Source organism: Streptomyces sp. IMTB 2501 (assembly GCF_001953885.1).
Taxonomy (GTDB): Bacteria; Actinomycetota; Actinomycetes; order Streptomycetales; family Streptomycetaceae; genus Streptomyces.
Genome location: NZ_MQUS01000039.1, coordinates 1 through 55599, shown reverse-complemented (window position 1 = coordinate 55599; position 55599 = coordinate 1). Strand labels below are relative to the sequence as shown.

Sequence of the window (55599 nt, the reverse complement as noted above, 5' to 3'; positions counted from 1 at the left end):
GCGGCACGCCTCGCCCCCCAACTCGCACCGAAGTCGAGACCGCGGTGGCGAGCCATCTCTGAGCGCGCACCTGGGCAGGAGCGAGCGCCGGGCCGGTCGCCACCGTCTCAGTTTCCGTCTCATTCACCGCCGTTCGCGGACGTTCAGGCGAGACCAGAGGCAGCCTCCCGCACTCCGGCCATCCGCCCATGAACCCAGGTGAACGCTCCCGCCCGCACCCCAACACCCCACCACCACAGTTGGAAAGCGTGTGGGACAACGGCAGACGGGATGACGTCAGGAAGATCCTTACGGGGTTGTAGAGCGCTCGGTCAGCGTCACCGGCAACTATTGAGGAGTGACATCTACTCCCCTCTGGGTGCCGCTCGTAGTGGCTGGCATAGGCGTGGCAGCCACGCTAGTCGCAGGGACCACAAGCGCCCTGATTACACAGCGCTGGGCGGATCGCCGTGAAACCGTCGCCTGGGCTCGTGAGCGACAACGCGAGCGCGAACGTTGGGCTCGTGAGGACGAGGCCCGGACCTTCGAGCACCGTCGGCGATCGTACGTAGAGTTTTACGAAGCGGTGAAAGCGCTAGCCAGGACCGCTTACGACCATTGTTATGGCTTCACGGACGCACCTGAGTTGCCAGAAGGTTGGCAGTCTCATGCCTTCGCCAAGCTCGCACAACTGGAGTTCTACGCCGATCGCGCCGTGGCGGCTGCAGCTTCCGCTGCCTACGGCGCAGCCTGGTCCTGGGGCCAATTCGGGGAGTATGACGCCCCCGACGACCGCAGCTTCCACGACCGGCAGCAGAAGTACGACGAGGCTGAGCTGAAGATGCTCCTGTTGATGCGCCAGAGCCTCTCGATTCCAGAAGCCGACCTCACACTTCCGCCTCCTGGTTACATCTACATGGAGGACCAGGACGGAGATGAAGGACAGGCCGAAGGGGGCTCGGAATCGTCAGCCGCCCCCTCGGGTCAGGCGTAGAAGGCCCCCACATGCAGCGGCTTCTTCTGCCGTTCCAAACGTGATTGGCCAATCGAGCCCCGTATCTGTGCACCACAACCGCACCAGATCGAGCGGGGAACAGCGGGGAACCACGGTGAATACAACGGGGCCCGACCAGGCTGCACTTCAGTCGATTGCCCAGGTCAGCGCCCGGACCAACGCCAAATGACCGCAGCTTCCCAAGCTGAGAGCTTTGCGAGGCGATCAACTGTGCGCCGTTCCCAAGGCCGGCCCGGCGCGGCTTACTCCCGTCGACGGCACTGCACCGTGGTTGAGGCCAGTGGGGGTGCGGCGAGAAACACGCGCGCCTAGTCTGTCGGCGCACTCTCCGACGTGGCTGGCTGTCGTCGGCTGAGGCCCAGGCGGCCCCGTGAAAATTGCGTCGTCTGTCGACCAAACGGGCCAATCCATAGGGATCAGCCCTGGACTGTCCCTGGGCCGTGCAAGGACACACGACTCCAACCAACAACGACAGAAGCCCGCGGCGTCTGAGCTGGTCAGAGTCGTGGGCTTCGTTAGACCCGCTGGTCAGCGGGACTTGTGGTCAGTAAATCGCTGCTGATCGCAGTCACCAGCGTTTGTCCCAGCCATCGAGAGTCCACCGCTGCGTGAGCGATGGGGACCAGCGTTCCAGCGAGCGCGCGGCCGTGCGGTTGCAAACCTCAAAGAAGTGAGATGTCCTGAGTTTGATCCCTAGTCTCAACTGCTCTGGAGGAGAGTCATGGCACTCCGCCTTTGGGGTTGCTACTCAGTGGCAGATCACCTTGAGAAGCGCGCGTTCGTCGCGGATTTGCTCCTGTACGACCGCCTTGTGGTTCCGGTTCCGTCCAACGACGACCTGGCCCGGTGGGAGGAATGCTGGAATCCCACCCGGCTGATGGAGCTGTTGCAGATCGCTGACCCCTTCGTCGAGCGAGTCGAATGGAACAGCTCCCGCAGAGAGCAGTTCGAGCGCGAGTTCAGCACGGACCCAGAGCAAGATGCACTCGGGGTGACGCGACGAGTGATATTGGATGATATCCGCGACGACATCTCGATCCAGCATCAGGACGTACGTGCCGTCGCGGTATACGCGCAACCAGATCGCTTCGACCGCGAATGGGAGATCGTGAGAACCTTTCCGTTCTTTCACAGGAACACAAAGGTCGAGCCTGGAAAACGACGCGAATTCGCTAGCGTTTCCTCAGCTGAACAGCAACGGCTGGCCAAGCTGGTCGTCACACGCCTTGTCGTACCGGATGACGGAAAAGACGACAAAGAAGTCCTGCAGAGAACAGTCGATATTGTCGCCCATCCGGAGGTTGCAGGTCGCCGAGCCCAGCTCCAGGAGATGATTGCAGGCCTGAGCACTAAAGGGCTCAGCGATGAAACAATTGTCGGAGAAATCGAGGATATCGTTATTGGTCTGAACGAGTCCATCAAGAGACAAACCAAGGCTCGGTTGGCCCGAGGGGCTGTACAGGTGATCACTGCAGCTGAAGGGGCAGTCTCTATCTGGCTTCCCCCGGTCCAACTCGCTACCGGGCCCACCGCAGTCGCTGGTGATGCGGTAATCCAGCGCCGCTGGGGCGGCACGCCATCGCCCGAGGCTTGCGCCGCGAAGCTATTGAACGACGCTCGGCGAGAGCTGGGAGGAAGGACGTGAGGGGCAGGATTGAGGAAGGCTCCGTCCGACGACGGGCGACAACAGCGGTATTCATACGCGCCATAGTGCATCCGACCGCCGTAGCAACGGCCGCAAGGGCGCAGCAGCGTGAGTGTCTAAGTGCGTGACAACGCCGACAGACAGCGGCGGACGAGCGCGGACGCCTACGGACCATTAGCACAGGTGAGGGGCACACCAGCCCAAGGCACGGCCCCCGCCCAAGTTGCTTCGGGACGAAGAGGTCGCCGTGCCACAGATCGACTCACCCCGGAACCTGACGCTACGCCTGGCCGGTCCGGCTGTCGCCGTCGCCACGGAATGAGGGGCAACGGCGGACGATCACCAATACGCGACTGATATCCGCGTTTGACATCGATCAACGGCGTCGGATGGTGCCGGCACGAGCGCCCGTGCTGGCGTGATGTCCGCCGACTCTTCCGAGGAACCGGTGCGCGGCGAGTACAACGGGCGCCACGCCGGCTCCTCCAGTCGTAGGCTTCGGCTCTGGGCCTCTGGAGGAGGTAGGGATGGGCTTTGCTCGACGCATGGTCCGTAAGTCGGTACGCAAGGCGACGCCTCGGTCCGTGCGCCGGGCCATGCATCCCGTGCGGACCGTGAAGAACGCAGTGACACCCCGGCCAACCAAGCAGGTGAGCCGCACCGCGTATGTCGTCACCCATCCAGTCGGGGCAGCCGAGAACAAGATCATCGATGTGGCCCTCGGCAGCGGTGGGCGGCGGCGCACGGCAGGGGTAGGTCGCCGGAGTTCTGCGAGCCAGGCTGCGGCCGGCGTTGGGGTCCGTGCGGCCGAGGCGGCTGCCGCGCTGGAGGAGCTGACTCGACTCATGGCCGTCGGGCACCAGCGATTCACCGAAGCCCAGCGACTGCTGGTCCCCGAGCCCGACCCGGTCGACGCGAAGCCATTCATGGAGAGGGAATGGGCACGCCGCAAGACCGAGGCACGCTGGTGGCAGCGCGGTCGGCAACGAGAGATCCGCAGGGAGGCCCGCGACTACGGGGAGAGGCGTGCAGTAGACACCTACGTCCGCGCACAGCGAGATCAACAGGAACGTCAAAGTCTCGCCGACGCCCAGTGGGACGACCTCTGTCGCGGCGAGCGCTCCGCCGTCACGACTGCCATCTTCGATGTCTTCCGGGACAGCCCATCACAGGTTGTGGCGGTAGATGCCTGCGGCTCCGAGGCAACAATTGGAGTCCTGTTGCCGGGACCGCAGGTGCTTCCCGAGAAGATGCCTCACACCACCCCCACGGGCAGGCTGTCGGCCAAGGCCTGGCCGAAGACCGAGTTCAACGAGGCGTATGCCGGACTGCTGGGGGCGCACCTGGTGGCGGCAAGCCGCAGGACCTGGGCAGCTGCGCCCTCGCTGATGCAATTGCGGATCATAGGTCTACGCGAGGCCGACGTCCGCCGGGAAGTCCTCTTCGATGTTGAGATATGCCGAGCCGACGGCGGATGGAACAGCGACGACTGGGGCGCTTCCGTCCTGGGGGAAGCACGGCGCGGGCTCAATCGGGTAGGCAAGAGCCGAGAGGTCCGGGCGTGGGCGGAGGGTGACTTGTCCCCCGACGTTCCCCTGCTGCTGAGGCGCTCGAAAAGAAGCTGACAGTGTGTTCTGGGAGGAACAGGGATCGGCATAACGCGACGGGAGAGAGAAGCCCGGGATCGCGTCCGGGTTCCTCTCCCTGTCGGGATGGGACGGAAGGTCACCGTCGGCAGTTGCTAAACGCAGTCGCTCACGTCAGGGGCGATGAGGGTCGCTCACTGCCAGGAGGTGGCCGCGACTTGTCGCAACGCGGAGCACGTCTCGCAATGCCCCGGTCAGTTCCTTGGCCAACCGTCGCAGGTCCTCCGGGCCCTGGTCCTGGTCGTCGAGGGTGTCCGAGGCATGTTCCAACAGTTCGGCTGCCGTTCCCAGCTGCACCGCTTCGATGTTGTCCGCCAGGCGGGACATGTAGCCGCCCGTGTCGTCGGTGTTTAGGTAGCAGGGCTTGCCTTCCGGCCCCGGCCAAGGGAGGAGTCGGAGTTCCTTCGGTGCCGTCATCCTTGCGTCTGCCTCTCATCGGTCATGTGGTGGGTGGTGAAGACGGCTTCGACGCGATCCCCCGGGAAGGCCAGAAGGGCGGCCTCTACGACTCGCCCGGTGGTGTCGGTCGCGACGCGTGTGATCGCGAGGACTGTCTTGGAGGAGCCGGTCCGGAGGGCCGATGCTTCGTCCGGTGTTGGTGGGCGGGCACATACCGTCTCCCGGACGGTTGCCGGCTGCGAGCCCAGAACGGCAAGTCGTAGGGCGGTCTCCTGCCAGGAGGGTTCGTCGTCCAGCACTCCGGCCGGGAGCAGGTCGTGCGGGATGTAGATGCGGGCCAGTCCGCGCGGTGACTCTTCCTCGTGGCTGACGCAGAAGAACTCAGTGAGTGGACTGCCCGTCGGCACCTTGAGCAACGTCGTCAGATGGCCGTCTGCCGGAACCGAGGTGGTGCGCACGGTGACACGCAGGGCCGCATCAGCAGCGGTCCACGGGTCTAGCGTCCCCCATCCGCCGACGTACACGATCTTGCGTGGTGGGCGACGAACGAAGTTCCCCTTGCCGTGGATCTTCTCGACGAGACCTTCGCCCTGGAGGACCGCGAGGGCGCTCCGCAGAGTCACCGTGCTGACCTTGTAGCGGTCGGCGAGGTCGGCCTCGGACGGGAGACGTTCGCCGGGCTTGATGCGACCGGTTGTGATCTGCTGCCGGAGATCGTCGGCGATGTCGTGATGGCGTGAAGGCACGGAGCGGGTCACCGCCTTCGCAGCATCCGCACGGCGGCGAGCCGGGTTCGCGTGTGTATGGTCAGCAATTCGCCCGACTCGAAGAGGAGTTGTTTGGCGCCGTTGGGCAGTTGGAAGAGGTTGTCCACGCGGCATGCCCGGCCGCCGACCTGGATGATGTCGCCGCGCCGAACCGTGGTCGCGGTGACCTCGACGTTGGATGCCAGTGCGCCGACGGGGGCAGGGACTCTCACCGCTTCACCTCCGACGGCGCGGACTGGGCAAGCGTGGAATGGCACGGGCAGTCGCACGCCTCGTAGACCACCGGCAGGTCGATCGGTGCCGAGACGGGGGAGGACTCCGCACAGGCAGAGTGCGTACCAATCCGGCATGCGGTCGACCGGTAGGCGGTGGTCGAAGTGTCCGCAATGCGGGGCTGTTGGCGGGAAGGCATCAGCTGACCCCCGCCAAGGCCGACCAGGCTTCCGCCGACAGATGGGAAGCGACGACCACCGCGCGCGGCCGTACTCGCTTCTCCCAGGCCAGCACGTACGGGCGGACGAGCGCGTTGTCCTCGCCCGAGAGCAAGTCCGCGCGGTACTCGGTGTCTGGGGCTTGCCCCAAGGCCGCTGCCAGTCCCTCACCAGGCGCAGAGAGCCCGGCAGTAGCCGTCGGCCAGGAGGAAGTTAAGAGACGACGGTGCCGGCCCTTGGGGGCATACCGCGCTCTGGTGAGCGAGACGGCACGGCGGATACGGTTGAGCACGCTACTCAGCTCCTATCGCTGATGGCTGGTCCCCCGACATCGCCCGTCGTGGGGACCGCTTTGCGTACGACCGCCCAGAGGGTGCGGCCGTTCAGGTTGGTGGCGACGAGACCGAACCGATCGGCTTCCGCCACCGCTTCCAGGACCTCCCGCCATAAATCGGCGGAGAGCGATTCCGGCACCTCCGCTTCGACTGACGTGTACTGGTCGTGCTCCTCCACTCGCGCGACGAGCCCGACGGCGGACAGCCGGGCAGCGATGGCCGCCGCGCTAACTCCCGAAGCGGGCACAGGGCAGCCTCCGTCGCCAGCGAATCACTTTCAGTGAAGCTAGTTAACTAGGTTAGAGCTAGTGGACTAGATTTTCCATATGCCTGAGCAGCCGCCCTATCTCCGTATCGCCGACGAACTCCGGCGGCGGATCGCGGAGCACGTATGGGAGCCGGGGGACCGCCTGCCCTCCCGTGCCCAGATCGGCCAGGAGTGCGGCGTGGGCGAGAACGTGGTCCGCCGGGCGCAGGAACTGCTGATCTCCCAAGGTGTGCTGGAGGGGCGGGCCGGATCGGGCACGTATGTCGCCGAGCCCCGGCAGCGGGTCCGGGTCGTCCGGTCATCGGCCCGGGAGCAGCCCAGCGGTTCGCCGTTTCGCGCAGACATGAAGGCCGTTGGCAAGCAAGGCGATTGGGAGAGCCGGACCGATGCCAAGGTCCCGGCGCCGGCGGCCATCGCGACGCGGCTCGGCATCACCGAGGGCGACCTGTGCGTACGGACGACGTACGAGTTCCTGGCCGACGGCAGGCCGGTGCAGCTGTCCACGAGCTGGGAGCCGTACGACCTCACCGCCGGCACTCTCGTCGTCCTCCCCGAGGGTGGGCCGTACGCCGGGGCGGGTGTCGTGAACCGCATGGCCGCGATCGGCGTCACCGTCAGCCACGCCGTGGAGCAGCCCGAGCCGCGGCAGGCGACCGCCGACGAAGCGTCGATACTCGGCATCCAGAAGGCCGCGCTCGTCACGCATATCCGGCGGACGTACTACAGCGACCAGGGGCGGCCCGTGGAGACAGCGGACATCGTGGTGCCCGCCGCTCATTGCGAGATCGTCTATGAGATCCCGATCAACCGTTAGCCGCTGCTCACAGGACGACTTCTGACATCCACGGCTGACATCAACGAGGCCGGACGGCGGCACACAGCGGCGCCCCTGGGCGACCGTCGGATCAGCCGACGGCGGCACCAGAGGCGGGCGTAGATCGAACTCCTAAAGCGGGTGTCGCAGGTTCGAATCCTGCCGGGGGCACAACGCATTACCGCTCTGACCTGGGGTTTCTTCCCCAGGGAGGGCTCTTACTCGGCCTCGGACTCCTCGTCCGGGGCCGTTTGCGTGAGCGGTGCGTGAGCGGACGGCGCGCCAGGCCCCGAGATTTCTCCGGACGGATCAGCACCGTCCGGCACGTTCGCCTCCGCCGCCTCGGCCTCGCCCTGAGCTTCCGGAGCGGCGTTCTTGGAGGCGGCGCGAGCGCGCGGTACGAGCCGGGCTGCGGCCTCGGCGATAGCCAGATCCGCCTCGGGCAGCAGGCTCGTGTACGTGTCGGCCGTGATGGTGATCGAGGAGTGGCCGAGCATCTCCTGGATGTCCTTCAGGTCGGCACCGGCCGCGTGGGCCAGCGTCGCTGCACCATGGCGGAGGTCGTGGAGCCGGACCGGCGGGAGACCGATCTCCTCGTACAGCTCGACGAACCGCCGTGTGACGTTGGCGGGGTGGAGCATCTCGCCGTTCTCCTTGGTGAAGACGCGGCCGGACTCCACCCAGGCGCTCTCCCACTCCTTGCGGTCCTTGTCCTGCTGGGCGCGGTGCCGCTTCAGCGCCTGGACCGTGTCCGAGTCCAACGCGATGGTGCGGGCGCCGGCGTCCGTCTTGGGGTCGTCTTCATACACCTCCCAGCCGTCCACGACGAGTTGCTTGGCGACGGTGATGAGACCGGCATCGAGGTTGGTGTCGGTCCACTTCTGCCCGCACGCCTCGCCTCGCCGCAGCCCGCGGAAAGCGATCAGGTGGAACAGCGCATACAGTCGGTCCTCCGCGACGTGGTCGAGGAAGACGCCGGTGTGCCCCGGCGTCCAGACCATCACCGGCGAGGGCTTCTCCCCAGTGCGCTTCCAGTGGAGGATGCGCTCGTCCGTCCACACCAGTGCCTTGGGCCGCTTGCCCGCCTCCAGCTCGACGTGGGCCGCTGGGTTGAAGGTGATGAGCTGCTGGGCGATCGCGGCGTTCAACGCGGCCCGCAGGGTGGAACGGACGCGCTGGCGGGTAGCTGGGCCCACGATGCGGCGGTAGGGCTCCATCTCCTCGATGGCCGCCTTCATCACCTTGCGGCGGGCGCGATGCTCCCGGCCCTTCCAGCGGATCTGGGCCAGATCCTCGAACGCCTTACGCCGTGCGGCGTTTCCTTCCGCGATCTCAACGTTGGCCTCGGCGATGGCCTCGAACATCTCCGTGAGGTGGGTGACCCGGAGACGGTCGAGCCGCAGGTGCCCGATCCGCGGTTTGAGGTGCACCCGGATGTTGCTCTCGTCGCGGCTGATGGCGCTCTGCCTCCCCTTCTTGCCCGCCAGCCACATGTCCAGCCATTCACCGACGGTGAGACGGCTGGTCAAGTCCAGGCCGTGACTGAGGCGCCTGCGGGTCGCCTCGATGTCCGGCAGTGGCGCCTTCTCCTCGGCCACCTTCTCCAGCAGCTCCGCGATCTGGGCCAGTCCCTCGGCGTCGTCGACGCCGACGAGGCCGAGCAGGGCGCGGACATGGTCGAGGTCGGCCTGGGCAGCCTTGAGGCTGTCGTAGCCGGCACGGCTGAAGGAGCGGCGGGTGCCGTCCTCGCGGGGCGGCAGCTCCTGGCGTATGGAGTACGAGCCGTGCTTGCGGCTCGTGAGCTTGGGGCACTTCTTGCCGAGCGGCTTGCCGGTGTGGGGGTCACGGCAGTAGCAGCGGCGGTGGGTGGAGCCCTTCAAAGAGTGTCCTCCTCGGTGGTGTTGCCGACGGGCGGGTCGACGTCGGCGAGTTCGGGTGGCAGGTAGGGGAGCAGGCCGCGGTCGCGGCGGATGAAGGAGCGGGCTACGCGGAGGCGTTGTTTGGCCTTGTCGATGCGCTCCAGGCAGGCGGCCTGGTCGCGCAGGGCCTCCGCCCGTTGTGTGGCACGGGTTGCGTGCTGGACGGCGTACTGCGCGTAGCTCTCGCTGGCCATCGCGGCGTTCGCCTCGCTTAGGGCCTCGATGTGCTCGCGCTGGTAGCGGAGCATGTCGCGGTCGGCCAGGGAGCCGCTGTCCTGAGCGATGAACCAGCACATGGCCTCCCACGGAGCAATTCGGTGCTCGTACGGGAGCCGCTGGACCTCGGCGATATAACCGATCGGGTAGATGAGGCAGATCGGATTCGTGCGCAACGCCTTGGCCAGGACCATGACGTCGACCAGGGGCAGGTTGGCGCGGCGGCCGGATTCCATATTGGCGATGACGCTGCGCGGGATCGGGTGGCCGATCTCCTCGCAGCGGTCGGCGAGGTCCTGGGCGCTCATGCGCAACTCCTTCCTTCGGCGTCGGACCTCAGCGGCCACGGTGGCCATGACGTGGTCAGCCCACTCGGGGACGTCGTCCTCGTCCTCGTTGTCGTATCCAGCATCGGATTCATGTTGTGTCATGAAGACACATTAGCTTCGCCATCCTGGTCTTAGTGGCCTGGAGCCGGGAATGATCGTCACGTTCGCCGAGGGCTCAGTCATGGATGGAGTGCGTATGCACGAGACCGAACCCGTCGAGCGGGCGAAGGGCATGAGCAGGGAGGAGCTGCTAGGACTGCCGGTGTCCGTTGACCTGGAGACTGGCAACCGCGCTCTGGGTCTTGGGCGGAGCAAGGGGTACGAGCTGGCCAAGCGTGGCCAGTACCCGTGCAAGGTGCTGCGACTCGGCAACGCATACCGGGTCGTGACCGCCGACCTGCTGAACCTGCTGGGGCTGGCTGCGTGAGAGGTCGGGCCCGTAGCAGACGGTTCTGCGCTGAGCTGACACAGAAACGCTGGACTGTGCCCGAGGGTGGACGTACTGTCCGTGTTCCCTCACGGAACGCACCGGGTGTTCAGCCACGGGATAAAGCGAGCCCCGGCGCTGCAACGCCGGAGGCTCAGCACACTCCTGCCGCCCGTATCCACTGAACGACCCGCGCGCGCTGGGCCGGCATGCCCGGCGCCGCAGTATGAGGAGCTGCCCTGTGCAACACCCCGGAGCCGAGTCCCATTCCGCCCCCGACAAGCCTTCCTGGCCGCCGGTCGCCATCCCCGGCCAGGTCGGCAACGACACCGGCGGAGCCCCTGCCCCCGACAACGACGGCACGCCAGAGGTCTCTTCGCTGGACCAGCCTGCCAAGGAGGAGGTGCCGAATCCCGAGCCGACCGTCGCCTCGGCGCTGCTGGATGATCTGCGGGCGCAGATAGCGAAGTTCGTGATCCTGCCCTCGCAGGAGGCCCTGGACGCGGTCACGCTGTGGGTGGCAGCGACGCATCTGCAGCCTGCCTGGCAGCACGCGCCGCGCCTCGCGGTGGTGGGGCCGGCGAAGCGGTGCGGCAAGTCGCGGCTGCTCGACGTGCTGACCGAGACGGTGCACAACCGCCTGATCACGGTCAACGCCAGCCCAGCGGCGATCTTCCGCTCGATCACCGACGAGGACCCGCCCACCCTTCTGGTGGACGAGGCCGACACCCTCTTCGGCACCGCCAAGGCAGCGGAGAAGAACGAGGACCTGCGCGGCCTGCTCAACGCCGGACATCAGCGCAACCGGCCCACGCTGCGGGTGTCCGGCCCCGAGCACAAGCCGCAGGCGTTCCCCACCTTCGCCATGGCCGCGCTTGCCGGGATCGGCGACCTGCCCGACACGATCATGGACCGGTCCGTGGTCATCCGGATGCGCCGCCGGGCACCGGGCGAGCGGGTGGCAGCCTTCCGTACCGGCCGGGACACCCCCGCCCTGCACGCCGTCCGGAACCGGCTCACCGCCTGGCTCGCGCCGCTGCATGCGCGGGCGATGGAGATGGAACCGGTCATGCCGGTCGAGGACCGTGCGGCGGACACGTGGGAGCCGCTGGTGATCGTGGCCGACCTCGCCGGAGGTGAATGGCCCGCCCTCGCCCGTGCCGCCTGCCGTGCGATGACCGACTACGAGGCGGGGCAGGACGAGGAGGGCGGTCTGCGCACCCGCATCCTCATCGACATCCGCCGGGCCTTCACCGCTGTCGGCGATCCGGCAGTGCTGCGGACGAGCAGCCTGCTGGAGTACCTCAACGGGGACAAGGAGGCGCCGTGGGCCGAGTACGGCGCCAATGGGCTGACCCCGCGCGGCCTGCAGGTGCTGCTGAAGGACTACGGCATCGGCTCGGCCAACCGCCGCTTCCCCGACGGCGTCCAGGCCAAGGGCTTCGCGCGCAACCAATTCCTCGACGCCTGGGCCCGCTACTGCCCCGGACCGAAGCCTCCGGCCGAGCCCGCCCAGCCGATGGCCGACCCCGGCACCGCAGCCTGACCCGACTCCACTCGTCACACTCGTCCCCGCGCAGGTCAGCGCGGGGACGAGTGAGCGGCCCGCAACGAGTCGTCTCGGCATCACCACTTCTCTCGTACCTGCCCTGACCAGGCACGCAACGAGTGGTACGAGTCACCGCACCTCACGGCGGCCACGCCCCCTGTCGCGTGGCCGCCGGCAAATCCCCCTGGAGTGCCTCCGCTTGACCTCCCCGACCGCCACCACCCCCACGCCGATACCGGGCACCGCCGCGATCCGATTCGGCATCGCCCTGCTCGCCGTGTTCGCCTTCGCCCTCTCGTACGACGCCCTGCGGCAGATGGCCGTCGCCATCCACATCCGCGGATTGCTCACCTACGCCTTCCCGCTCGTGATCGACGGGTTCATCGCCATCGGCGTCGGCGCCCTGCTCATGCTCCGCACCGCCCCTACGCGCTCCCGCGCCTACGTGTGGGCCCTCGTCGGCGCCGCCACCGTCACCAGCATCTGGGCCAACGCTCTGCACGCCGTCCGCCTCAACCAGCAGACCCGCCCAGGCAGCGGTCTCCGCCTCGACGACCGCACTGTCGGCGCCCTGTCCGCCATCGCCCCGCTCGCCCTGGCCGGCGCCGTCCACCTCTACATCGTCATCCGGCGCCATCCCGCCGCCCGCCGCCAAGAAGCGGCAGAGCTGACGGCTACCGACGTGGCCCACACCCCCGCCGACGTGGCGCGGGATTCTTCCGATGTGGCTTCGGGCGCCACCAACGTGGCGGAGGTCCCGGAGTCCTCCACCGCAGCGAAAGCCCATACGCCCGACGAGGTCTCCACCGAACGGCTCACTCTCGCCCGCACCGCGCCACTGGGACGCAACGGCCACGCCTCACGCCGCCACATCGAGAGCACCTTCCGCGCGCGGGGCCTGACCATCGGCCGGAAGGAGGCAGACCAACTGAAGGTCGTCATCCAGGCCGAACTCGACGAAGCCGCCTCCCAGTAACACGCAGAGACCAGCGCATCCAACGCCGACGCTGCCTGATCCACGCGGACCAGGCTGACACCCGCCCCAGCCCCAGCTCCGTGTCCCCGTGCTCACCGGCACGGGGACACGCAGGCCCGCACCCCGCCAATCCCTGCGCTCCACGGAGAACCAGCCCATGCACGACCCGCACCGCCCCGACCACACCCTGGACGAGCTGCTGCCTCAGGCGAAGTCCCCTACGCTGATGAACCGTCTGCGGCGCGCGTTCGGACGGGGTGCCCCTGGCGGAGCCAGTAGTACCCCGAGTCCGACTCAAGGCCGGTCTTCGGGGGTCTCCGCCCCGGGGGTGGCGGAGGAAGCCCGGCGCCAGGGGGCGCCGAACCGGGAGGTCGGGGCCGAGGGCGGCCTCGACCTGGACACACTCCATGCCGTCCAGAGCGAAGTCCTCCACCCCGCCCGCACCGCCGAGACCTCCGCCGGCGAGACCGTCGTGCAGAGCGTGCAGCCCGCCATCCGTCGCTTCACCGGCACCAAGCGCGTGGTCCGCGTTGGTCCCCTGCGCTTCACCGGCAACGAACACACCCAGCTTCAGCAGGCAGCCATCGAGCATGGCTATAAAGGTGACTCCGGCTTCGCCGCCGACATCGTCCTCGCCTTCGTCACCGGTCGGTTCACCGCCAACCTGCCCCTGTCCGAGGACCGCCGCCGTACGCACATCTTCCGCGCCCAGGTCCTGCGACAGATCAACCGGATCGGCGTCAACGTCAACCAGATCGCCCGAGCCCTCAACAGCGACCAGACCCCGCCCGACCTCCGCCAGCGCCTGACCGAACTCCACGACCTGCTGGAGCTGATCGCCGAGGCCCTGCGCCAGCCCATCGATCCGGAGACGGAGGCAGCCGCGTGATCGCCGCCATCAAACCAGCCGGGGCCAACACCCGCGGCCTGCTCGCCTACCTCTACGGTCCCGGCCGGCACGACGAGCACACCGACCCGCACATCGTGGCAGGCTTCGCGATGCTCGGCATGCCCGACCCCGGCCGTAACGAGGACGCCACCCTCACCGAACTCGCCCGCTACCTTGACGCGCCCGTTCAACTTCGGAACAGCGAGTTCGGCAAGAAGGTCACCGACCACGTCTGGCACTGCCCTGTTCGCGTCGCTCCCGAGGACCGCTACCTCTCCGACGCCGAGTGGGGCGAGATAGCCCGGCGCATCGTCGAGGCGGCCGGTATTGCCCCGGCCGGTGACGACCTGGCCTGCCGCTGGATTGCCGTACGCCACGCCGACGACCACATCCACATCCTTGCCACCACCGTCCGCGAGGACGGCCGCCGCCCCAAACTCCACGACAGCGGCCTGCGCGTCAGCGATGCCTGCCGCGACATCGAGAGGGACTACGGGCTGCGCAGGCTGAAGAAGGTCGACCGCACCGGCGCCCGCCGACCCACCCAAGCCGAGATGCACAAGGCCGAACGCCTCGGCTGGGAACAGACCAGCCCCGAATGGCTCCAGGACCGCATCCGCGCCGCCATCCCCCACGTGACCAACGCCGAAGAATTCATCGCCTACCTGGAAGCCGACGGTATCGAGGTCAAGGCCCGGCAAGGCCCGTCAGGCGACCTCCTCGGCTACGCCGTCGGCCGCCCCGGCGACCTCAACGACAACCAGGAGCAGATCTTCCACCCCGGAGGCAAGATCGCCCCCGACCTCTCCCTGCCCAAGATCAAGGCCCGCCTCGAATACAGCCAGCCCGAAGAGCACCCCACCGCCCGCCGCAACCGCCCCAGCACCCCCTGGCACCAGGCCACCGACGCGCTCGACACCCTCCACACCGACCTCGCCGACGACACACATGCCCAGGCCCACATCGCAGCCCTCGGCGAACTACTCGAAGCCACCGCCCAGAAGGCACCCGACAATCTGCGCACAGAACTCCAAGCCGCATCCAAGGCGTTCGCCCGAGCCCAGCGCTCCCAGATCCGCGCCGAAGACCGCGCCGCCCACACCGTGCGAAGCGCGGCACGCGACATCGTCCACACCGCCACCGGCCCCGACGGCAGCACGCTCGCCGCCCTGCTCGCAGCCCTCGTCTGGGCAACCATCGTCGCCCGGCGCTGGCACGAAGCGAAGGACCACACCCACCAGACCGACGCCGCCCGCCTAGCAGTCCAGCACCTCCAGACAGCCGCAGACCGCGCCGTCACCCAGACGCTCACCGAACTCGCAGCCCGACCGCCCAGGGACCAATCCCGCCGCGTTCTCGCGAACGACGTACGGGCGGCCGTCCCCGACCACGCCGAGCAGATCCTCGCCGACCCGGCCTGGCCCGCGCTTGCCACCGTCCTCGCCGACGCCGAAGCCCGCGGTCACCAACCCCACCAGCTCCTCAAGGAAGCCGCCGCACAACGCGAGCTGACCACCGCCCGACAACCCGCCCGCGTACTGATCACCCGCATCCAGCACACCAGCCGAAACCCGGCCCCCAACCGCCGCGCCGAAGCCGCCCGCCGACGCTCGACCATCGCAGGCTCGGTCCCCAACCAGCAGAACGGGAGCCCCCCGCTCTCGGCGGTGGCGGCGACCCCCACCAAACAGCAGCATCGAAAGCACCGGTAGGCGCCGTGTGGTTTCACCGTGCGCCCCGCGCTTCTGCGACTGAGAGTCGGTGGGTTCAAGCCAACGTCACACCAAACCTTCCCCGCGCCCTTGACGACCCTTGCCCCCTTCGAAAGCGTCGCACGCAAGAACGCGCAACCGACTTGATCTGGGAGGGCATCGTGGACCTACAGTTCATCGGGATCGACCCCAACACCGGGGGCGAGGGTTCGCCGACGGTGTGGGTGGAAGAGGAGACGGCTGACCTGGTCCTCCAGGGCATCAAGGCCGAGGAAGCGCTGGAGGCACTGGTCAGCGGTACGGAGTGGGTCGCCGGTCACGCGGTGGGAATCCCCGCCCACGAGACGGTGATCCGCATCCCGGCCCGCATGGTGCCGATTCTGAGGGAGGCGTGCGATGTCGCAGAGCGGCGTGCCGAGCTTCGCTGAGCTGCTGGCCGGTACGCGCCGTAGCGCGGTGCATCTGGAGATGCGTGACGCGTACGGCGTCGGTGACGAGGCGGAGGAGTTCGAGGAGTTCAAGCACACTGGCCACGTCGATCTCGATCCGACGGCGCGGTGGTGGCCTGGCTGGCTGGGCGTAGTGCGGGAGGCCGTTGGCCGTGGTGTGGTGATGCGTCGGGCCAGGATCGTTTCCGAGCCCGTGACGGACTACATCCGGTGGGAGCACGCTGCCACCCCGCTGAACGTCGAGGCGGGTGAGCTGGTGCGCTGGCTGCCCCGTCGGCGGGCCGTGGACATCGCCTTGCCTGGAGCCGACTTCTGGCTGTTCGACGACCGCCTGGTGCAGTTCAACATCTTCACCGGGGACGGTGATTGGGCGGATCCGCCCAAGGAATTCAGCGAGGACCCCGCCGTGGCCAAGCTCTGCTCCGACGCCTTCGAGGCCGTATGGGAGCGTGCCGTCGACCACGAGAAGTACACCGTCTGACCCGCACCTCACCCCATGCCCGCCTCTCCTTCGTCCAGCGCTCAGGCAGCCCGTGAAGCGCTCGCCGTACGCCTGACGCACCTTCGCAAGGACGCCGGCCTCACCGGGAAGGAACTCTCCGCCCGGTGCGGCTGGCACCCCGCGAAGACCACCCGCATCCAAAAGGGCGAGGTACAGCCCACCGACGGGGACATCCGCGCCTGGTGTGCTGCCTGCGCCGCCGCTGACCAGGCCGACGACCTGATCGCCACGGCCCGCGCCGTCGACTCGATGTACGTGGAGTGGCGCAGGAGCCACCGGACCGGCATGCGTAAGACGCAGGAGGACATCAACGACCGCTACGCGCAGCGCGGCGTCACTCGCGCGTACGTCTCCAACGTCGTGCCCGGCTTCTTCCAGACTCCCGCATACGCCACGGCCCTGATGGAGGCCATCACCGACTTCCAGGGCACCCCCAACGACATCTCCGAGGCTGTCGCGGCCCGAGTCGCCCGGAGTCGGTTCCTGTACGAGGGCGGACACCGGTTCGTCGTGCTCATGGAGGAGTGCGTCCTGCGCTATCGCGTGGGCGACGCCGAGACGATGGCCGGACAGCTGAGGCATCTGCTGACCGTGATGCCGCTCCCGTCCGTCTCCCTGGGCGTCATTCCCTTCACCGCGCAGAGGACCATGTGGCCGTTGGAGGCGTTCTACCTGCATGACGGCACGCGCAGCGTCGTGGAAACCCTCACGGCCGAGGTCAATGTGGTGCAACCGCGCGAAGTCGCCGACTATCGCAAGGCGTTCGGGGAACTGACGAGGATGGCCGTCCACGGCAACGCCGCCCGCTCCTTGATTAACGCCGCGATCGACTCCCTCGGATGACGTTGCGCAATTCCCCGCAATTTCGTTGAGGCGAAACTCCGGCTCTCCGTACGGTCGTTGGCGTCGCCGGGCAGGCCAGGCTCCCCTCGGCGGCAATGGAGGAGAGTCCCGCTCGTACCCCCGTTGCGAGCGGGACGTCCAGCCCCGAGGAGACGACCCCGTGAGCGTCATGACCAGACCCACCACAGTCGGACCGCCCGGTTACACCGAAACCCTCCCCTGTGAGCCCGAGGCGGCCCGCCGTGCCCGACGACTCGTGTCGGCCGCACTGAACACCTGGGGCATAGGCGAGATGGCCGATGCGGGCACGCTGATCGTCTCCGAGCTGGTGGGCAACGCAGTCCGCCACACTCCATGCCGTTTGATCCGGGTGTCCATCCGGCGCGTCACCAACGACCTCGTGCGTATCGGCGTCACCGACAAATCCCAGGCTCTGCCGAAAATGGGTCCGGTCGATGCCGGCGATGAGGCTGGGCGCGGCCTCGTACTGATCGACGCGCTGTCGCACCGCTGGGGCTACGACAAAAAGCGCTGGGGCAAAACCGTCTGGGCGGAGCTGGCGGTCCCGACGTGCTGACCCTGCGACTGCTGCCCGAAGACGAGTTGGCGGGCGTCGCCGATCCGGAGCAATGCGTGGAGCTGGCCGTACCTCGCCGTATGCAGGGCACGATCACCGTCCGCACCCTGCGCCTGACCCCCGCCGACCTCGTGCGGCTACGCACGGAAACCGATCTGGCGCTGGCAGATATCCGGACCGAAGTCATGCGCGCCGAGGCCGCGTGGCGCGGACGACTCGCGCAGTGGCACGCCGAAGGGCGAGCCGCCGTCGAGGCCACTGAGCTGGACACGGCGCTGCTCTCGCTCGTCCTGGAGGGCCTGCGGGCCTCCCTGTAGCACCCACGACCCCGCCCGGTATACCGAAGGACGGCGCCGGGCGGTACGGCGTCCTCTCGTCTCCCCATGTGGGCGGGCGCCGCTCCAGATGCGCTGTCTGCAACCGGCACAGCGGATCTGGCCAAGACCTCTCGCTCTGGCTGGGTGGGAGGAGGCCGAGAGAAACAGGAGTGCACGATGCCCGAGAACGTCGTCATGCAGCCCGCCGAGGACGGGCTGATCGTCTCCCGGAAGTCCATCGCCGCCGCCCGTGCCCGTGCCGAGCAGCCCTCCGACGGCGGCTCGACCGGTGTCTCCGACACCAACGACTGAGCGGAGCCGACAGAAGTGACCGCCTTCTTGAAGGTGGTCGAACGCCTCGGTGGGGACTTCCCCACTGGGGCCTTCGGCCGCACTTACCGCGTCTGGCGCAGCATCGCGGACTTCTCGTCTGTCCTGACGTGGGACGACCTCAACACCGTCATCGGCCGGGGCCGCCTTGAACCGCCTCGCCTCCGTCTTCACCGCGACGGGGAACTCATCCCCTGGCAGCGCTACGCCAGCGCTGTCACCACCCGCAGGAACGTGGTGTGGCAGCGCGTCCAGCCCTCGCGGCTGCACGGCCAACTCCACGACGGCGCCTCACTGGTCCTGGACTCCGTGGATGAACTCCATCAGCCCGCTGAACGCTTGGCGCAGGCCCTCGAAGCGGTCTTCCGCGGCCGTGTCCAGATCAACGCGTACGCCTCCTGGACTGCGACGGAGGGCTTCGGTACCCACTGGGACGATCACGACGTCATCGTGGTCCAACTCGATGGAGCCAAGCGGTGGCGCCTGTACGGGCCGACCCGGATCAACCCGCTCCACCGTGACACCGAAGCCCCGGAACCTCCGGCAGACGAGTCCATCGAAGAGATCATCCTGGGCGCCGGCGACATGCTGTACCTGCCCCGGGGCTGGTGGCACGCGGTGGCGGCCGCCGAGGGTCGATCCCTGCACCTGACGTGCGGACTCCAGACCACGACCGGCGCCGATCTGCTGGGCTGGCTCTCGGACCGGTTGCGAACGTCGGAAACCGTACGTGCGCACCTGCCCGTCTTCGCCCCGCCGCAGGAACAGGCCGCCTACCTCGAACTCCTCCGCAAGGAAGTCGCGGATGCCCTCCACGACGGAGCGATCGGAGACTTCCTCACCGCGCGGGACGGCATCGAGCCGGGCCGCCCCATGCCGTCACTGCCGTTCCTCGGCACCGTACCGGCGAGGGACGACGTGCATGTCCGGCTCACCACGGCGCGAGCCCAACTAACTGACAACGATCAGGGCCAGGCCGTGCTCCTCGCCGGCGGCGAAGAGTGGACGTTCGCCCCGTCCGTGCGCGCTGTGCTGTCCCTTCTCCTCGACGGCTCCTCGACGCCACTGGGGCACCTCGCGGAAACGAGCGGCCTCACTCTCGGACAGGTCGCCGGGCTCGTCACGGAACTGGTCAACGCAAACGTCGCGGCGGTGAGCGAGCCGTGACCCCCGACCTCGCACTGGGAACATACCGGTGTCGGGACATTCCTCAGGCGGCCGTCCACGCGGTCGCCTGCGGGGCATCCTGGATCGACACCGCCCCCAACTACCACCACGGCCGCGCCCAGACCCGGCTCCAGCCAGTGCTCGTCGGTAACCCGGGTCTGCGTGTGTCGACGAAGGTCGGATTCCTCACCCCCGACATTGCGACAGCTGCCAGCGACGCGGGAGCCGTAACACCGACCGAAGCCGCTTCAGGCCACTGCCTCACACACCGCTACGTCGCCTGGCAGAGCCGCCGCAACGTCGCAGAGCTGGGCCGCGCGCCGGACATCGTCTTCGTCCACAACCCCGAACGAGCCGACCGCCCTCACGACGCCATCACCAGCGCCTTCACCGCTCTCGAAGCCGAGGCCCGCGCTGGACGAATCGGAGGCTACGGCGTCGCCACCTGGACCGGCTTCGACGGCACGTTCAGTGTCGCTGACGTGCTCGACATCGCTACCTGCCGCGGAGGCCCCGGGCATCACCTGGTTGCCATCCAGCTCCCCGTATCGCTGGTCATGCTGAAACCGGTCGCCCACGCCCTGGAGTGCACCGGCCCTCTGGCTGAGGCGACCGCAGCCGGCCTGGACACGTTCATCTCCGCGCCTTTGCACGGCGGAGAACTCCCCGCCTTGGTCACCGCCGAGCTCGCCCGACTCATCGCCCCAGGCGCCACGTCGGCCGAGGCAGCGCTACGCGTCACCGCGTCCACCCCGGGGGTGAACCAGATCCTCCTGGGTTCCGGGCATGCGCAACACTGGGAGGCCGCCCATCGCGTCCTCGCTCTACCTTCGCTCCCGGACAAGACCCTGCATGAGGTGATCGATGTTCTCGGCGCCTGACGACGCCACCGCCCGACGCATGCGTACCGCCAGGGCATTCGTGTGCACCACTCTCACGCTGATCGACCTCGCCGCAGAACCCATCTGGGGTTACGCCGGCCGGACCCTCTCCGGAGCCGTAACCAGCGCGCAGGGCACCGGCTGGCTCCGCGTCGTCTCGGGGCGCCCCGACAAGGCACACGGGAAACTTTGGGACGGCCCGAAGACCGCCCAGGAGCTGCTTCCTCCAGTGATTCCCCGTCCTGTCCTCGACGACGTCCACGACTGGCAGGCCGCCGGCTGGGCGTACCGTGCCGAGCTGTATCAGCACACGGACGCGACCGTCATCGCCCGCTCACCGGTCCTCGAACACGATCCGGCCCTTCCCAAGGCATGGTGGGCGGGGCTCCGGACTGCGCTCGACTCCCTCGCCAAGGTCCACACCGAGCGCATCGCCGTACGCGAGGAGTACATCCGCCGGGCCGTCCCCGAATACACAGGCTGCGATGTCGGTCAGATCGAGTGGTCCACCGCCCATGGCGATTTCCATTGGTCCAATCTCGGCGGTCCCGACCTCACCATCCTGGACTGGGAAGGCTGGGGGCAAGCCCCGGTCGCCTTCGACGCCGCCCAGCTCTACCTCTACTCCCTCCACACCCCCGCCACGGCCGCACGCGTCCGCCAGACCCTCGCCCACATCCTCGACACCCCAGCCGCACGCATGGCAGAACTGACCATCTGCGCCCAGGTACTGCAGGCCGCCGACCGCACACCGTTCTACAAGGAACTGGCGGGCCCGGTGAAGGAGTACCTGGACGCGACACACGAAAGGATGAGGTGAGAGCGGCTCAGCCGACAACCGACGACCAGCCCAAAGCCCTCCCGCCCGCCCTCGAGTCCATGACCCTGCTGGTTGCCGCCGTCATCGTCCACGACAAGGCCACCAACGCAGCCAGAACGCCAAGTTCACCCAAGGCATGTGGGACCTACCTGTCGGCAAGAGCGAGCCTGGCGAGCCCATCGCCCAAACCGCGGTGCGCGAGCTGTACGAGGAGACCGGCCTGACCGTGAAGCCTGCAAGCCCTCAGTGGTCAGCTTCGGAAGTCATTCGGGGGTTGGCTCCGGAGCCGTTGCCGTGTGTGGCGTGCGATTGGGTGAGACACATCGCTGTCGAGCGTAGGAGCTGCGGTTGGGCCGCTTGGCCGTGTCACGCTGAAGCCCATACTCATGGTCCTTGAGGACACCGGGACGCTCTGGTCACGGAAGTGGCTGGCCGGCGATCCACCGGGTCAGCTGCATCATGGTCGCCAAGTCCCTCGTCTCGTCGGTCCGGGCGAGGAGAGGAAGTTCCGCCGCGCACGAGGGTGCTGGAGCCGGTGGAGGGCTCTATTGACGGCATGCGGAGTGAGGGCCTGGACGCGTGCCTTGGGAGGCTGAGGGTTGTGTCGGACGAGGCGGGTTCGACGGGTGCGGAGGACCGTCCGCACGCGTCGGGGGCCTCCGACCGGTTCCCACCCGGCTTCCGCTCGGGGCTGACGGAGGGTACGGATGTCATCGATGTGGTGACGTGGTCGGGCTCGGTGCCGGCGGCGGGCGGGGTGGCGCCGAGGGTGCGCCTGGGCAACCGGTGGTTCAACCTGCTGTGGCTGCTCCCGCTCGGCTTCGTTGTCTTGCTGGTATGCGTCGCCGTGGCCAAGGGGCTGCGGGGCATGCCGTCGGTCCAGCAGTTCATCACCGAGCATCCCGGCACTGGTCCCGTCGCGGCCCATGACGATTACGCGGGCCTTCCGGCGTGGGCCCGCTGGTTGCACTTCTTCAACCTGTTCTTCATCCTGTTCATCCTGCGGTCGGGGCTGCAGATTCTGAGCGACCATCCGCGCCTGTACTGGACCCGGCACTGCACCCCGGGACGGGAATGGTTCCGCATCCAAAAGCCTGTGCCCGCCGACCCGCTGTGGACCGCGAAGCAGGACTCCATCAGCTTGCCCGGCCAGGTCGCGCTGCCCGGAATCCGGCACTCGATCGGCCTGGCCCGGTGGTGGCACCTCGGAGTAAGCACGCTGTGGCTTCTCAACGGACTTGTCTTCTACCTGCTGCTCTTCATCACCCCGCAGTGGAAACGCCTGGTCCCCACGAGCTGGACGGTGTTCCCCGACGCCTTGTCGACAGCCATCCAGTACCTGTCGCTGGACTGGCCGCGGAACGACAGCTGGGTGGCCTACAACGGGCTGCAACAGCTGGCCTACTTCGTCACCGTTTTCGGCGCGGCACCCCTGGCTCTCATCACTGGGCTGGGCATGTCGCCAGCGTTGTCGACCCGGTTCCGGCGGATCAGCCGGGTGCTGAGCATCCAGACCGCACGGTCGCTGCACTTCCTGGTCTTCAGTTGGTTCCTGCTGTTCATCGTGATCCACGTCAGCCTGGTCTTCACCACCGGGCTCCTCACCAACCTCAACCTCATCAGCAGCGGCCGCAACGACAACAGCTGGCTGGGATTTGGGATCTTCGTCGGATGGATGACGGTGGTCGTTGCCGGATGGGTCGTTGCGACACCGTTCACTCTGCGTCATCCGCGGGTCGTACAGCGCGTCGGCTACGCCCTCATCGGCGGTGTGCAACGCTGGTTCGAGCATGTGGACGTCCGTCCCGGCGCCTACACCGCCAAGGACATCTCTCCCTATTTCTGGCACAACGGCCGCTACCCCGACTCCGCCGAGTACAAGGCCCTGCAAGAAGGCGGGTTCGCCGACTACCGGCTGCGCATCGGCGGCCTGGTTGCCCACCCGGCCGAGCTGTCTCTCGACGAGTTGCGGAAACTGCCCGTCCATGAGCAGATCACGCAGCACTTCTGCATTCAGGGATGGTCGGGAGTCGCCAAGTGGACAGGCGTTTCCATGTCCGTGATTCTCGACCTGGTCATGCCCGGCCCGCAGGCCAGGTGGGTGGTGTTCTACTCCTTGGGGGAAGGCGCCGACGGCGGTACCTACTACGACGCCCATCCCATTGAGCACATGCGTAGCAAACTCACCATGCTCGCCTACGGCATGAACGACCGGGCACTGCCGTTCGGTCATGGTGCCCCGCTGCGGCTGCGGAACGAGGTCGAACTTGGCTTCAAGCAGGTCAAGTGGATCAAGGCGATCGAGTTCGTCGCCGACTTCTCCGACATCGGCAGCGGATTCGGCGGCTACAACGAGGACCACGAGTTCTTTGGTTACCGGCAGTCCCTCTGACCCTGATCTCGATAGGCTGCCGGGTGCCGCGACAGCCTGCGATCGGTAAGATCCACTTCTGCTGATCGGCCTGCCTGCCTTGTCCGTTGCCGTTGCCTGCCCGATATCGCCGACGGCCTCGCAGAGGCACCGGCTGAAGAAGATGGCCTATGGCCACAAGACTCCCTACCAAGCCCGGATGCGCGCGCACGTCGTGCCCCACGCGGCCAGAGGCCGCTCCAACGCGCGAGACGGGACTGCACCCGGACACCGGCCGGACCTGGCGGCGCCGGTTCGCCGAGCAGGACATGCCCGGACTGGCCGACCGCCGGCGCCCCGGGCACCCGCCCTCGTTCACCGCGCTGCAGACCGCCCAGGTCAAGGCGCTGGCCTGCCAACTGCCCGCCGAAACCAGCACTCCACTATCCCGCTGGTCGTGTCCGGAAGTGGCCCGTGAAGCCATGGAGAGGGGCATCGCCCCGGCCGTGTCCGCGTCCACCGTGCGCCGCTGGCTGGCTCAGGACGCGCTCAAGCCCTGGCAGCACCGCTCCTGGATCTTCATCCGCGACCCCGATTTCCGCCCCATCGCCGCCCGTGTGCTGGACCTGTACGCCCGCACCTGGCAGGGCGAACCGCTCGGAGTGGACGAATACGTCATCAGCGCCGACGAGAAGACCTCCGTCCAGGCCCGATGCCGATGCCGATGCCGATGCCACCCTGCCACCGGGCCGGGCCCGGGCGATGCGGGTCAACCACACCTACGGACGCGGCGGCCCCCTGGCCTACCTCGCCGCCTACGACGTCCACCACGCTCGGGTGTTCGGCCGCACCGAGCCCAGGACCGGCATCAACCCGTTCATGAACCTGGTCGCCCAGGTCATGAGCCAGGAGCCCTACGCCGGTGCCAAGCGGGTGTTCTGGATCGTGGACAACGGCTCCTCCCACCGCGGGAGGAAGGCCGTCGACCGGTTGGCCAGCGTTTTCCCGAACGCGGTCATGGTCCATACCCCGGTGCACGCCTCCTGGTTAAACCAGGTGGAGATCTACTTCTCCGTCGTCCAGCGGAAGGTCGTCTCACCCAACGACTTCACCGACCCCACCGAGGTCAGGGACCGGCTCCGAGCCTTCGAAGACCGCTACAACGCCACAGCACAGCCGTTCCAGTGGAAGTTCACCACTTCCGACCTGGACGATCTGCTGGCCAGGCTCGACCGGCACACCGCCGATTGCCGGGAAGAATCCTCCGCCGTGCCAGCTACGTGATCAACCCCCGAAGGACTTCCGGAGCCGACCACTTAGTTGCGCACCCGACTACCCTCGAACACCAGGCAGCTTTTGGACTCGGCCGGGGCAGCGTCAAAAGCGGTCCGCCGCATCAGGGGAACATCGGGCCTGATCGTGCCGACCAGATGGCCAGCCATCTCATCTCGGCTGCCAGCGCGGGTCAAGGGGTAGGGCGGCAGTAATGGAAGTGTAGGAAATCCTCTCTTCCCAGCTCGGCTGGCGCCTCACTGTGCCAGGCACTCCCCGTTCCGGTTGCCGACCGGTGGATCCGACTGAAATCCCTTTGCAGCAATCCTACTGAGGTACCAGAAGGTCGCCGCATAGACGATAACTGCGATCCACACATAGAGGTTATTGCAGACCAGCGTGCTCCATTCAGCTTGGGAGGTTCGCTGGATGATTCCCATGGGGGGCGTCCTGTCCGGGAGTTTGGACTTTCCGACGATCCAGGAGAAGAACAGCATTACGAAGGCTGCTACAGAGAAGGCAGCCCACGGCCGATGCCCGTGGACGTGATGGACCCCGATCACCAAGAGCAGGATCGCCCAGACCCAATGGTGGCTCCAGGAAAGGGGAGATGCGAGGCAGCCGGCGATGCCCACAACGCTGATCGCCAGCAGTTCCTCACCGCACCAGTGAGCCAGGGCAGCGAAGGTCAGGGCAATAATTACGGTCAGGCCCGAGAGGGTCACCCAAAGCAGTGTCGGCGGATTAGGGACATGCATTTGTCGGGACAGCAGTCCGGCAATAGACTGATTCCCCACATTGGTGGCCGCACCGATGCGATGCGAGTTAAGAAATACCCCTCCCCAGTATTCTGCCGAATCTCTAGGAATGACAAAGAAGCCGATCGCGATCGTGGACAGAATTGTCAGCACGGACACGAGGGCGGCTTTGAATTGGCGTGTCACCACAAAGTAAAAAACGAAGATACACGGTGTGAGCTTGATAGCGGCTGCGATACCGACCCCCGCTCCTCGCATTCTATAAGAGCCATGGGGCGCACAATCCATCATGATGAGGATCAATAGCAGCAGGTTGACCTGCCCGAGCACTACGGTGGTCTGCACCGGTTCGAGCCAGAGAGCGAAACCTCCGACGAGGAACGTCATGGCAAGCCGACCATGGTTGGGCCTGTAGCCCAAGAAGCCCCACGCCATCCAAGCCACTACCAGCGGCGCAGCAAGATTCACACACGTCACCAGGAAGCGCAGTGAATCCATCGAGAAAAACGTGAGCGGCACAAAACACAGCGCAGCGAATGGGGAATACGTGAATTGCAGCCCATCGTAAACGCTGTGATCGTAAAGTGGCAATGATGCCGTGACCCGTTCCGCCCCGGCGCGGTACACCTCTGCGTCGATAAGCCACCATAGATCTTTGGGCCAAACGGTCCACAAATAACCGATGACAGCAAGTGCAAAAATCGCAACTCCGAACACTGACACTCGAATCCGATCTGGAAATACTCGTTCCAGTTCGGTCGCAGCATTGCGCGGTCTGTAACTCTTCACCTAACCGGCCCCCTTGCGGCGAGATAGCACATGAATGAATTGACCATAGCGAATGGCTGCAGGATTCATTCCGATGACGCCCAGCTGTCGGATGGTTATTGCGAGTTTCTTCACTTTAAATAAGCCGTACGAGTGACACGATGAAGCCTGATTGATCAACCGTGTGACGATTTGGCTATCCGTCAGGCGAATATCATGGACAGCGGGGCGAAGGACACCGAGCCGGTGATGCTGCCGAGCAGGTCGTAGCGGTAGGAATCGAGCGAGGGAAGCCGGTGGAAGAGATCGGCGGCGATCTTGCCGATCGCAGCCATGATCACCGCGGTGAGCAGGAAGATGGCCGGCAGCGTCACCCACTCGGGAAAGCCGGTGGTCTTCACGGCGGTGAAGTAGATGACCTGGCCGCTGCTCTGACGCACCTGCACCGGAAACTCGCGTACCAGGATGACGAGAAGCGCGAGCGGCACCGGTGCCCAGCGTGTGAGCCACTGGCAGGAACGATCCCAGCAGGATGAAGTTCGAGAAGGAGCTGAGGTGGACGACGTTGGCGCCCACCCATCTGGTCAGCGCCAGCTCGACGAAAAGCATGGCGGCGCCGGCCAGCAGCAGCATCCAACGCACCCAGCGGTCGGATTGCCTGGTTTCGGTCTGCTTCACGCGCAATTACGGTGCCAGCTTCAGCGCGGCGAGTCGAGGCGACTTGCCACTTTTTCTGTTGATATCTCCAGATTCAGAGAAGTCTTGCGGAACCGGCAACCATGCCGTGGGCGGCGTTGCCGGTGCGCAGTTGGCAGTCGCCGTCGGCGAAGGTCATATCCCTGATGACGTGATGGGCTTCGATCTGTCGACGTCCGCGAACGAGCCCGGCCTCGTAGCTCTCGCTCATCTCACCCCGACGCGACAGGTGACGTCCGGTTCGGTTTCACCTCCGCCGGCTGCGGCCCGCACGGGCATCGACGCACCCACGCGTGCAGCGGCCAGCCTGTAGGACATGGACGGCCCTGACCTTCGCCTTCGCCGCCCTCGCGCACCCAGCCGCCTACGACGCTCAGTCTGCGTCCGCCGCCAGTGGTCTGCGGCATGGGTTGCCGGTGCCGCAGTGTGGTTGCCGGTTGCACTGTGGTGGCTCTGTTCACGAGAACTTGTGAACTTTCGATTCGTCCAGGGACGTGGACTGCTGCCCAAGCTGATGGAGAGCGGAAGCCCGTCGAGACGTGGCTTCGCCGCAATCGGAGCACGCGCGACGGGCGCCTCGGACGGCGGATCTCCACAGGCGCGTTGATTGGGAGTGATGCCAGGGTGAGGCAGAACACGTTCGCTGGAAGGGGTCTCTACCCGTGCGGATACACAGCCTGCTCCACCTCCCGGTGACTCGCACCGGCAGAGTGCCGCGCCGCCGCCAGGCGGGCCGCCTGTGCGCCGCCGTGTTCGCCACCGCGCTCACTGCGGTGGGAGGCAGCTGCGCCTTCTCACACCAGGTGGACATCACCGGGACTGTTGACACCTCGGACCGGCGGATGCCGTCGGGAGTGACCATGGTGGGCCACACCTACCAGGTGCCCGATCCGCTGCCGGCCGCAGTGCCGGGCTCGCTGATCGCCGCGACGGACCACGGCCCCGATGCGGGACTGGAGGGTGCGCGGCGCTGGACGGTGCTCTATCACTCCACCAACGCCCGTGGCGCGGACATTCCGGTCAGTGGCACGGTGCTGGTGCCACCCGGTGCCGCGCCCAGGGGCGGTCGGCCGGTGGTGTCCTGGGCACACGGAACGACCGGTGTGGCCGACGCCTGCGCGCCCTCCCAATCAGCGAATCTGGGCTCGGACGCCTTCGCTCAGGAGCTTCGCGCGTTCCTTCGCGCCGGGTATGTGGTCGCTGCCTCGGACTACCCCGGGCTGGGCACCCCTGCGGTGCACACCTACCTGGTTGGCGCGGACGAGGGCAACGCCGTCGCCGACATCGTCACCGCGGCCGGCCGGCTCGTGCCCGGCCTGTCGCCGGTGTGGTTCGCGGTGGGGCACTCACAAGGGGGCCAGGCTGCGCTGTTTGCCGCCCACGCCGAGCGTCCGACGGATAAGCAGCGCCTCGGCGCGGTGGTCGCCGTTGCGCCGGCCAGCCACCTGGAGGCGATGCTCGCCGGAGTGAAAACGTCTCACGTGCCCAGCGAGCTGTCCTTCGCGTTCTACTCCCTGGCGGGACTGGCCGCTCTCGACCCCTCGGTGAATCTGCGTTCGCTGTTGGGCTCCGCGGCCGCAGCGACCGCTTCCCACGTCCTCGCCGACTGCGTGACGGACAGCGATCCCGTACTCAACGGCCTGGACACCGAGCGGATGCTGCCGCTGAGCACGGAGCAGATGCGGCAGATGGGCGAGCGGATGGGCGCCTACGGCGACCCGGACCGCTCCGCCGTGCCCGTCCCCGCTCTGGTCGTCCAGGGCCGGGCCGACCAAGACGTGCCGCCCGCCTGGACCGACGCGGTCGTCGCGCACCTTCGTCGCCTGGACTCACCCGCCATCCTCTACCGCACCTACCCCGGTGCGGGCCACAACCAGGTTCTCGGCCAGTCCGTCTGCGACGTCCTGGCCTTCCTCCATGCCCACGGCGGGGCCCGGCCCGACGCATGCACCACCTCGCGTACCGCCGCGAGATGAACCCGTCTGCCGCCACCGGCTCCGGCTTCCGAGGTAAGCCGAAAGCGACCACGATGGTCCGGTACGTCGTACGGCTGGGAAGGCAGTCCATGCACGGATACGACGCCGGCGCCGGCAACAGCGCAGGGCACTCGTGCGAGTCCGCTCTTGCGCGTCAGGCAAGAACCGCAGAACCCCGGGACATGCCCGGGACGCCGGTGGCGGAGCCGACTGATCGGCACCTTCGAATGAGACCAACCCTCTGCATACGCTCGTGGGCGACAACGTCAACAGGGACTCCACAGATGTCCCGTCCCAGCCATCGCTGCATCTGCCCACGTCACAGCCTCGGCCAACGGCAAGATCACATGAGACTGGCCAGATCTCCCTGCTGTGGCGCCCGGCGTCCAGCGACAGGATGCTGAGGAGGAGGTGGTTCTGGTGCACGATCTCTTCCATTCGGCCTGCCCCCGGCGTCCCGTTGCCGCGGCTTGCGTCGCGGGGAGCCTGGCGCTCGTGCTCACGGCGTGCGGTTCCGACGCCCCCCGCACCCCCTCCACACCCAGCATGTCCATGCCGCCCCCAGCGTCAATGCCGAGCGGGGGCCGCCAATCGATGACATCGATGCCCAGCATGAGCGGCATGCCCACCGGGAACGGCCTGGCCGACCGGCAGGACGGCTACACCCTGGCCTCGGACACCAACCGCCTCCCGGCCGGAAAGACGGCCACGTACCGGTTCGCCATCACCAGCTCCAGTGGCAAGCCGGTCACCGTCTTCGCCCTCGACCAGACCAAACGGCTGCACTTCTATGCGATCCGCTCGGATCTGACCGGCTTCCAGCACGTCCATCCGACCATGGCGAGTGACGGCACTTGGACCGCGAGCCTGGCCGCCCTCCAGCCCGGTTCCTGGCGGCTGTTCACCCAGTTCATGCCGGACACCGGACCGGGCAAGGGCCAGGACTTCGTCCTCAGCCGCACTGTGACCGTCCCCGGCTCCGCACCCACCACCGCCCTGCCGGCACCCGCGTCCTCCACCACTTCCGACGGCTACACCCTCACCCTCAGCGGCGATCTGAAAGCGGGCACGGCCAGCCCGCTGACCGTCACGGTCCACAAGGACGGCAAACCGGTCACCGATCTCCAGCCCTACCTCGACACCTACGCCCACCTCACTGCCTTCCACCAAGGCGACGAGGCGTTCGCCCACCTCCACCCGCAGACCAAGGTCAACGGCAGCCACGGCGGCCCCACTCTGGACTTCATGACCGCCCTGCCCGCCTCCGGCAACTGGCGACTGTTTCTGCAGTTCCAGACCGCGGGCACCCTCCACACCGCCGCTGTCACCCTGCACGTCAGCTGAGCAGCCCGTTCACCTGGTACTTGACAAGGAGGCGGCGCTCGTCGCGAGGGCCCGCCCTCATGAACGCCTTCTCGCCGTCAGATGGTGATGACGTTCACCGCCAGTGAGACGAGGGTGGCGAGGGCCCGGGTCTGGGCGTAGCGGCGTGGGTCCGCTGGGAGGCGGACGTCGGCGTACAGGCCGAGGAAGACGTAGGTGAGAACGGGGGCGGCCCAGTCGTTGGCGGAGAAGCCCGGCAGGCCGTCCTTGTTCAGTGGCGTCATGTTCGCGGACATCCGCCACAGGTACACGGAAGCCGCGGACAACACCGCGACCGCGGCCATGTCGGCCCATGCCGATCGGGGAAGCCGCCAGACCGCCACGGCGAGCGCGAGGACGCCGGTGATGGCGGCGGTCAGCCCGATATGGGCGGTGCTGAAGATTTCGGACGACGAGGCGACGGCAAGGACCATGGCTTTTCCTGATGAGCTCGTGCGGATGCTGAATGACTCGTGTGGATGGACGCTCCCCGCAACTCGGATCCCGCAAAACGTAACCATGGCTGCATGGCGTTTGGGACCCATCAAACCGATGCGGCCGACCGTGGCAGTGCCGGGAGGGAGATCCATGCGACTGCGCCGCCGTCGGGGTGGTTGTAGGCGCCGTACTGTCCGCCGGCGGCGCGGGCGATGGCGGCGGTGATGGCCAGGCCGAGGCCAGTGCCGCTCGTGGAACGGGATCGGTCGGCCTGGGTGAAGCGGTCGAAGGCGTGCAGGAGGAAGTCGGGCGGGAAGCCGGGGCCGTGGTCGCGGACCTCCATGCGGACCCGTTCCCCGTCGCAGTGGGCGGTCACTTCGACAGGGGCGCGGCCGTGCTGCTGGGCGTTATGGATCAGGTTCGTCACCGCCCGGTCCAAGCGGTCGACCGGAACAGCGGCGGTCAGTCCGGCAGGGCAGTCGACCGTGATGACCTTGCCGGGCGAGCCGTTGCGCAAGCGGGCCGCCACCCGGTGCAGAACGGGGGCGAGATCGGGTACCGCCGACCCGACGGCAGTGGTGTCACGACGGTCGGTGCGGGCCAGGAGCAGCAGGTCCTCGGCGAGCTGGACGAGCCGTTCGGTCTCCTCGTGCGCGGAAACGAGGGCGGCGTGCAGTTCGGCGGCGTCTCGGGGGTGCCGTAGGGCGAGTTCGATCTCCGTGCGCAGCAGGCTCAGCGGGGTGCGCAGCTCGTGGCTGGCGTCGGCCACGAAGAGCCTCTCGTGGTCCAGGGCGGTCTGGAGCCGGGTGAGCATACCGTTGAGGGTGGTGGCCAGGCGGGCGATCTCGTCGCGGCTGGGCGGTACATCGAGGCGGTACTCGGGCGTGTCCTCGGTGACGGCGGCGGCCTGGGTGCGCATGCGTTCCACCGGGCGCAGAGCCGCGGCGGCCAGCAGGTACGCGCCGATCGTCGCCAGCACGAACACGATGGGCAGCGCGGTGAGCAGCTCGCGCACCAAGTCGTCCGAGGCGGCCTGCTGGGCTTCCCGGGCCACGCCCGTCGCCGTTCCGTATTCGGACTGGGCCTCGCGGAAGCGGCTGAGGGTGAGGTAGCCGGCACCGGCCAGCACCAGGCCCATCACGGCGGCGAAGATTGCGGTGAGGCGGATGCGGAGCGGGATGCGGTTCATGTCGTCCGGGTCGGGGTGGGGCCGCCGTCGGGGCGGATGCGGTAGCCGGTGCAGCGGACGGTCTCCACGGACCGGGCGCCGTAGGGGCGGTCGATCTTGGCGCGGAGGGTCTGGATGTGGCCGTCGATGACGTCGGGACCTGAGCTGGTGCCGGGGTCCCAGCAGTGTTCCACAAGCGTGGAGTGGGTCAGGACGGTGCCGGGGCGGCGCATCAGGGCTTCGAGGAGGGCGTGTTCCTCGGAGGTCAGGGGGATCTCCTCCTGACCGCGGTGTACGGTCCGTGTGGCCGGGTCGAGGGTGAGGTCCCCGGCGGTGAGGACGGTGGGGCGTTCGACGGGACCACGTCGGATCAGGGCTCGCAGCCGGGCCAGCAGTTCGTCGCGGCTGAAGGGCTTGGGGAGGTAGTCGTCGGCTCCGTCGTCCAGGCCATGGACGCGGTCGGTGACAGCATCCGTAGCGGTCAGCATCAGCACAGCCAGCCAGTTGCCGCGTCGCCGGAGGGCGGCGCAGACCTCGAAGCCGTCCAGACCAGACAGCGTTGCGTCCAGCACCATCGCGTCGAAGGTGTCGACGTCGGTCAGAGCTATGGCCTGCAGCCCGTCCACGGCTGTGTCGACGGCGTACCCCTCTTCGGTCAGCGTTCGATGCAACAGGCCCCACGTCTTGGGTTCTTGCTCGGCGACCAGGATCCGCATGTGGCTTCCTCCTGTTTCATTGCGTCGTTTGGGGCTCCCACGGTCCTGGCCATTGATGAAGCTGTCGTGAAGACACCCGGATGGGGGACTCTTCATGCCAGCTTCATCAACGGCGGTTTGTCTGGCCACCCAGGCACCATCGACGACGATCTCGATGAGGAGTGGTCATGTCACCCCGTACACGTATGAAACCGGCCGCCGGGACGGCCGCCGCGCTTCTTCTGGTGGCGGGCGCCGGCCTGCTGACAGGCTGCGGCAGCGACACCGACAACGACAACGACGCAGCCGCCGCTGATACCAGCATGGTGGCGGACCAGACCTCCATGCACGGCCATGCCCAGCAGCCCGTGCAGACCACCGAGGCCGACTGGAAGCCGGTCGCCGACACTCTCGGCCGTACCGGCACCCTGATGAAGGGCACCGTCTACCGCATCCCGCTGCCTCGCAAGGACCTCAAGGTCACCACCGAGGGCGTCACCGTCAAGCCCGGCCTCTCCCTCGGCGGATACCTGGCTTTCGCCAAGTACAAGCACGAGACCATGCTCATGGGCGACCTCGTCATCACCGAGGACGAACTGCCCAAGGTCACCGACGCGCTCCAGGCTGCCGGCATAGAACAGACCGCCCTGCACAAGCACCTGCTCCAGCAGTCCCCGGCGATCTGGTGGACGCACATCCACGCCATGGGCGACCCGGTGAAACTCGCCCAGGGCATCAAGGCAGCCCTGGCCCAGACCTCCATCCCGCCCGCCTCACCGCCCGCGCCCACCCAGCCGCCCATCGACCTGGACACCGCCGGCATCGACAAGGCGCTCGGCCGCAAAGGCACGGCCGACGGCGGCATCTACAAGTTCTCCATCGCCCGCAACCAGACCATCACCGACGGCATGCACGTGCTCCCGCCCGCCCTCGGCATCACCACCGGCATCAACTTCCAGCCGCTGGGCGACAACAAGGCTGCCATCAACGGCGACTTCGTCATGACCGCACCCGAGACTCAGAAGGTCATCCAGGCGCTGCGCAAGGGCAACATCGACATCGTCGAACTCCACAACCACTCCTTCGACGAACAGCCCCGCCTGTTCTACCTGCACTTCTGGGCCACCGCCGACGGCGTCACCCTCGCCAAGGCCCTGCGCCCGGCCCTGGACGCGACCGACCCGGCTCCCGCGTCGTGATCGGCTGGGGTCAGATCGGCTACGGCGCGGCGCTGTCGGCGGTGCTCGCCGCCGCCCTCATCGCCGCCGCCCGGGGCCGCACCCGTGCGGTGGTGATGACCGGTGCGCTCGCCGCGGCCATCGGGCCCCTCGCCTGGAACGCCATTCTGCGGGCCGCTCACGGGGACCAGTTCTTCACCGACGCGCCCCTGGTCGTCTTCCCGGTCAGCTGGCAGGACACTGGCTCCGGGGTCTTCACCCTCGCCGCCGCGTCCCTCGGCTACGGGATAGGTCCACTCGGCGGGCAGCCGACGCGCACCAGCATCCGCTATGCGCTCCTGGCCGCCGTCGCGGCCCTGCTTGTCGACACCTACCTGTACTGAACGGCCCGGTCGTCCCGCCGCCGCTCACCGCTCACGGGCGGCGGCGGACTGTCCCTCGCCGCTGCACCGCCGACCCCGAAAGACCGCACATGATCCGTCGCCTCAGCCCCCGCGCCCTGTTGATGCTGGCCATCGGCCTAGCCCTAGCTGTCGCCGCCGCCGTGGCCGGCGTCCTGCTCACCCGCGGCAGCAACCAACCGCCGCCCAAGGCGGCGCTGCCCCTTCAGCCGGTGAAGGAGATCGCCCTGCCGGGCGACAGCTCCCGCTTCGACTACGCGAGCCTCGACCCCGGCCGCGGCCTGCTGTTCATCGCCCACCTCGGCGCGAGCCAGGTCATCGAGGTCGACATCCACGCGGACCGCGTCGTACGGACCATCGACGACGTGCCCGGCGTCCGTGGTGTCCTCGTCGTCCCCGCCCTGCACCGCGTGTACGCCACCGCCGCCGACGCCAACCAGGTCGTGACCCTGGACGAGACCACGGGTACCGCCCTGCACCGCAGCCCCACCGGCGACGGCCCCGACGGACTGGCCCACGACCCCGTGCACCACACGGTGTGGACCACCAACGAATCCGGCGGCTCGGAAACCGTCGTAGACGCCACCACCGGAGCCGTCCGCGGCACCGTCCCTCTCGGCGGGGAGGCAGGCAACGTCGCCTACGACCCCACCACCCGGCAGATGCTCGTCGACGTCCAGACCCGCAACCAGCTCGCCGTCATAGACCCGACCACCCTCCACATCACCCGCCGCGTCCCGCTCCCCGGCTGCGACCACGACCACGGCCTCACCCTCGCCCCCGCCGACCACGTGGCCTTCGTCGCCTGCGACGGCAACGCCCGCCTGCTCACCGTCAACCTGAGCACCTGGCACGTCACCGGCAACGACCAGGTCGGCCAGGACCCCGACGTCCTCGCCTACGACCCCGCCGCCCACCACCTCTACGTCGCCGCCGAGTCCGGCTGGGTCACCACCGCCGACAACCACAACGGGCACCTGACCGTCACCGGCCGCGCCCACCTCGCCGACGGCGCCCACGTCGTCGCCGTCGACCCCACCACCCACCGCAGCTACTACCCCGTCCCGAACGGACCCGGCGGCCACCCCGCCCTCCTCGTCTACGGGCCCACACCGTGATTCCGCCCCTCAACCCTCTTCGCGCCGCCGCTGCGGGTCTAGGCGTCGCCGCGCAAGGGGGCACAGCCGGGCACCGGGACGCCAGAGTCGCTCTGGCAGGCGTCCAGCCCTACTGACACCATCTATCTGACGTAACCTTGGTTGCATATGGTGATGGGTGGAGGTTGCCCCGTGGAGACAAGCGAGTTCGCCCTCCAAGCGGTCACGGTGCGGCGTGGCACAGCGACCCTGCTGGACGCGGTCACCTGCCACATTCCGGCGTCAACCTGCACTGCGCTGGTCGGGCCCAGCGGCGCGGGCAAGACCACCCTCCTGCGCCTCCTCAACCGGCTCGAAGAACCCACGACCGGAACGGTGACCTTCCAGGGCCGTTCGGTGCCCGACTGGAACGTCCTCACCCTGCGCCGCCACGTGACCCTCGTCGGCCAGCAGCCCGTCCTGCTCACCGACACCGTCCTGGACGACCTGCGCGTGGGCCGCCCCGACCTCGACCGCCACGAGGCGGCGACCCTGCTCGACCGCGTCCACCTGCCGTCCGCGTATCTCGACCGCGCCACCACGAACCTCTCCGGCGGCGAGGCCCAGCGCGTCTGCCTGGCCAGGGCACTGGCTGTCACTCCCCAGGTCCTGCTACTGGACGAACCCACCTCCGCCTTGGACGCGGTCGGCACCGCCGCCGTCGAAGACGTCATACGAGGACTGGTCGCCGACGGCCTGACCGTGGTCCTGGTCAGCCACAACACCGCGCAGGCCCGCCGCGTCTCCGATCACGTACTGGTCCTCGACCACGGCTGTCTCGTCGACCAGGGCGAGGCCCACCGCGTCGACTACCTCAGGGAGCCCGCGTGAACCCCGCCGTCCCCACCTGGGCGGGAGTCGCCGCCTCGGCCGCCCTCATCGCCCTGACGATCGCCGTGGCCTGGCGCGGACGCCTCCGCCTGGCCCGCGACATCACCCTCGCCGCAGTCCGCGCCGCACTTCAACTTGCCGCGGTCGGCGCCCTGTTGCTCCTGGTCTTCCAGCACACCGGACTCGCCGGCGCCATCGGCTGGCTCGCCCTCATGGTCCTGATCGCCGGCCGGGTCGCCGCCCGCCGCACCCCCGTCCTGCCGAGGGTCCTCCCCACGGCGACCGCCGCGATCACCGTCGGCACGGCGGCGACCATGGGCACCCTGCTCGCCCTCGGCGTGATCGCCACCCAGGCCCGCGTCGTCATCCCCGTCGGCGGCATGGTCGTCTCCGGCGCCATGCAGGCCACCGCTCTCGCCCTGACCCGCCTGTACGACGAGGTCCGCACCGCCCGCCCCGCCATCGAGGCTCGCCTCAGCCTCGGCCTCGCCGCCACCGAGGCCTTCGCCCCGCACCAGCGCACCATCGTCCGCACCGCCCTGATCCCCGCCCTCGACTCCACCAAGACCGTCGGCATCATCAGCCTCCCCGGCGCCATGACCGGCCTCATCCTCGCCGGAGTCGACCCCTTCACCGCCATCCGCTACCAGATCGTCGTGATGTACATGCTCCTCGCGGCGGCAGCACTCGCCGCCCTCGTCGCGGTCCGTCTGACGGAGCGAGCCCTCTTCGACGAGACTCACCGTCTGCGCCCCCTCGCCGAACCAATGGCAAGCCACTGACTCTGTCCCTGACCCGGCTCTCCTATTTACCGGAAGTATCCGGTGGCGATGCCGATGGTGCCGGGGCGACGTAATCGAGCACGACTCTCGATACGGACCTGAACCAATACGCGCCCGAGCGGCGTTCATCGGTACGTCGGTGGGGGTTACCGTCCAGGCCGGCACGCTACGGAGGCGCGCTTGGCAAGCCAGCCGAGCAGTCACAACAGGGTCGGCCAGCACGCCCGGCGGCCCAGCTCACGTGACGCATCCGTCTGGGGTGATATCAGTGCAGATAGCATGGAGCCTGCGGCTGCATAGCGCGGCCCCGCTCACATGCAACCCTGTTCGGGCTGTGGACCGCGTCACCCACCCCCAGTCTTCCCGACCGCTCGCAAGGCGGCGCAACCAGGGTTACATTTGGGAAGCAGGCCGGTGGCGTCGGCATGGCGAGCGGTTTGGAGGTATCCGAGGTGGCAGACGAACCGGCCGCGCACGGCACCCACGGCACCTCCCGGCCTACCGATGCGAGCGCCGACCGCCCGGGGCAGTGGGTTCTACTGTCCTACCGAATGCCCCGCGAGCCTTCCACGCCGCGGATCGCGGTCTGGCGCAAGCTCAAGCGCCTGGGTGTAGCGCAGATCTCCGATGGGCTAGTCACTCTCCCCGCCGACGCCCGCACTCGTGAGCAGCTGGAGTGGATTGCCGAAGAGGTCACCGAGGCCGGCGGCACAGCAGGCATCTGGCTTGCCCAGCCCGGCACCCGGGCCCAGGAACGAGACCTGGCCGCCACGATGGCGGCCGCCCGCGCTGAGGAGTACCGGAAGATCGTCGACGAGGCTGACGCGCTGGAGGCTGAACCAGCGGCCGAGCGGGAGCGGGCATCGCGGCGGCTGCGCGCCGAGTTGCGGCGCATAGGCCGACGCGACTTCTTCCCCCCGGCCGAACGCGACGAGGCGCACGCCGCCGTCGACCGCCTCACCGCAGGTACCGGCGCGCCCGGTGTCCGTCGCCGGAAAGCACCGGTAGGGTCGTCGGTCTCGCTGAAGGCTCCAAAGCAGTAGACATACACACCAGCGGAGGTACCTGGTCCATGAGGTGGGCAACCAGGGCGGGAGTCCACATCGACCGCGCCGCCTGCGCGTGGCTGATCCGCCGGTTCCTCGACCAGGACGCCGAGTTCGCGTTCGTCACCGACCCGGCCGCAGTCCCCTCCGACGCCACCCCGTTCGACATGCGCGGAGTGGAGTTGGGCCACCGCGGAGGCGACTGCACCTTCGAGACGATCCTGCGCAGGCACGACCTCACCGACCCCGTGCTCTGGCGGATCGCCGAGATCGTGCACGAAGCCGACCTGGACGACGAACGCTACGACGCACCCGAAGCCTGCGGCCTCGACGTCGCTCTGCGCGGCCTGTCCATGATCTGCACCGACGAACAGACCCTCGCCCTGACAGCACCCCTCTTCGACGGATTGTACGAATACATCAAGCGCGGCCTCCTCCTCGGTCGCGAACCCGCCTGACCCGCCGCGACGTGGCAGTACCGGCTCGCCGGGGCGATTGGCCGGTGCACATGTCTCGCAGAAGGCACTCGCGCCGCAACTGCACACCGTCGGCCGCGCGACGGTGCGCGAGGGCCGAGGACTCAGGGTGATGGCTGTCGGCCGTTTCGGGCTCTGGCGAGCAAGGCGTCCAGGCAGGCGTTCAGCTCGTCCAGGTTGTCGGCGGGCGTGGGGAAGTCCAGCCGAATGTCGTGGTCCCCGCCGGGCAACTCAAGTCTCACGACGATGCCGAGCCGGTCGAGCTGCACTGGCTGTGCCGTCCGCATACCGAGCCGTTGCTCGGGCGGTAGCAGTTGGACAAGCAACTCGATCACATCCCGTCGGTGATCGCTGAGGTAGCACAGAAGCTTGGCCTCCGAGGTGGCAAAAGGGTCGGGCCGAGCGTCTGCGAGCACGGTCGGTTCCACCGTCAGCGTTTGCCCGTCCCTCACCAGCTCCGCGCTCGACGGGTGAAACAGCGCGAACAGTTCGCCGTCGTCAGTGCCGACGCCGACAGGAGCGAGCGACCCCGTGAGCGTGACGCGGCACCTGATCCGGTCACGCACGGGGACGGGCACCAGGTCCGTCACCTCGATCATCGCGAGCTGTTGGCCATCGCTGATGAGTTGGCGGGTCATGCAGTGGTCGGTGGGTAGCTCGACGGCCATACGACCGTCGTCGAGAACCTGGTGCCGCCCAACCAACTCGGCGCGATGGCTCGGGCTGTGCAAAGTCAACGACTGGGCCGAGACCAGCACAGACCGCACCCGCTCAGCCGCCGTGTCGATGCTGACATGGGCGTTCATCGCAGGTGTGCCGGATCGACTGCTGCCGGCGGCGGACTCTGGCGGAGGTCTGTGGTGACCGCTGCAACGAAGTCTCCATTGATGACGTCCCTGTCGGCCCCCATCGACTGGAAGTTGATGCCGGTGGTGATGGGCATGGGCTGCTACTCGGTGCCGTGCGCGGCGGTCTGGGCCACGGCCGCCCGCACACCGCCGAGCGCGGCCGCCGTCCCTGCGACAAGCTTCGTACGCGAACGGGGTGCCACGACTACTCCTCATCCAGACCGTTGTCGATGAAGTTATATGGTCAGACAAGCGGCCGCCGATGAAGTTGTCATGAAGAGCACGCCATTCGGGCGACTGCATACAGCTTCATCAGGTACCAAGACGTGGCGCACCGAGATCGTGCGCGAGGCCGGCTGGGACGCCCAGCACAACCACACGCCAGGGGCACCTGCTTCGACATCGTGCTACGCGGACGAGCCGGTCCTCGCTCGGCCGGGCGCTTTTCGACGGTCTCCTGCGAGCACGCCAACTCGGCCTGCTGCTCGGCCGTGCCCCCGCCTGAACCAGGCTGTAGCGCCGAGTCAGCCGGCGAAGAAGCCGACCTCCCACAGGAACAGCACAATGACGACGGCAATCACGATCCACGGCAGGACCCTCACCCACCGGGGGACGCCCCTGCTGACTGGCCTCCCATCGCGTGGTGATTGCGGCGCTTCCCACGGATTCTTGTGGCCGGACATGAGATCACCTCACCATGAATAACCGTGGCATGCGCGAGCATGCATCAGCCGCTTCCCGCCTGAACCGAGAGCCGGGCGAGGGTCAGTCGCCGAAGAGGTCGAGTTGCGAGAGCAACATCAGAACGACAACGACGACCAGGATCCAGAAGAGGACTATCCCCCACCGCGGGACATGCCTGCCGGCCGCCGGTTTGCCGTTGGAGCCCGGAGGCGCTTGCTCCGCCCAGGGGTGCTTGGGGTCGGACATGAGGTTCACCTCCTCTGGAATCCAGGGTAACGATGGTTTCACCCGAAGGCTGAAGGCCGGGGGCGGAAGGCGGGCGAGCCGTAGCTGGCGGAGCCGTGCCCTTCGGGTCGCCTGATCACCTTGGGGCTGGCCAGGCCCCTATTGAGCCATCGATGCAACCGTGGTTACGGTAAGCCCGTGGACTCCCAGAACGCACACGACGCCTCGAACGATCCTGCGCCCCTCACACCGACCCGGAGGACGACATCTGACGGCACCGGTTTCGGCGCGGTCCTGAGGTACTTCCTGCGTCTGGGCACGCTCGGTTTCGGCGGGCCGATCGCCGTGGTGGGCTACATGCAGCGCGACCTGGTGGAACAGCGCGGCTGGATACGCAAGCAGGACTTCCTCGACGGCGTTGCGCTGGGGCAGACGATGCCGGGCCCGCTCGCCGCGCAGGTGGCGATGTGGGTCGGCTACCTCAAACGCGGCGCGATCGGAGCCGCAGCCACCGCGTTCGCCTTCATCGCGCCGTCGTTCCTGATGGTGATGGCGGTGGCGGCGGTCTACTCGCACTACTCGGGCCTGAGCGTGGTGCAGTCACTGTTCTACGGCATCGCGCCCGCCGTCATGGCGATCATCACCATCGCCGCCTACAAACTGCTCCGGCTCACCAACCACAAGGACTGGCGCGCCTGGGCGATCAGCGCCACCGTCTTCGCGGTCACCGCCACGACGGGCCGAGAGCCGATCTACCTGATCGTCGGTGCCGGGCTGCTCCTCATCCTCCTCGATGCCCGCCCCACCCTCCGCCTGCCCCGCCTCGGCAACCGCGCCCACGGCATCACGCCGGTCCCGTTGGCGCTGGGCGCCCTTGGTACCGGCGGCACACTCGCCTCGCTCGGCCTGTTCTTCCTCAAGACCGGTGCCCTGGTCTTCGGCTCCGGCCTGGCGATTGTCCCGCTGCTCCGCGAGGGCGTGGTCACCCAGCACCACTGGCTCACCCAGGCCCAGTTCCTCGACGCCGTGGCCATGGGGCTGATCACCCCCGGCCCGGTCGTCATCACTGCCGCGTTCATCGGCTACCTGGTCGGCGGCGTCACTGGCGCCCTCGTCGCCACGGTCGCGATCTTCACCCCGATCTATCTCGGCGTGGTCGTCCCCGGCCGCTGGTTCGTCCGCCACCGCGAGAACCGGCAGGTCAAGGCTTTCGTCACCGGGGCCACGGCCGCCGCTGCCGGTGCCCTGGCCGGTGCGGTCGTCGTGCTCACCCGTCAGGCCGTCATCGACATTCCCACCGGCGCCATCGCCCTGGTCACTCTCGGCCTGCTGTGGCGCTTCAAGATTCCCGAGCCTTATGTCGTCCTCGTCGCCGGGGCCCTCGGGCTGATCCTGCACTGACTGGCGGAAGCCACCACCGCCGCGAGGTGGCTAACGGCGATTGGCTGAAGGCCGCATCGCCTGTCCTTGGCCAATGCGCCGACTCTTTCGAGTACACCGTCACCGGTTTTCACGTATGTGGTTCATGGGGTGCGGGTGGCGGCGCGGCCGCCATCCGGGCGGATCCGGTATCCGGCACCGCGGACGGTCTCGACGGCCTGGGTCTCGTAGGGGCGGTCGATCTTTGCGCGCAGCGCCTTGATGTGGGCGTCGACGACGTTGGAGCCGGGACTGGTGCCCAAGTCCCAGCAGTGTTCCACGAGCATGGCGCGGGTCAGGACGGTGCCGGGACGGCGCATGAGTGCTTCGAGGAGGCCGTACTCCTTGCCGGTCAGGGGGATTTCTTCCGCGCCGCGTCGTACGGTCCGGGTCGCCGGATCCAGACGCAGATCGCCGGCGGCGAGGACAGCCGGGCGGTCGAACGGGCCTCGGCGTATCAGCACTCGCAGCCGCGCGAAGAGTTCCTCCAGGCTGAACGGTTTGGTCAGGTAGTCGTCCGCTCCCCCGTCGAGGCCGCGCACGCGGTCGGCGACGGCGTCCTTGGCGGTCAGCATCAGCACCGGTACCCAAGTGCCGCGTCGCCGGATGGCGGCGCAGACCTCGAAGCCGTCCAGGCCGGGCAGCATCACGTCCAGCACCATCGCGTCGAACGCGGCCACATCGGTCAGGGCGATGGCCTGGGGCCCGTCGGCGGCCGTGTCGACGGCGTACCCCTCCTCCGTCAGAGCCCGGCGCAGCAGGTCCCGCATCTTGGGCTCGTCCTCCACCACCAGGATCCGCATCCGTGCCTTCCCTCTCCTTCTGCCGTCGGCTCCCACGCTGTTTGCCTGCCACGATCCTGGCTGCTGATGAAGCTTTCATGAAGCCACCCGAATGGAGGCGCTTGTCCTGCCGGCGTCGCCAGATGCCGTTTGTCTGGCCACACAGGCACCATCGCCGACGAGCCCGAGGAGTGGTGATGTCACCCCGTTCACACATAAAGCCGGTCGTCGGGACGGCGGCCGCGCTCCTTCTGGTGGCAAGCAGCGGCCTGTTAGCCGGCTGCGGAACCGATGCCAAAAGCGACGCTTCGGCGGGCGACACGCACGGGGTCGCGGACCATATGGCCGAGCATGACCAGGCACAGCAGCCCATGCAGACGACCGCGGCGGACTGGAAGCCTGTCGCCGGCACCCTCGGCCGCACCGGCACCCTGATGAAGGGCACCGTCTACCATGTCGTGCTGGCCCGCAAGGACCTCAAGGTCACCACCCAGGGCGTCGCCATCAAGCCGGGCCTGTCGCTCGGCGGGTACGCGAACTTCGCCAAGTACCACGACGGCACCATGCTCATGGGCGACCTGGTCGTCACCGAGACCGAACTGCCCAAGGTCACCGACGCCCTCCAGGCCGCCGGCATCGAACAGACCGCCCTGCACAAGCACCTGCTCCAGCAGACCCCGGCCATCTGGTGGACCCACATCCACGCCATGGGCGACCCGGTGAAGCTCGCCAAGGGCCTGAAGTCCGCGCTGGACGCCACAGCCATCCCGCCGGCCTCGCCGCCCCCTGCCACCCAGCCGCCCATCGCGCTGGACACGACCGGCATCGACAAGGCGCTCGGCCGCAAGGGCGCCGCCGACGGCGGCATCTACAAGTTCACCATCGCCCGCGCGAACACGATCACAGACGGCACGCACGTGCTGCCGCCCGCCCTCGGCCTGACCACCGGCATCAACTTCCAGCCGCTGGGCGGCAACAAGGCAGCCATCAACGGAGACTTCGTCATGACCGCACCCGAGGTGCAGAAGGTCATCCAGGCACTGCGGAAGGGCAACATCGACATCGTCGAACTGCACAACCACGCCCTGAACGACCAGCCCCGCCTGTTCTACCTGCACTACTGGGCCACCGCCGACGGCGTCACCCTCGCCAAGGCGCTCCGCCCGGCCCTGGACGCCACCAACCCGGCCGTACCCACGGCATAGACCCCGCTCACCGCTGCGGGACCGGAGGCCCCGGCCAGGTGGGCTCTCCATCTGGCCGTGTGCCTCCGGCAGACGCCCCGCTCGGCTCCTCACCCAAGCCGTGAGCGCGGCGAGCCCTACATCGCCAAGGGCCGCAGCGGGGGAGGCCGCCTTAACGGAAAACTCCGGTGTGGCCAAGGGAATAGCGCCCCGGCTGCGGGTAGACGCACAGGCCATGGGGCTCAATGCCGACGGGAATCTTCTTGATGAGGTGGCCGTCACTGGTGGCGATTGCGTAGACCGTGTTGTGGTAACGGCCGGACAGCCACAGCACCTTGCCGTCCGCGGAGAGACCGCCCATGTCGGGGCTGCCGCCGCCAGGCAGCCGCCACTTGCCCCGCAGTCGGCCCGACGGGAGGTCGAGCAGGGAGATGGTGCCCTCGCCGCGGTTGGAGATGAACAGGGTGCGCGAGTCGCGGCTGACGTACAAGCCGTGCGCTCCCTTGCCGGTGGGCAACAAATGCGGAGCAGTAAAACGGTCTCCGTCGAGCACCCATACGCCGTCGCGGGTCATGTCGGCGATGTACCAGGTGCGGCCGTCCGGAGAGACTTTCACGTCCTGGGGCATGCTGCGGCCGCCGGGAAGTTTCTGCCGGGCGATCACTCTCATCCGCGCGGTGTCGACCTTGAGCAGGTCGCCGCTGAACTCGCAGGAGACGATGAAGTAGCGGCCGTCGGCGGAGAAGTCGGCGTGGTTGACCCCCGCACAGGCCACCGGCGCCGATTTGACCAGCGCCATCGAATGCGCATCACGGAAGTCCAACCGCTTGAGGTTCGAGGCCATCACCACCGCGTAGCGGCCGTCGGGGGTGAAGTAGAGGTTGTACGGGTCTTCCACCGCCACCCGCTTGCCTGCGTGGCCGGTGGACGGGTCGATCGGGGTGAGCGAGTTGCCCAGGTCGTTGTTGACCCACAGCGTCTTCAGGTCCCAGGAAGGGACAACATGCTGCGGCTCGCGGCCCACAGGGAGGGTGTCTACGACCCGGTAGGTGGCGGGGTCGATCACCGTCACGGTGTTGCTACGCAGGTTCGGCACGTAGATCCGTGCTGGGAAGCCCGTGACCACCTTGGAGAGCAGGCCGGGACGGTCCGCCGCGTAGATGTCGTTCGGGTCCAGCACAGTCGGCATTCCCGGCAGGCCCGCTGCCCGGCTCTTCTGGTCGGTCGTCTGCGCTACTCCCGGGGAGGGCGAATGGGCGCGGGTCGGGGCGTGGCTCGGACCGCTGCAGCCCGCCAGACCGGCCGCTGCCAGCAGCATGGCCACCCAGACCGGCCGCATCACCCGAATCGTGCTGCGCGCCCGCCGTTCCGCCTGCCTGTTCAGGGTCATCCGCGCTCCCCTGGCACTCCGGACGAGCCCGCAGGGCCCGCCAACACACTATGACGCAACCATTGCAGTAGATCTCGCGGCATTCCCGACGCCACGCGGCAACGCCGACCGACTCCGGAACCGTTGATAGTGCATAGAAACCGTGGTTACAGTGAGCCTATGGGTTCCGAGGGCCCGTCGGCGCCCGGCAGCGCACGGAGCAGCGCGTCATGAGCTGGATGGAGCACGAGGTCGCTGTCCGCCGTCAAGAATTGCTGAACCAACGTCCTACCAGGCGCTGCTATTGCAGCCCATTTCCGAGTGCATGTGGGATTTCTGCGCGCCCGGGTCACCCTCGCCGTTGATCGCGTTCCCCAGCACGCCGTTGAGGATCCCGACCTCGCCGAGGACGTCGGCGTCGATGTCGTGCGACCGGCAGTTGGCGCTCTGTAGGACGCTGGCGCCGCCCCCCTCGCCGCCGGCGTAGGCGGTCCCGGAAGCCAGGAGCCCGACGCTGCCGAGGGCCGCGACCAGGGCAGCGGTCTTGCGAAGCTTGTGCATGTCATCTCCATGGTGTGCATTGCGGATGCAGTCGGTGACGGATCGCCCGCTTGCGGTTATGGAGATTAGTGAGAAAATACCCCACTCCAGACATAGGCGCGCCGATAGTGTGATCACATAACCAGAGCACCCCGAGACCACCACGAGCCGGCGCAAGCCCGGTGCCCGGGCGGCAATTCCCGCCCCGACGGACCAGCCGAGCCACCGCCTGCGCCGCATCCACCGGGGCGGCGGGCCACCGTCGAGAGGCGGCATACGGACGAACCGCCACTTCCTCCTCCCGACGCCGGCCGGGGTCAGTCGTGCGGAGCCGTTCCGCTGACCCGGTGGTCGGCGTGGCTGAGCGCTTCCATCACCAGCCGCCGCAGGTGTCCGTCGCTCAGCCGGTAGTGCACGTGCCGGCCCTCGCGGCGCGTCTCCACCAGTCCCGCGAGCCGGAGCTTGGCCAGATGCTGACTGACCGCCGTGCGCGAGGCCGCACACTGCTCGGTCAGGGTGGTGACGTCCGACTCCCCCTGTGCAAGCAGCCACAGCAGATGCAGACGCGTCGCGTCGGACAGCAGCGCGAACACCTCGGTCGCCTCCGCGAGACGCGCACTGTCCGGAGGGCGCAGATGCGCATTTGATGCAGGTGGCAGGGGCTCGCGGGCGGGCATGCACACAGCGTAGTGGCCGGGCAATGCATTCGGGGCAAGCGGCCGCATTGGCGCGAAGTCAACATGTACGCAGATGCGCACCTATGAGTACAGTGGAGGCGGCAACGCTCACACGATTTCTGCCGCCGGGGGACCGCCGTATGTTCACCGTCCTGCGCGACCGCACCTACCGCCGCCTCTTCACCGCCCAGGTCATCGCCCTGATCGGCACCGGCCTGGCCACCGTCGCGCTCGGCCTGCTCGCGTACGACATCGCGGGCGCCGGAGCCGGCTCGGTGCTCGGCACGGCGCTGGCGATCAAGATGGTGGCGTACGTCGGGATCGCCCCGGCGATCGGCGCGGTCGCCGACCGGCTGCCGCGCCGCACGCTGATGGTCGGCGCCGACCTGACCCGGGCCGCGGTCGCCCTGAGCCTGCCCTTCGTGGACCAGGTCTGGCAGGTCTACGTCCTGGTCTTCCTGCTCCAGTCGGCATCGGCGGCCTTCACGCCCACGTTCCAGGCCGTCATCCCCGACGTCCTGCCCGCAGAGCGCGACTACACCCAGGCCCTGTCGCTGTCCCGCCTCGCCTACGACCTGGAGAGCCTGTTCAGCCCGGCACTCGCCGCCGCCCTGCTCTCCGTGATCACGTACAACTGGCTGTTTCTCGGCACGGTGGCCGGCTTCCTCGCCTCCGCCGCCCTCGTGATCTCGACGGTGCTGCCGAAACCGACCGTCCCCGAGACTCCGCGCACCGGCGGCGCATGCGCCAAGGCAACCGCCGGCACCCGCCTGTTCTTCGTCATCCCTCAACTGCGCGCCCTACTCGCGCTCAACCTGGCGGTGGCGGCGGCGAGCGCGATGGTCACCGTCAACAGCGTGGTCTACGTCCGCGACGGGCTGGGCCTCGACGCGGCCGACGTGTCGTTGGCGCTCGGCGCGTACGGCGCCGGCTCGATGATCGTCGCGCTGCTCCTGCCCCGTGTCCTCGACCGGGTCTCCGACCGTGCGGTGATGCTGAGCGGGGCCCTGCTGCTCACGCTCGTCTTCGGCGGACTCGGCGCAGTCACCGCGGCCGGCAGCGGCGGCTGGCGCTGGCCCGCACTCCTGCTCACCTGGGCGGGCTTCGGCGCCGCGTGCTCGATGGTGCTCACACCGACCGGACGGCTGATCCGCCGCTCGGCCCCGCCGGGAGAACGGGCCCAGGCGTTCGCCGCCCAGTTCTCCCTCTCCCACAGCTGCTGGCTGCTGACGTACCCGCTGGCCGGGTGGCTCGGCGCGACAGCCGGCCTCCAGTCGGCGGTAGTCGCGCTCGGCGTGATCACACTGGTCGCCGGACTGCTGGCTGTACGCCTGTGGCCGCCGAAGGAGCAGACGCCCGTCGAGCACGAGCACACCGACCTCCACAACGATCATCCACATCTTGTTGACGCCATACAGGTGCAGGGCGGCTGGCGGCACAGTCATGGCCACCTGGCGGATGGGCTCCACGCTCACCGGTGACCAGCTGGTAGGAGAAGCTGCACCACCTGCAGGCCCGCCCTCCCGGACACGGGCTCCATGCGTGCGCGATGCGTGAGCGGACGGTCCGGCACCGGGCGTCACGAGCGGGATCGAGCATGAAGCCGCGTGGCGCTGATCAGGCGAAACAGCACCGCGTGACAGCGACGAGTACCACCCGGCAAGGATTCGATCCCACTCCTAAAGCGGGTGTCGCAGGTTCGAATCCTGCCGGGGGCACCAGTGCAAAGGCCACCTACGGATCTCCGTAGGTGGCCATTCGCATCCCCGCGTGACATCAACGGGACGGACACCCGCTGATGCGCCAGCACTCACGGGCGGTCCTGTGCGGCAGGCCACGTTCCCTTCCTCCGGGGACGGTCAGGGAGCAGCGGGGCCGCGCCGTGCCTGCCGATACTGCTCGTAGAGCCGGTCCCCGGTCGCGCATACGCCAGTGACCTCGCCGTTGTCGTCCACAGTCCGGCACGCTGAGCATGCCGGGTAGTGCTGCAGCATGCGCAGGTACGCGGCGCGCTCGGGACCGCTCGGGCACTGATGGAACCCGTCCTCATAGTGGTCGCACAGGGCGCGGACGGACCGGGCGAGGCGTTGCGCATGTGCGATGCGGGCGGACAGGTGCCGGCCGGGTTCCGCGCTCAACCGCAGGCGGGCTTCCCCGACGCAGAAGAGCGCGCAGACCCGGGGCACCCCGTCCTCGGGGAGTGCCAGCGCGGCCGTCTCGACCTCGGGAATGGCCACCACGATGTGACCGCGTAGTTGGAGCGTGAGGGTCTCCAGTTCCTCGGGGTGCGGCGCCTCTGTGTCCGTCGCGAGTACGCGCGCCGCGCAGGCGCGCGTCGTCTCAAGGTCCAGCGGCATGGCCTTGAGTGTGGACGCGTTCACGACTCGCCCTCGTCGGTCACGCAGCCACCAGCCATCGCGAGCGCCAGCACGTCGGCCGGCTTGCAAAGGTGGCCTGGACGGGTCATGGGCAGCACCCAATACGAGGCCTGCGTGTGCTCGTCCAACTCAGTGCGGTCCACGCGCGGCACACCCAGGTAGGTGCCCTCGCCCAGGCACTCCGCGACCGGCGTACCCCACGTCTCGGCGGTGTTGGGCGGTACGAGGACGTAGTAGCGGCGGAACCCAGGATCGTGGATGACCGGGCCATCCACTAGATACTGCGCAAGCCGATCAGCTGCCACGCACGAGTCATCGCTGCCGACAGTTCGGTGCACGACGCCGTCGGCAAGGCGGACCGCATCGAAAGCCCTCCCCAGCGGGATCAGCGCGAGCTTCGCGGCGCTGCTCCACTCTCGGCGGACTGTGTCCGGTGACGGGTGGGCGGATGCCAGCCACCTCTCAACCGTCCAGGAAGGGGGCGGACTCACCAAGGATGTCCGGCTCAGTAGGCGGGCCGTAGTCTCTGCCACGTCGACCTGCTCTCTCAGGTTGGCCATGCCCGGGGTCGTTAGCACGACCGCCGGGCTCTGCGAGTCCGTGCCAGGATCTTGTGACGCTTCGTGTCGACTCGATACCGCTCCGGTAATCTCACGGTGGGATGACTTTCCATCCCGTTGTGGATACCGGGGGCCGTGCATGGGGACCGCGCTGGAGCCGATCGAACTGCCTGACTGGGCGTGGGAGCGCGCCGAGGTGCGTCAGGCCCTGCGTGAGCGGGACATAGGCGCTGTGTTCCGGTACGTACAGCAGTACGCCGGAGCCAGCCAGGCCCGCATTGCCACCGCAGCAGGAATGACCCAGGCCCGCGTCAACGAGATCATCAACGGCCGCCGCGAAGTCACAAAACTCGACGTGTACGAACGGATCGCCGACGGCCTGCACATGCCCGACGATGCCCGCCACCTGCTCGGGCTGGCCGTCGGCCGCGAGAAACGGTCAGGCGGTGCAGCGTTCGACCTCGCAGCATTCCCTGAAGTCGTCCGCGTATACGCGACCCAGCACTCCGCAGCCCAGGAGATCCAGCAGCAAGCGCGCGGGGCGCAGGAGCTGGACGTCCTCGCCGTGCGTGGACTTGGCCTGATCGGTCTCAACGACAGCCTCTTGCGCGCCTGCCTGCCACGCGAGCAGGGCGGAAAGGGCCTCCGCGTCCGGGTGGCCCTCCTGGACCCGGACAGCCCCGCCCTGGCTCGGCGCGCGGCCGAGATCGGCGAGTCCTCAGAGTCCCTCGCCGGCGGCGTGCGACTCGCAGAGGCGCGGCTACGAGAGCTCGCAGACACATGCGACATCGCCGTATGGCGCTACCGCATGCTGCCCACCTGGCGGATCATCCGCACAGACTCCACTCTGTTCGTAGGCGCCTTCGACGCAGGCTGGGAAGGCCACGAGTCGGCAACGTACAAGGTGACGGAAACCCCGCACGGCCCCCTATTCCGGGGCTTTCGCCGGATGTTCGAGGCCGTCGTCGACAGTGCCCGGCGCACGATCTGAGGAAAGGAGAACCGGCTCGTGATCGAGGCAGAGTTGAAGGCCCGCGTGCACGCACCCGAGAAAGTCACGCAGCAACTCGACGAACTGGCGACGGCCCGCGTCGAGGTCTACCAAGACACCTACTACGACCGGCCCGACGGCTCCCTGGACAAAGCCGGCGAAGAACTACGCGTACGCACCGTGCACGGCACGGACGGAACCCGCACAGTCCTCACGTACAAGGCCGCCGCAGTCGACGAGGCCTCAGGATCCAAGCCCGAGCACGAGACCCGCGTCGAGGACGCCGAGGCAGCACATGCCATCCTGCGCGGTCTCGGACACGTGCCGTTCATCGCCTTCGAAAAGCGCTGCCGCAACTACGACTTCGATGCCCACGGCCGCAAGATGCTCGCAACCCTCGTCCGCGTCCCCGAGATCGATGGCACGTTCCTCGAAGTCGAAACCCTCGTCGAGGAGGACGACTTGGCCTCCGCCCTGAACGATATCCGCGCCGTCCTCACCAACCTCGGCATCAGCCCCAAGGACCTGACACGCGAGACGTACACCGGAGCAGTCGCAGCACGCCGCTGAGGGCGCACCGGGCGGTCGGCGACTTGAATGGCGGAACCCTGGACGCGACTCCATGACCGCGCGATACCGCTGCTCGACCACGCTCAGCTCCACCAGCACGGCCCCGGCCCTCCCTGCACGCGCCGATCAGACGCGCAAAGCCAAGCCGAGGCAAGCGGTGTCAAGCATCAGGTGAAGCCACTGCGTCAAGCATCAACCGAGACAAGACAGCCACACGCGGCCGTCTAAAACTGACGATCATCGTTGACACCTGGGTCTCCGATCACTACGGAGATCCACATGCCGAAGTCCACTCTCACCACACCGCCGCTTGACCGTGCCGCGCACAGCAATCAGCCGCCTGACGTCAGAGAAGGGATACGTCGTGGCCGGGGCGGTCGGCGGAGTGAGCACGAGGCCGACGGTTCGGTCGGGATCGATGAGGCGCAAGAGCGCCTGATCGGTCGGCGAGCCGGTCAGCCGCTTGCAGGCGTTCGGGGCACTGCCGGCTCGGTGCCGCCGGCGTCGATCCGCAGGGGCGGATACTCGTCCGTCATCAGCGCCACGTAGGCCAGCAGGCGCAGTATCCAGCGGCCGAAGCCGACGATCGGGCCGAAGAGACGTCTGGGGTAGTGGCCTGTGAACAGCAGGATGGCCGCAGGCCCGAGAAAGCACGAGACCACGACGGCGCACACCACCAGCAGCCAGAGGAGGCCGCCCCACCACTGGGCCGCGAGGAAGACCAGCGCGGAGAGACCCAGGAGGAGGAAGTGCGGCAGGGGCAGCAACCACGACTTCACCAGCACCAGGCCGCGTGACAGCCGCTCGGGATAGGCGATCTCCACCCGTGCCGGGTACCCGGGCACGGCCCCCAGGCTGAACGGCGGATAACGATCGGTGGCGAGCGTCCCGGAGAAGTAGTACGCCACACGCCACGTCCAGCGCAGCACTCCTGTGGTGAAGGCGAACAGCACGCGCGGGTAGCGCCCGGTGAACAGGATCGCGATGAAGGCGATCGCGCTTGCCGCGACGAACAGCAACCAGAGTGCCGTCAACGCTATGTGGTGGGGGACGAGCAGGACCGGCTTCACCAGCCACAGCCAGCGCGACAGGGGCTCGTCCAGTTCGGCCTCGACCGTCACCGAGCGGTAGGGTCTCTGGTTCGCCGCCCGGGCCGGCAGGTGCCGCCGAGTCCGCATACCTCCAGTGTCACGCTCCCGGTCCCGTCCGGCACGGCGTGCTGGAGAGCACTTCACCCCGCGTACCCGAACCGCCGTGCTGATGTCACGCGGCCGACACGCGTTGGTCGTCATGGGTAAACCCTCGCGGCTTGCTGTGGTCGACGGTAAGCCCGATAGCGTGGCTAAGGCCGGTGGGGGTGCAGCGAGACACACGCGCGCCTGATCAGTCGGCTCACCCGCCGTCGTGGCTGACTTTCGTGGGCTCAGGCACAGACAGGCTTGGTATCGAACCTTGGTCACTTCGCAGATGCAGGGTGATGCTTACCCCGCTGCTCAGGGGATGCGGTACAGCAACGAAGTACAGCAACCACAGCAACCGATCACGTCCGACAGTGCCCTTGTAGGACCATGACGAGACCCCTATGACCGTCAGCGACCGATCTCTGTAGAGCTACGCATCAGAAGGTGATGGCTCCGGCGCAACACGCCCAGGACATCACGTCTCCGGACCCCAGCGCTCCGGCCCTACCCCGCGCCAGTCGATCCACGGGGCCCTTGCTACCTCCGCCGGGTCGATCTCCAGCCCGGCCCGGCGCAGGAACTCCGCGACGTCGACCACGCTGTGGGCCAGCCCGAGGATCTCGCCGTCCACGCGTACGCGCCGGCCACCCGTGGGCGACGGCGGATGCACGATCACGCGAATCGGTCCGGACATGCGTTCAGGATCGTCCGTGACATGCGGCCCCGCATTCCAGCGTGTCATCGATGAAGCCGCTCACTCACGTCCCCGTCCGAGCGTCCCAGATCACGCAGTTCCCGCCAGGCTGCAGGGCTCGGGCGCTGCTGCTGCCAGTAGGGATGAAAGAACAGCTGAGCCGACAGCCGGTACAGACGCCGACGCAACTCGGTACAGCCATGCCGCTCGGCAAGCTGCCGGTAGGTGGCACTCCACTCCTGCTGCGACTGGGCAAGGTGGTCGGGTAACGGTCGCATGGCCGAATTCAAGCATGTGTTCGATTTTTCAGGCCAGCAAAGAGACCGTGCCGGGTGGCGGAGGACAGTGTCCTGTGACAGCGAACCTTGATCATTGCCATCGAAGATTGACCATTCGCCGGTGCGTGCCATTGATGGTTAAGCGGCCTGGTCAGGGGGTTCCTCTGGTCGGGTCTGGGGAGTGGGGACCGGCCCTCGGGGAGGATCCGATCGAGTCTTGGCGGCAGATAGCCGCGCCCTCCAGCACCTGGATGGCTGGAGATCGTTGGCAGGGCATGAAGAAAACCTTCCCTGTTACTGCGGCCGCGGCTGTCGTGTCCCTGTGGACCCTCGCCGTCGCTGCCCACGCTGCACCCGCTCCCGTGACCCAGACCTACGACCGACCCGGGTCGTACACCTTCACCGTGCCCGAAGGCGTCAAGCGGGTCACGCTGTTGGTCGTCGGCGCGGGCGGAGGCGGCGGAGGCGGCGGAGGTAACAACAACGGGGCGCTGACCGGCGGGGGAGGCGGCGGCGGTGCCAGCGGCAGCCAGGCCACCTGCTCGATGGGGGTCCGCCCCCACATGACGCTGACCATGACCGTCGGCAAGGGCGGCGCCGCAGGCACGGCCGGAGCCACGAACACCGACGGCGGCGATGGCGGGGCCGGCGGCGACAGTTCCACGTACATCGAAGACCAACTCGTCGCGCGCGCCGGCGGAGGCGGAGGCGGCTTCGCGGGGCACCACTCCGGCACCTTCAGCTCCGGCACCGGCGGCGCCGCCGGGCAGGCTCAGCCCCACGGCGACGGCTCCTGCTTCAACGGCCGGACGACGAGCTCCGCTCCCGCTGACCCGGGCAAGAAGGGTGCGGACGGCTCCCGCAACAATCAGGGCATGGCCGGCTGGGGCGGCAAACCTTCCCCCTTCCACGACCAGCACGGGGACGGCGGACGTGGCGGTAACGGAGCGGGCATCGTCGGCGGCGGAAGCAACCACCGCGGCGACCACAAGGACGCCGCCCCCGGCTCCCAGGGCAACGAAGGACTGATCACGCTCACCTACACCCCGCAGGGGTAGCTCGGGAGCGGGAACGACATCTGGTATTGGACCCAGCTCGACAACGGAGCGTGGGGGGACGTCCCGGCAGCGGACGTCAGCACCGGCCAGGCCCCTGCCCCGGCCTCCGCGAATGCTGATGAACAGGTAGGTGCCCTGGTTGGCCGGCATGGCCAGCCAGGGCGATCAGCTCAGAGTCGGGCCTCGCCCCACCATTGCCCCAGGAACGCCGGTCGCTCAGACTTCGATGGCACACGCTCAAGGTGCGCTGTCACAGGACAGACAGGCCTGGGCACACCTTGGACGGTACGGCTGGCCCCACCGCCGAAGCCGAGACCGCGGTGGCGAGTTACTTTCGAGCGCTCACCTGGGCAGGGTCAGGTACCCGGACGGTCGCCACCGTCTCAGTTTCCGTCTCATTCATTGCCGTTCGCGGACGTTCAGGCGAGACCAGAGGCCCACTCCCGCGCTCCGGCCATCCCCCATGAACCCAGGTGAACGCTCCCGCACGCACCCCAACACCCCACCACCACAGTTGGAAAGCGTGCGCCTACACGCGTCAGATCCCTAGCCGCAGGCGGCCTTGCGCTTAGCTGATGAAGCGCTTGTTGGCGGCAGCGTCGGCGACCAGGGCGTCGCCGTTGTGGACAGGCTCGATGGTGAGTGCCATCAGATTTGCTCCGTATCGGACGATAAGGATCGGCTCGGCAACGGTGACGCCAGTGCCGCCGGCGAGAAGTTCTGCGCTTTGATCGCCGTAGTGCGGAGCAGGCACCCGGGTCAAAGTCATTGTCGCCGGGGGCGTCGGTGAGGTGACGGTCGCGGTAGGGCAAGTGGCTGCGTCGGCCAGCAGGTTGTTTGTCGCCTGCTCGGCCTGGGCCGGGCTGGAGAAGGAGCCCACCCATTCATTCAGGCCTGCCCGGGTCGTGGGATTTGCCAGTGTGCGGGCGGCGAACTGCTTAGCCGAGAGCCTGCCAACCCGGGGATTCATTGCGAAGGAGCCCATAGCGTCGGTACAAGCGACCGATCCAGGCTTGAGCGTATGGAAGCCTGGCGGCTGGTCCACTCCCGTCTGGTTGTCACCAAAGGACTTGTAGCCGAGGCCGAGTTCTTCGGGAGTGATTAGCCTTTTGATGAGCTGAGCCGTGGTCAACGCGGGCATGCCCGAGCCCGCAGGCGCGGCAGCAGGCTTGGCGGAGGTCGGCTGGGCACTGGAGCCAAGATGGCCAGTGCTGCTCGCGGCTTTTGCACTGCAGCTGCCCAGGAGCAGGCTGCTCAGTATCGCGGCCATGGCACCCACGGTGCGGACGTGTCTTCGTGGAAGAGCGATCACCCGCTCATCCAAGCCGTTCCGCGGAGTCTTGACCAGGGCTTTCGTCGCACGCACCCTGACATCCACGAGTGACATCAACGACCCCATACACCAATACACGGCTACGGCTCCGCTCGACCGAGGCGACCACGCAGCTCCGCCGCAGAGCCGAGCTGCAATCGAACTCCTAAAGCGGGTGTCGCAGGTTCGAATCCTGCCGGGGGCACCATGCAGTAACGCGCTGACCTGGGGTTTCTCCCCAGAGGGGCGCTCCATTCGGCCTCGGACTCCTCTTGAGTTCTAGTGATCGTCGCAACACCCCAGCTCAGGGGATG

Annotated in this window: 60 protein-coding genes and 2 pseudogenes; 38 read left to right on the top strand and 24 right to left on the bottom strand. The window is 67.8% G+C overall.

Features of this window, described 5'->3' with window-relative positions:
* The first annotated feature begins 358 nt into the window (after window positions 1-358).
* The 3 genes from AV521_RS48910 (at window position 359) to AV521_RS40650 (ending at window position 4264) form a co-directional block, all read left to right on the top strand.
* A complete protein-coding gene (locus tag AV521_RS48910) occupies window positions 359-973 on the top strand; it encodes a hypothetical protein (protein WP_143658738.1) in 615 nt (204 codons plus the stop codon).
* Between the two features lie 742 nt (window positions 974-1715).
* A complete protein-coding gene (locus AV521_RS48905; RefSeq protein ID WP_143658737.1) occupies window positions 1716-2639 on the top strand; it encodes a hypothetical protein in 924 nt (307 codons plus the stop codon).
* Window positions 2640-3253: 614 nt separating this feature from the next.
* Window positions 3254-4264, top strand: coding sequence for a hypothetical protein (locus AV521_RS40650; RefSeq protein ID WP_143658736.1), 1011 nt, complete (start codon window positions 3254-3256; stop codon window positions 4262-4264).
* A 135-nt stretch (window positions 4265-4399) separates the two neighbouring features.
* Here AV521_RS40650 and AV521_RS40645 read toward each other — a convergent pair whose 3' ends face one another.
* The 5 genes from AV521_RS40645 to AV521_RS40620 form a co-directional block, all read right to left on the bottom strand.
* Entirely contained in the window at window positions 4400-4702 is a 303-nt protein-coding gene (locus tag AV521_RS40645) for a hypothetical protein (protein ID WP_076096310.1), read from the bottom strand.
* Window positions 4699-5442 carry a GntR family transcriptional regulator gene (locus AV521_RS40640; protein WP_076096308.1) on the bottom strand — a complete coding sequence of 248 codons (744 nt, stop codon included), beginning with the start codon at window positions 5440-5442 and terminating at the stop codon, window positions 4699-4701. Before AV521_RS40640 ends, AV521_RS40645 begins: the two co-directional genes overlap by 4 nt.
* A complete protein-coding gene (locus AV521_RS47175) occupies window positions 5439-5663 on the bottom strand; it encodes a hypothetical protein (RefSeq protein WP_079249650.1) in 225 nt (74 codons plus the stop codon). The genes AV521_RS40640 and AV521_RS47175 overlap by 4 nt, the downstream gene beginning before the upstream one ends.
* Window positions 5664-5862: 199 nt before the next feature.
* A complete protein-coding gene (locus AV521_RS51795) occupies window positions 5863-6033 on the bottom strand; it encodes a hypothetical protein (protein WP_256725905.1) in 171 nt (56 codons plus the stop codon).
* 146 nt (window positions 6034-6179) lie between these two features.
* On the bottom strand, window positions 6180-6464 hold the full coding sequence (locus tag AV521_RS40620; RefSeq protein ID WP_076096300.1) for a hypothetical protein: 285 nt from the start codon (window positions 6462-6464) through the stop codon (window positions 6180-6182).
* Window positions 6465-6543: 79 nt separating this feature from the next.
* Here AV521_RS40620 and AV521_RS40615 point away from each other — a divergent pair, with 79 nt between their 5' ends.
* Entirely contained in the window at window positions 6544-7299 is a 756-nt protein-coding gene (locus AV521_RS40615; protein WP_076096298.1) for a GntR family transcriptional regulator, read from the top strand.
* Between the two features lie 218 nt (window positions 7300-7517).
* Here the strand turns inward: AV521_RS40615 and xerC are convergent, their stop codons facing one another.
* Entirely contained in the window at window positions 7518-9179 is a 1662-nt protein-coding gene (gene xerC / locus AV521_RS40610) for a tyrosine recombinase XerC (RefSeq protein ID WP_076096297.1), read from the bottom strand.
* A complete protein-coding gene (locus AV521_RS40605; RefSeq protein ID WP_076096295.1) occupies window positions 9176-9865 on the bottom strand; it encodes a helix-turn-helix domain-containing protein in 690 nt (229 codons plus the stop codon). The genes xerC and AV521_RS40605 overlap by 4 nt, the downstream gene beginning before the upstream one ends.
* A 94-nt stretch (window positions 9866-9959) precedes the next feature.
* Here AV521_RS40605 and AV521_RS40600 point away from each other — a divergent pair, with 94 nt between their 5' ends.
* From AV521_RS40600 to AV521_RS51780, 18 genes and pseudogenes are all read left to right on the top strand, one after another.
* A complete protein-coding gene (locus tag AV521_RS40600) occupies window positions 9960-10190 on the top strand; it encodes a hypothetical protein (RefSeq protein ID WP_179023764.1) in 231 nt (76 codons plus the stop codon).
* A gap of 241 nt (window positions 10191-10431) precedes the next feature.
* The gene (locus AV521_RS40595; RefSeq protein WP_076096292.1) at window positions 10432-11736 is read left to right on the top strand and encodes a DUF3631 domain-containing protein; all 1305 of its coding nucleotides are present in this window, start codon (window positions 10432-10434) and stop codon (window positions 11734-11736) included.
* A gap of 202 nt (window positions 11737-11938) precedes the next feature.
* Window positions 11939-12715, top strand: a complete 777-nt coding sequence (locus tag AV521_RS40590) for a DUF2637 domain-containing protein (RefSeq protein WP_256725904.1) — start codon at window positions 11939-11941, stop codon at window positions 12713-12715.
* Window positions 12716-13043: 328 nt separating this feature from the next.
* Complete coding sequence (locus AV521_RS40585) at window positions 13044-13604, top strand: MobC family plasmid mobilization relaxosome protein (RefSeq protein ID WP_076096287.1); 561 nt, start codon at window positions 13044-13046, stop codon at window positions 13602-13604.
* The gene (locus AV521_RS40580) at window positions 13601-15316 is read left to right on the top strand and encodes a relaxase/mobilization nuclease domain-containing protein (RefSeq protein ID WP_076096285.1); all 1716 of its coding nucleotides are present in this window, start codon (window positions 13601-13603) and stop codon (window positions 15314-15316) included. The genes AV521_RS40585 and AV521_RS40580 overlap by 4 nt, the downstream gene beginning before the upstream one ends.
* 161 nt (window positions 15317-15477) lie before the next feature.
* Window positions 15478-15744 carry a hypothetical protein gene (locus tag AV521_RS40575; RefSeq protein WP_076096364.1) on the top strand — a complete coding sequence of 89 codons (267 nt, stop codon included), beginning with the start codon at window positions 15478-15480 and terminating at the stop codon, window positions 15742-15744.
* Entirely contained in the window at window positions 15713-16246 is a 534-nt protein-coding gene (locus tag AV521_RS40570) for a DUF6879 family protein (RefSeq protein ID WP_076096283.1), read from the top strand. The genes AV521_RS40575 and AV521_RS40570 overlap by 32 nt, the downstream gene beginning before the upstream one ends.
* 15 nt (window positions 16247-16261) lie before the next feature.
* Complete coding sequence (locus AV521_RS40565; protein WP_076096281.1) at window positions 16262-17110, top strand: helix-turn-helix transcriptional regulator; 849 nt, start codon at window positions 16262-16264, stop codon at window positions 17108-17110.
* A 169-nt stretch (window positions 17111-17279) separates the two neighbouring features.
* Window positions 17280-17687, top strand: a complete 408-nt coding sequence (locus tag AV521_RS40560; RefSeq protein WP_076096362.1) for an ATP-binding protein — start codon at window positions 17280-17282, stop codon at window positions 17685-17687.
* The gene (locus AV521_RS40555; RefSeq protein WP_256725903.1) at window positions 17681-18004 is read left to right on the top strand and encodes a hypothetical protein; all 324 of its coding nucleotides are present in this window, start codon (window positions 17681-17683) and stop codon (window positions 18002-18004) included. The genes AV521_RS40560 and AV521_RS40555 overlap by 7 nt, the downstream gene beginning before the upstream one ends.
* A gap of 177 nt (window positions 18005-18181) precedes the next feature.
* Window positions 18182-18316, top strand: coding sequence for a hypothetical protein (locus AV521_RS51790; RefSeq protein WP_256725902.1), 135 nt, complete (start codon window positions 18182-18184; stop codon window positions 18314-18316).
* 15 nt (window positions 18317-18331) lie between these two features.
* A complete protein-coding gene (locus tag AV521_RS40550) occupies window positions 18332-19501 on the top strand; it encodes a cupin domain-containing protein (protein WP_076096277.1) in 1170 nt (389 codons plus the stop codon).
* Window positions 19498-20382 (top strand): aldo/keto reductase, encoded by an 885-nt coding sequence (locus AV521_RS40545; protein WP_076096276.1) that lies wholly within the window; start codon window positions 19498-19500, stop codon window positions 20380-20382. Before AV521_RS40550 ends, AV521_RS40545 begins: the two co-directional genes overlap by 4 nt.
* A 19-nt stretch (window positions 20383-20401) precedes the next feature.
* Window positions 20402-21202 (top strand): hypothetical protein, encoded by an 801-nt coding sequence (locus AV521_RS40540; protein ID WP_256725901.1) that lies wholly within the window; start codon window positions 20402-20404, stop codon window positions 21200-21202.
* A 59-nt stretch (window positions 21203-21261) separates the two neighbouring features.
* Window positions 21262-21599 (top strand): annotated as a pseudogene (locus tag AV521_RS53040) (NUDIX domain-containing protein).
* A 126-nt stretch (window positions 21600-21725) separates the two neighbouring features.
* Complete coding sequence (locus AV521_RS40530) at window positions 21726-23594, top strand: molybdopterin-dependent oxidoreductase (protein WP_256725900.1); 1869 nt, start codon at window positions 21726-21728, stop codon at window positions 23592-23594.
* A gap of 149 nt (window positions 23595-23743) precedes the next feature.
* Window positions 23744-24028: pseudogene (locus AV521_RS52440) on the top strand (helix-turn-helix domain-containing protein); the annotation flags it as partial.
* A 286-nt stretch (window positions 24029-24314) separates the two neighbouring features.
* Window positions 24315-24836 carry a transposase gene (locus AV521_RS51780; RefSeq protein ID WP_256725899.1) on the top strand — a complete coding sequence of 174 codons (522 nt, stop codon included), beginning with the start codon at window positions 24315-24317 and terminating at the stop codon, window positions 24834-24836.
* 245 nt (window positions 24837-25081) lie between these two features.
* Here AV521_RS51780 and AV521_RS40520 read toward each other — a convergent pair whose 3' ends face one another.
* Window positions 25082-26371, bottom strand: coding sequence for a glycosyltransferase 87 family protein (locus AV521_RS40520; protein WP_079249648.1), 1290 nt, complete (start codon window positions 26369-26371; stop codon window positions 25082-25084).
* Between the two features lie 182 nt (window positions 26372-26553).
* On the bottom strand, window positions 26554-26838 hold the full coding sequence (locus AV521_RS40515) for a hypothetical protein (RefSeq protein WP_256725898.1): 285 nt from the start codon (window positions 26836-26838) through the stop codon (window positions 26554-26556).
* 44 nt (window positions 26839-26882) lie between these two features.
* Here AV521_RS40515 and AV521_RS49800 point away from each other — a divergent pair, with 44 nt between their 5' ends.
* The 3 genes from AV521_RS49800 to AV521_RS40505 all read left to right on the top strand — a co-directional run bounded on the left by AV521_RS49800 (window position 26883) and on the right by AV521_RS40505 (window position 30366).
* Window positions 26883-27359, top strand: a complete 477-nt coding sequence (locus AV521_RS49800) for a hypothetical protein (protein WP_179023755.1) — start codon at window positions 26883-26885, stop codon at window positions 27357-27359.
* Between the two features lie 349 nt (window positions 27360-27708).
* Window positions 27709-29022, top strand: a complete 1314-nt coding sequence (locus tag AV521_RS40510) for a S9 family peptidase (protein ID WP_256725897.1) — start codon at window positions 27709-27711, stop codon at window positions 29020-29022.
* A gap of 621 nt (window positions 29023-29643) precedes the next feature.
* Window positions 29644-30366, top strand: coding sequence for a hypothetical protein (locus AV521_RS40505; RefSeq protein WP_256725896.1), 723 nt, complete (start codon window positions 29644-29646; stop codon window positions 30364-30366).
* Window positions 30367-30443: 77 nt separating this feature from the next.
* Here the strand turns inward: AV521_RS40505 and AV521_RS40500 are convergent, their stop codons facing one another.
* The 3 genes from AV521_RS40500 to AV521_RS40490 form a co-directional block, all read right to left on the bottom strand.
* Complete coding sequence (locus tag AV521_RS40500; RefSeq protein ID WP_076096270.1) at window positions 30444-30818, bottom strand: hypothetical protein; 375 nt, start codon at window positions 30816-30818, stop codon at window positions 30444-30446.
* A gap of 110 nt (window positions 30819-30928) precedes the next feature.
* Window positions 30929-32011 (bottom strand): cell wall metabolism sensor histidine kinase WalK, encoded by a 1083-nt coding sequence (locus AV521_RS52435; RefSeq protein WP_076096267.1) that lies wholly within the window; start codon window positions 32009-32011, stop codon window positions 30929-30931.
* On the bottom strand, window positions 32008-32706 hold the full coding sequence (locus AV521_RS40490; protein ID WP_076096265.1) for a response regulator transcription factor: 699 nt from the start codon (window positions 32704-32706) through the stop codon (window positions 32008-32010). Before AV521_RS40490 ends, AV521_RS52435 begins: the two co-directional genes overlap by 4 nt.
* 167 nt (window positions 32707-32873) lie before the next feature.
* On the opposite strand from AV521_RS40490, the gene AV521_RS52430 reads away from it, so the two are divergent.
* From AV521_RS52430 to AV521_RS40455, 7 genes are all read left to right on the top strand, one after another.
* Window positions 32874-33884, top strand: coding sequence for a DUF1259 domain-containing protein (locus AV521_RS52430; RefSeq protein ID WP_107481150.1), 1011 nt, complete (start codon window positions 32874-32876; stop codon window positions 33882-33884).
* The gene (locus AV521_RS40480) at window positions 33881-34246 is read left to right on the top strand and encodes a hypothetical protein (protein ID WP_076096264.1); all 366 of its coding nucleotides are present in this window, start codon (window positions 33881-33883) and stop codon (window positions 34244-34246) included. Before AV521_RS52430 ends, AV521_RS40480 begins: the two co-directional genes overlap by 4 nt.
* Window positions 34247-34335: 89 nt before the next feature.
* Window positions 34336-35382: a YncE family protein gene (locus tag AV521_RS40475; RefSeq protein ID WP_076096261.1), complete on the top strand. Its 1047-nt coding sequence runs from the start codon at window positions 34336-34338 to the stop codon at window positions 35380-35382.
* Between the two features lie 171 nt (window positions 35383-35553).
* A complete protein-coding gene (locus AV521_RS40470) occupies window positions 35554-36231 on the top strand; it encodes an ATP-binding cassette domain-containing protein (RefSeq protein ID WP_256725895.1) in 678 nt (225 codons plus the stop codon).
* Window positions 36228-37013, top strand: a complete 786-nt coding sequence (gene fetB, locus AV521_RS40465) for an iron export ABC transporter permease subunit FetB (protein WP_076096260.1) — start codon at window positions 36228-36230, stop codon at window positions 37011-37013. Before AV521_RS40470 ends, fetB begins: the two co-directional genes overlap by 4 nt.
* A 452-nt stretch (window positions 37014-37465) precedes the next feature.
* Window positions 37466-38056, top strand: a complete 591-nt coding sequence (locus tag AV521_RS40460) for a Chromate resistance protein ChrB (RefSeq protein WP_218639403.1) — start codon at window positions 37466-37468, stop codon at window positions 38054-38056.
* Between the two features lie 29 nt (window positions 38057-38085).
* The gene (locus tag AV521_RS40455) at window positions 38086-38517 is read left to right on the top strand and encodes a chromate resistance protein ChrB domain-containing protein (protein WP_076096256.1); all 432 of its coding nucleotides are present in this window, start codon (window positions 38086-38088) and stop codon (window positions 38515-38517) included.
* Between the two features lie 122 nt (window positions 38518-38639).
* Here the strand turns inward: AV521_RS40455 and AV521_RS40450 are convergent, their stop codons facing one another.
* The 3 genes from AV521_RS40450 to AV521_RS49790 form a co-directional block, all read right to left on the bottom strand.
* A complete protein-coding gene (locus tag AV521_RS40450; RefSeq protein WP_076096254.1) occupies window positions 38640-39341 on the bottom strand; it encodes a DUF2470 domain-containing protein in 702 nt (233 codons plus the stop codon).
* Window positions 39338-39478, bottom strand: coding sequence for a hypothetical protein (locus AV521_RS49795; RefSeq protein ID WP_179023762.1), 141 nt, complete (start codon window positions 39476-39478; stop codon window positions 39338-39340). Before AV521_RS49795 ends, AV521_RS40450 begins: the two co-directional genes overlap by 4 nt.
* 670 nt (window positions 39479-40148) lie before the next feature.
* On the bottom strand, window positions 40149-40313 hold the full coding sequence (locus AV521_RS49790; RefSeq protein ID WP_179023759.1) for a hypothetical protein: 165 nt from the start codon (window positions 40311-40313) through the stop codon (window positions 40149-40151).
* A gap of 177 nt (window positions 40314-40490) precedes the next feature.
* Here AV521_RS49790 and chrA point away from each other — a divergent pair, with 177 nt between their 5' ends.
* Window positions 40491-41693 (top strand): chromate efflux transporter, encoded by a 1203-nt coding sequence (gene chrA / locus AV521_RS40445; protein ID WP_079249646.1) that lies wholly within the window; start codon window positions 40491-40493, stop codon window positions 41691-41693.
* Window positions 41694-41815: 122 nt separating this feature from the next.
* Here the strand turns inward: chrA and AV521_RS40440 are convergent, their stop codons facing one another.
* Window positions 41816-42514: a response regulator transcription factor gene (locus AV521_RS40440; RefSeq protein WP_076096252.1), complete on the bottom strand. Its 699-nt coding sequence runs from the start codon at window positions 42512-42514 to the stop codon at window positions 41816-41818.
* Window positions 42515-42834: 320 nt separating this feature from the next.
* On the opposite strand from AV521_RS40440, the gene AV521_RS40435 reads away from it, so the two are divergent.
* Entirely contained in the window at window positions 42835-43698 is an 864-nt protein-coding gene (locus AV521_RS40435; protein ID WP_256725894.1) for a DUF1259 domain-containing protein, read from the top strand.
* 151 nt (window positions 43699-43849) lie between these two features.
* Here the strand turns inward: AV521_RS40435 and AV521_RS40430 are convergent, their stop codons facing one another.
* The 3 genes from AV521_RS40430 to AV521_RS40420 all read right to left on the bottom strand — a co-directional run bounded on the left by AV521_RS40430 (window position 43850) and on the right by AV521_RS40420 (window position 46263).
* Window positions 43850-45016 carry a YncE family protein gene (locus AV521_RS40430; protein WP_079249654.1) on the bottom strand — a complete coding sequence of 389 codons (1167 nt, stop codon included), beginning with the start codon at window positions 45014-45016 and terminating at the stop codon, window positions 43850-43852.
* Between the two features lie 318 nt (window positions 45017-45334).
* Complete coding sequence (locus AV521_RS40425) at window positions 45335-45607, bottom strand: hypothetical protein (RefSeq protein WP_076096244.1); 273 nt, start codon at window positions 45605-45607, stop codon at window positions 45335-45337.
* 296 nt (window positions 45608-45903) lie between these two features.
* Window positions 45904-46263, bottom strand: coding sequence for a helix-turn-helix transcriptional regulator (locus AV521_RS40420; protein WP_076096241.1), 360 nt, complete (start codon window positions 46261-46263; stop codon window positions 45904-45906).
* Between the two features lie 140 nt (window positions 46264-46403).
* On the opposite strand from AV521_RS40420, the gene AV521_RS40415 reads away from it, so the two are divergent.
* A complete protein-coding gene (locus AV521_RS40415; RefSeq protein WP_076096239.1) occupies window positions 46404-47744 on the top strand; it encodes an MFS transporter in 1341 nt (446 codons plus the stop codon).
* Window positions 47745-48122: 378 nt separating this feature from the next.
* On the opposite strand, the gene AV521_RS49785 is transcribed toward AV521_RS40415, so the two are convergent.
* Together AV521_RS49785 and AV521_RS51755 are read right to left on the bottom strand one after the other, a co-directional pair.
* Complete coding sequence (locus AV521_RS49785) at window positions 48123-48620, bottom strand: DUF6415 family natural product biosynthesis protein (RefSeq protein WP_179023757.1); 498 nt, start codon at window positions 48618-48620, stop codon at window positions 48123-48125.
* Window positions 48621-48640: 20 nt separating this feature from the next.
* Window positions 48641-48916: a hypothetical protein gene (locus tag AV521_RS51755; protein ID WP_256725893.1), complete on the bottom strand. Its 276-nt coding sequence runs from the start codon at window positions 48914-48916 to the stop codon at window positions 48641-48643.
* Window positions 48917-49340: 424 nt separating this feature from the next.
* On the opposite strand from AV521_RS51755, the gene AV521_RS40400 reads away from it, so the two are divergent.
* A complete protein-coding gene (locus AV521_RS40400) occupies window positions 49341-50192 on the top strand; it encodes a helix-turn-helix transcriptional regulator (RefSeq protein ID WP_076096233.1) in 852 nt (283 codons plus the stop codon).
* An 18-nt stretch (window positions 50193-50210) separates the two neighbouring features.
* The gene (gene cyaB, locus AV521_RS40395; protein WP_076096231.1) at window positions 50211-50762 is read left to right on the top strand and encodes a class IV adenylate cyclase; all 552 of its coding nucleotides are present in this window, start codon (window positions 50211-50213) and stop codon (window positions 50760-50762) included.
* A 455-nt stretch (window positions 50763-51217) separates the two neighbouring features.
* Here the strand turns inward: cyaB and AV521_RS40390 are convergent, their stop codons facing one another.
* Together AV521_RS40390 and AV521_RS40385 are read right to left on the bottom strand one after the other, a co-directional pair.
* Window positions 51218-51940 carry a DUF4389 domain-containing protein gene (locus AV521_RS40390; RefSeq protein WP_076096229.1) on the bottom strand — a complete coding sequence of 241 codons (723 nt, stop codon included), beginning with the start codon at window positions 51938-51940 and terminating at the stop codon, window positions 51218-51220.
* Between the two features lie 478 nt (window positions 51941-52418).
* A complete protein-coding gene (locus AV521_RS40385) occupies window positions 52419-52637 on the bottom strand; it encodes a hypothetical protein (protein ID WP_076096227.1) in 219 nt (72 codons plus the stop codon).
* Between the two features lie 640 nt (window positions 52638-53277).
* Between AV521_RS40385 and AV521_RS47160 the strand changes: the two genes are divergently transcribed.
* Complete coding sequence (locus AV521_RS47160) at window positions 53278-53973, top strand: glycine-rich domain-containing protein (protein WP_218639404.1); 696 nt, start codon at window positions 53278-53280, stop codon at window positions 53971-53973.
* Window positions 53974-54541: 568 nt separating this feature from the next.
* Here AV521_RS47160 and AV521_RS48895 read toward each other — a convergent pair.
* Entirely contained in the window at window positions 54542-55243 is a 702-nt protein-coding gene (locus tag AV521_RS48895; RefSeq protein ID WP_143658734.1) for a hypothetical protein, read from the bottom strand.
* Between the last annotated feature and the right edge of the window lie 356 nt (window positions 55244-55599).

What these genes read in the sequence shown, in the direction of transcription:
- AV521_RS48905 (WP_143658737.1), top strand. Translation starts at nt 1,716, where the DNA reads ATGGCACTCCGCCTTTGGGGTTGCTACTCAGTGGCAGATCACCTTGAG.
- AV521_RS40645 (WP_076096310.1), bottom strand. Translation starts at nt 4,702, where the DNA reads ATGACGGCACCGAAGGAACTCCGACTCCTCCCTTGGCCGGGGCCGGAA.
- AV521_RS40615 (WP_076096298.1), top strand. Translation starts at nt 6,544, where the DNA reads ATGCCTGAGCAGCCGCCCTATCTCCGTATCGCCGACGAACTCCGGCGG.
- AV521_RS40605 (WP_076096295.1), bottom strand. Translation starts at nt 9,865, where the DNA reads ATGACACAACATGAATCCGATGCTGGATACGACAACGAGGACGAGGAC.
- AV521_RS40600 (WP_179023764.1), top strand. Translation starts at nt 9,960, where the DNA reads ATGCACGAGACCGAACCCGTCGAGCGGGCGAAGGGCATGAGCAGGGAG.
- AV521_RS40570 (WP_076096283.1), top strand. Translation starts at nt 15,713, where the DNA reads ATGTCGCAGAGCGGCGTGCCGAGCTTCGCTGAGCTGCTGGCCGGTACG.
- AV521_RS40565 (WP_076096281.1), top strand. Translation starts at nt 16,262, where the DNA reads ATGCCCGCCTCTCCTTCGTCCAGCGCTCAGGCAGCCCGTGAAGCGCTC.
- AV521_RS40560 (WP_076096362.1), top strand. Translation starts at nt 17,280, where the DNA reads ATGACCAGACCCACCACAGTCGGACCGCCCGGTTACACCGAAACCCTC.
- AV521_RS51790 (WP_256725902.1), top strand. Translation starts at nt 18,182, where the DNA reads ATGCCCGAGAACGTCGTCATGCAGCCCGCCGAGGACGGGCTGATCGTC.
- AV521_RS40540 (WP_256725901.1), top strand. Translation starts at nt 20,402, where the DNA reads ATGCGTACCGCCAGGGCATTCGTGTGCACCACTCTCACGCTGATCGAC.
- AV521_RS51780 (WP_256725899.1), top strand. Translation starts at nt 24,315, where the DNA reads ATGCGGGTCAACCACACCTACGGACGCGGCGGCCCCCTGGCCTACCTC.
- AV521_RS49800 (WP_179023755.1), top strand. Translation starts at nt 26,883, where the DNA reads ATGAAGTTCGAGAAGGAGCTGAGGTGGACGACGTTGGCGCCCACCCAT.
- AV521_RS40505 (WP_256725896.1), top strand. Translation starts at nt 29,644, where the DNA reads ATGCCCACCGGGAACGGCCTGGCCGACCGGCAGGACGGCTACACCCTG.
- AV521_RS40500 (WP_076096270.1), bottom strand. Translation starts at nt 30,818, where the DNA reads ATGGTCCTTGCCGTCGCCTCGTCGTCCGAAATCTTCAGCACCGCCCAT.
- AV521_RS52435 (WP_076096267.1), bottom strand. Translation starts at nt 32,011, where the DNA reads ATGAACCGCATCCCGCTCCGCATCCGCCTCACCGCAATCTTCGCCGCC.
- AV521_RS40490 (WP_076096265.1), bottom strand. Translation starts at nt 32,706, where the DNA reads ATGCGGATCCTGGTCGCCGAGCAAGAACCCAAGACGTGGGGCCTGTTG.
- AV521_RS52430 (WP_107481150.1), top strand. Translation starts at nt 32,874, where the DNA reads ATGTCACCCCGTACACGTATGAAACCGGCCGCCGGGACGGCCGCCGCG.
- AV521_RS40475 (WP_076096261.1), top strand. Translation starts at nt 34,336, where the DNA reads ATGATCCGTCGCCTCAGCCCCCGCGCCCTGTTGATGCTGGCCATCGGC.
- AV521_RS40455 (WP_076096256.1), top strand. Translation starts at nt 38,086, where the DNA reads ATGAGGTGGGCAACCAGGGCGGGAGTCCACATCGACCGCGCCGCCTGC.
- AV521_RS40450 (WP_076096254.1), bottom strand. Translation starts at nt 39,341, where the DNA reads ATGAACGCCCATGTCAGCATCGACACGGCGGCTGAGCGGGTGCGGTCT.
- AV521_RS49795 (WP_179023762.1), bottom strand. Translation starts at nt 39,478, where the DNA reads ATGCCCATCACCACCGGCATCAACTTCCAGTCGATGGGGGCCGACAGG.
- AV521_RS49790 (WP_179023759.1), bottom strand. Translation starts at nt 40,313, where the DNA reads ATGTCCGACCCCAAGCACCCCTGGGCGGAGCAAGCGCCTCCGGGCTCC.
- AV521_RS40440 (WP_076096252.1), bottom strand. Translation starts at nt 42,514, where the DNA reads ATGCGGATCCTGGTGGTGGAGGACGAGCCCAAGATGCGGGACCTGCTG.
- AV521_RS40435 (WP_256725894.1), top strand. Translation starts at nt 42,835, where the DNA reads ATGGCCGAGCATGACCAGGCACAGCAGCCCATGCAGACGACCGCGGCG.
- AV521_RS40430 (WP_079249654.1), bottom strand. Translation starts at nt 45,016, where the DNA reads ATGCGGCCGGTCTGGGTGGCCATGCTGCTGGCAGCGGCCGGTCTGGCG.
- AV521_RS40425 (WP_076096244.1), bottom strand. Translation starts at nt 45,607, where the DNA reads ATGCACAAGCTTCGCAAGACCGCTGCCCTGGTCGCGGCCCTCGGCAGC.
- AV521_RS40420 (WP_076096241.1), bottom strand. Translation starts at nt 46,263, where the DNA reads ATGCCCGCCCGCGAGCCCCTGCCACCTGCATCAAATGCGCATCTGCGC.
- AV521_RS40415 (WP_076096239.1), top strand. Translation starts at nt 46,404, where the DNA reads ATGTTCACCGTCCTGCGCGACCGCACCTACCGCCGCCTCTTCACCGCC.
- AV521_RS49785 (WP_179023757.1), bottom strand. Translation starts at nt 48,620, where the DNA reads ATGCCGCTGGACCTTGAGACGACGCGCGCCTGCGCGGCGCGCGTACTC.
- AV521_RS40400 (WP_076096233.1), top strand. Translation starts at nt 49,341, where the DNA reads ATGGGGACCGCGCTGGAGCCGATCGAACTGCCTGACTGGGCGTGGGAG.
- AV521_RS40390 (WP_076096229.1), bottom strand. Translation starts at nt 51,940, where the DNA reads ATGCGGACTCGGCGGCACCTGCCGGCCCGGGCGGCGAACCAGAGACCC.
- AV521_RS40385 (WP_076096227.1), bottom strand. Translation starts at nt 52,637, where the DNA reads ATGTCCGGACCGATTCGCGTGATCGTGCATCCGCCGTCGCCCACGGGT.
- AV521_RS48895 (WP_143658734.1), bottom strand. Translation starts at nt 55,243, where the DNA reads ATGGCCGCGATACTGAGCAGCCTGCTCCTGGGCAGCTGCAGTGCAAAA.